The following is a 54,825-nucleotide window of genomic DNA, read 5'->3' as shown; positions in this document are numbered from 1 at the left end:
TCGATCATCCATGTATCCAAATCCATGAGACCATCCTGTCGAAGACGTAAATGAAGCCGGCTTAGGACTTGTTCGAAAGTACCATCATCACGCCACTGGCGGAATCGCTGGTATACCGTCTTCCAGGAGCCAAATCGTTCGGGCAGGTCCCGCCATTGTGCTCCCGAACAGAGAATCCAGAAGATGCCATTAAGCATCAGGCGGTCATCTCGCCGTGGACGCCCCATTTTCTGTGGGGGAGAAACTATATCGGCAATCATATCCCATTGATGATCAGGTACCGCGTAACGTTCCACCATCAGGCCATCTCCTTTCGTCAACAGCGAAAGGCTAACATGTATGACTTTTCAGACAGAACCTAGTCTGATGCCTCATTCTATAAACTGATCTGCTGCCCCCATCTCGCCCTGGCAAACTTTTCATGTCTCCAACCCAACATAAACTTCATCTTCCTCCAATCACTCTTAGGTAATGCCCCTTACCTCAGCGCCTTGCTGATCATTAGCTACTTATAGTCTGTAGATTTATAGGCATCATAGAGTTGTAATTCCGAGAAAGTTTCTTTTGGAGTATCAATGCGAAAACCTAGCGAAGAAATTACTACCACCCTTGCCAGGAATATTAGACGTTTGCGTAGCAATCAAGGGTTGTCGCAGGAGCAACTAGCGGACAAATCTGGATTACATCGAACGTATATCGGTGCGGTAGAACGCGGGGAACGTAATATCTCTTTAAGCTCATTGGAAGTGATTGCTTCAGCTTTATGTGTCGATGTTCCCAGCCTTCTGAGCAAACCACTGGAGTAGATATTACATGGATAAAAAGTTCAAACTGCCGCCACAATCAAAGAATTGTTTAACACCTCCCGAAGAAATTGCAAACCGACTGAGTTGTTTAATAGGACATCCTTTCGAGTTAACTTATAAGTCTAGAACCGATGGATCCAACATTAGGAAGTTGGTTGCTCAAACCCTCGCTAATGGCGCTTTGCCGGAGAGCGCCTCAATGGGCTCCTACCGCATAATGCCCCCGAGGGGTAAGGGCGTGCCAAAGATTCTACTCGAATACCTAGATACTTACATTGTTACAACCGGTACTTCATATAACCTGCAGGTATGGAACCGAAACCCTAACATTGAATCCGTCCAAGTCCAATATAATGACGGAAGTAAGCTTTTAGCCAACGAAGTTCGATTCGTATTCGTAAAAATAGACCCAGAGCAAAAAGTGGTATCTGGCATTGCTGTGCTGACGCCAAACTATATCGTTGAAAAATACGGAAAATTTGGAAAACCAACCGTAAAAAGCCAGATGATTATCTCTTCAACAGCACGTCAGAACGTTTTGGCTCAACCAGGTTCTATACTTTTCTATGATGATGAAATTCAAATAGGTGCGTCAGGTAATCAAAAAAACCTTTCTCAATACAATATCCATCAAGATCCAAGTCCCGAGTCTCTGCTCCCGCTTTCGACAATAAAAGAGATTGTTTTGGAAAAACTTATGGGACAGCATATACCACCAGCGTCCACTAAAACTCGGGGGCAAACTCTTGAAGGAATGGTTGCTCGGGCATTGGGGTACATTGTTAGCCAAGGCGATCTTTTAGCAGGTGGACTACCTGATATCAAAAATCAGGCGCTAGAGGTAAAACTTCAAGACTCTCCGACGGTTGACCTTGGGCTCTATAGTCCCGAATTCGAAGAGCCGATTAAAGGTTGCGAAAGCTTTACTACCCAAAATATACGCTATCTAATAGTTCTTACCAATCCTGATACATACTGCATAGACGGCATCGTGCTCTGCCCTGGAAGCCGTCTGGGATTGCATTTCACATACGTTCCGGAGAAAAATTTTAAATGTCAAAGATCAATGTCTATGGAATTTTTTGAAAGACACAAAGGAACTTCAGTGTTCAATCCTTGAGAATTTTTTCAATATGTGGAACATCGAATATTGACCATATTAATTGGTCAATATTCTGTTCCAATTGCATATGCTTACTTTTATCATTTTCATGATAACGCTCTTTAGTTAATTTTACTATTTCTTTTGACTCCTCTCGATTAGGATCTGGCACAGGAAACTGCTCAACATACTGGGTAATAAACCTCCGTTTATTTGAATAGAGTTTATTCTGAAATTTTAAATCATAGAACTCTTCTATAAAGCCCGAATTGGCAACCGCCAAGAGCAGCCATAAAATATCCTCTGGCATAGCTTCGTTTTCGCGAATCATCCAATAACAATCTCCATTTACGATGGAGCCATCGAGATCCAACCAGAAAGTTGGTTGTTCAGTTATGTCGCGAAAAATAACTTTATCTGTACCCCATAATGCAGGGTTCTGAGGAACCCAAATTTCATACCAAAGACGCTTTGCTTTAGCAATATATTTCCTTGAAGAAAGCTGCTCTTTCTTGGATTCAAGATATTTTTTGGTTATCGGAAATTTTTCAATATCATACACAGACCGCTTCCCATTGACCACATGATGAGTATAAAGGATAGACTTTTTTTCATTATCATTGCATTTAAATCTAGCTGCGACTAGATGGGTAACTAGAGGCTCGACAAGTTCAGGAATATAACCAACTTCCTTTTCCCAATTAGTGCGGATAAAAACATTATCCGCCGTAGTCTTTACTCCAACCCGAATCTTCCCTATGTCTTTAAATCTACACCAAGTTTTAGCATCAACTTTACCTAGCCATTTTTCAGATTTTTCATCTTGAAGGCGCCAAATGTCCGATGATTTCGAGTCAAAAGTTAGATGGCCATGCTTAACCATATACGCGGATTTTGGATTCGTAACAAGACCTGAAAATGAAAGCGCTTCAATTTGATTACTCACATGCGGTAAATTTTTCTTATTTAGCTCCTTTTCATAGAAGTATATCGAAGAAAAGGGGACAGAATCATTTCTAGATGAGCTATTTACTCCCATAACCATCACAGCAGGCAAAACAGCAGCGTCGAAAACCTTTGTATCACCAAAGTCCCATATTCCTTTAATAGAATACTCATCATAAAGCGTTTTACGAAATTCCCCAGCTCCCTTTGTTGTCATAAAACGGTTCGAGACTATAACGCCAGCGACACCATTTGGCTTCATAACAGACTTCATTGCTACCAAAAATGCCTGATATACATCTAGCCGTCCTTTCAAGCCAAAATTCTGACTTAGTAGTTTAGCTTGGTCGGCTCCAAGAACTTGAGTTCTAATATAAGGAGGATTAGCTATTATAATATCAAAAGAGGGTATTGATGCATCCATTTCTCCCAGAAACGTTTCTCGTTCCAAGCAAACTTGTAAAAAATCTTTGTGATGAATTTCAATAGGCACATCACTATGCAGCTGTTTTAGACGTTCCCTTGTGATGTTAAGGGCCTTCTCATTCGTATCAAACGCATGCACTTCAATGTGATTCATTGACCGTCGTTTTAATGCAGAGATTAAACTAACCAGTAATTCACCATCTCCCACTGCAGGATCAGCGATCTGCACTTTTTCGCCGAGTTTAACATCAGCCAAAATACGCTGGGATATGAAATCTGCAATTATAGTAGGAGTATAGTGTGCTCCCTCTTTCTTCCTTGATTCAACGTGGCTATATCTATCTGGAGTCATTAGCACTGTTTCTCGACGACAATCAATTAAATGATACTCATAGTATTCATTCAAAGTTATCCAGTCAACCCGCCACAACATCAAGGTTTATCAAACTACCCCACGTAGCAGAAACAACAATGCCTCCATCCATTGATGGAGGCATACCTTCGGCTTGTATTCGAACTGTCAGGCTTTTACCCGGCCTTCACGGGGCTTCTTCGTTGCACTATTGGCGAGAAGAACATGGAGGGTGCGCATACACTGGCAGTTCCGCCTATCGCTTGGTGATAGTCAGGCTATAGCGGCAGGCGATGCGCTCACTCCTTGTCAAACGCCGCTTCGATGGCGTCGTTGATGGTGCGCAGCACCTTGACCCGAGCAAAGCGTTTGTCATTGGCTTCCACCAGCGTCCAGGGCGCGATTTCGCTACTGGTGCGATCTACCATGTCACTTACCGCGTTGGCGTAGTCATCCCATTTCTCGCGGTTACGCCAATCCTCTTCCGTGATCTTGAAGCGTTTGAAGGGGATGTTTTCGCGCGCCTGAAAGCGCTGCAACTGGGTGTCCTGATCAATGGCCAGCCAGAACTTGACCAGAATGACACCGGCATTGCTCAAGTGCTCTTCGAAGTCGTTGATCTCGTTATAGGCGCGCAGCCATTCGACTTCGGAACAAAAGCCTTCAACCCGCTCCACCAACACTCGGCCATACCAGGTACGATCGAAGATGGTGAACTTGCCGCGTGCCGGAATATTGCGCCAGAAGCGCCATAGGTAGGGCTGGGCGCGCTCTTCCTCGGTGGGGGCTGCCACCGGCACAATATGGTACTGGCGTGGGTCGAGGGCACCGGTGACACGGCGAATGGCCCCTCCTTTGCCAGCGGCGTCGTTACCTTCAAAGGCCGCGATCAACGTATGACGCTGCATGCGCTTGTCGCGCATCAAGCTGGAGAGCCGTGCCTGTTCACTGGCCAGTTGCTTTTTGTACTCATGCTTTTCCAGCGCCTGACTCAGGTCCAGTCTATCCAGCAAGCCGCGATTATCCTGGCTCGACACCAGTGCGGTATGCGGCGTGCTCTGGTTCTGCTCCTGCCCCGTGCGCTCCAGGGCGGCCTGCAAGCCTTCAAGCAGGATACGCCCCACGGCCAGGCTACGATAATAATGATCAAAGCCATCAATCACATACCAGGGCGCATAGTCGCGGCTGCTGTGGCGCAGCACATGCTCGGCATGGCGCACGTACTTGCCGTAGGACTTCGACTGCTGCACGTCCAGCGGAGTGAGGAGCCAGCTACGCTGCGGGTCATCCTTGAGCGCGTTGAAACGCTTCTTCATCTCTTTTCTGGACAAGTGAAACCAGAACTTGAAGATCAGCGTTCCCTCATCGCAGAGCATGCGCTCCAGCCGCTCGGCATCGTCAATGGCCTGATCCAGCGCCGCTTCCTTGCCATTACCATGCACTCTGTCCCGCAACATCTGGCTGTACCAGTTGCCAAAGAACACGCCCATCTGCCCTTTTGGCGGTAATGCGCGCCAGTAACGCCAGGCGGGTGGCCGCGCCAGCTCTTCCTCGGTCGGTGCATCAAAGGTGTTGACCTGAATCAGGCGCGGGTCCATCCACTCGTTAAGCAGTTTAACCGTCTCGCCCTTGCCAGCCCCTTCCACCCCGTTAATGAGGATCAGCACCGGAAAGTTCGCCTTCTCTTTCAGCTCGTACTGTACTTCCAGCAATGCCTCGCGCAATGACGCTTCTTCAGCCTTGAAGGTCGCCTTGTCAACGCTGCGGCCAATTTCAGCGGATTCGAACATACTCCGACTCCTGTTCTATATGTTGGTGAAGCGCTGTTCTTAACCCTGCACCATAATACGCTCTTGAGTCATGGTGACGTTGAGCCGTGCAACCCCGCTTTCCATTGTTTGATACTGGAAACATAAAGCATCAACGTTTGACCATCCATAAGCAACATCAGCTGCCTCACGTCAAGCCAAACGGCCCTGAGCCATCGCACTATACGGCGATAGTGCCAGCGCTCGGGGCGAGATGACGATGGTAGTCACGGCGGGATCTGGGTCGTATACAGCAATGAATGCTCAACGTGCTGACGCTATCCTTTATCAAGGGGAGAGCTATCTATCACGCGCTGGCAGCAAGGGGCCCCTTCGGCTATTCTCATGGCAATATCGTGGCGCTGATACCCCCTCTCATCTCAGTGGAAGTTCTCCTTTTATGTACCCTGCACACTCCTCCCCGCTTATCCTGGGCGCCATGCTGACCGGTTCAGGGGCGCCGGACGATGAGCGTGCGTGGCTCGATGAGCAGGAGCCAGCCAACGCTTCCATCAATCCCGACTGGTACAGCAGCGTGGCGCAATGCCTTGATCGCGCGGGGCTGTCGTTTCTGTTTATCGCTGATGCAGTATTTGCCGATCCTGACGGGCCGCCCCACTATCTCTCCCGCTTCGAACCACTGTCGCTGCTCAGCTTTCTCGCGGCACGTACACAGCGCATTGGGCTGGTGGGCACCTTCTCGACCTCTTACAACGAACCTTACAATCTGGCGCGCAAGCTGATGAGCCTCGATCATCTTTCGCAGGGGCGCTGCGCCTGGAACCTGGTCACGTCACTGGGGGATCGGGCGGCGCGCAACTTCGGCCTTGATAGTCAGCATGACCATCATACCCGCTACGCCAGAGCTGAAGAGTTTCTGAATGTGGTACGCGGCCTGTGGCATAGCTATGCGCCCGATGCGCTGTCGCGCGACCGGCACAGTGGCCGTTACGTCGATAAAGAGAAGATCTCGGCGCTCAACCATCACGGCACCTTCTTCCATGTGGCAGGCCCGCTCAATATCGAGCCTTCCTGCCAGCGCGAGCCGGCTATCTTTCAGGCGGGGCAATCCTCACACGGTCAGCAGTTGGCGGCGCGCAGCGCAGATGTGGTGTTCGGGATGCAAACCGATATGAATGCTGCACTCGCCTACCGTGCTTCCCTGGCGACGTATCAGCGGCAATTGGGAGTTGAGCGCCAGCCGCCGGTGCTGCTGATGAAGCTGATGCTGCATGTAACGGATGACGATGTGACGCCTGAATGCGCCTTCGCCGACTATGCTGCGCAGCACTGCGTACTGGATGAACTGCGCGAGCGGGTCGGGCGTGCCGTGCAGCGTTCGTTGACAACGGCAGAAGCCGATCTGACGCCGATCACGGAAGCTGACATCCTTCATGCCCATGCCAATGAAGGCACCTGGCTCTCGGAGCCGTTGCGTGAAGCTCGGCAGCGCGGCGCCACCATGGGCCAGGCGCTCCAGCAACTGTTTCGCCTCAAGGCGCTGGTCTTTGCCGGCAGCGTTCAGCACATTGCCACCCAGATGGAGCAGTGGCAGCGCAGCGGGGCTGCCGATGGCTTCATTATCCAGATCAGCAGCCAGCGCGGGGCGCACCAGCTCGCGGAAAACCTGCTGCCCGAACTGCGGCGGCGCGGCCTCTTTGCTGCCATCAGCAATCAGCCGAGCACCTTGCGCCAAACGCTGGGGCTGGCGGAGCCAGCCCTGCCGAGTTAGCACCCTCTTCTACTCTTGCTGTTACTTCTGTCGGCACCACGCTGCGGCGTCTGATGGCGCACTATCGCTGTGCCATTGGCCTGTTGGCAGTGGCGCGGCGGGCATTCTCATTAACTATAAATAAAATTTAACCCCTTCCTAAGAAGCCTTGAATAGATACTGAACCTATTGGAGCCTATGATAGAAGCACTGCGAAAACCCTCTGTATGCGCTTGTGCGGCAGTTTGATCCCACTTCAAAGCACAGGAACGCATAAGCAGATTCGTTTTCATACCTTTTATTTCTACTTTGGCATCGCTAGCATGCTTCCCGCGCTGTAGAGAAGAACACGATGAGGATTTCCAATGTCGAATGGGCCGCTGCTCGACACCAATAGTCCGCTTACCGCTGACCAGGCCGAACGGCTGAATCAGGCACTTGCGGGACTCAACGCTCACCAGTTGACCTGGCTGGCTGGCTATGTGAGCGCACTCTCTGCCAATGGCACTGTGGCGAGCGCCCCTGCCGCAAGTGCTGGCACAGCAGCTTCACCTGCCGCAGAGATCACGCTGACCGTGCTGTATGGCTCGCAAACCGGCAACGCCGAGCGTGTTGCCGAACAAGCGGCGGAGCATGCCAAGGCGCGTGGCTTCACCACCCGTCTGGTAGACATGGCGGATATCAGCAAGAAGGATTTCAAGGAGCCCGGCCACTACCTGATTGTGGTCAGCACCCAGGGTGAAGGCGAGCCGCCTGATACCGCAGAAGGTTTCTATGAGCTGCTGGATGGCCGCAAGGCGCCCAAGCTCGACGGCAGCCACTTCGCGGTGCTGGGGCTGGGGGATTCAAGCTACGAATTTTTCTGCGAGATGGGCAAACGCACCGACAAGCGCTTTGCCGAGCTTGGCGCCCAGCGCATTCACGACCGCGTGGATGCCGATGTCGATTACGACGACACTGCCGAGCAGTTTATCGACACTGCACTGAACGCTTTCGATGCACTGAAGGGCGATACTGGCTCCACTGCTGCTGCCAGTGCGCCGCAGGCAGTCGCTGGCGCTCCAGCCGCCACCACTTGGTCGCGCAAGCATCCTTTCCAGGCAGAAGTGCTCGAATCGATCCAGCTTAACGGACGCGGCTCCGCCAAGGAGACGCACCATATCGAGCTGTCGCTGGAAGGCTCGGGGCTTGACTATCAGCCGGGAGATGCCCTGGGCATCGTGCCGCAAAATGATCCGAGCTATGTCGATGAAATCATCGAGCTGCTCGAATTCAATGCCGATCACGACCTGGGCGACGGTCGCCTGCTGCGCAGCGCCCTGCTGCAAGAGCTGGAAGTCACTACCCTGACCCGCCCGCTGGTCAAGCACTGGGCCGAGCAGACCGATTCCGCCGAGCTTAAGCGGTTGCTGGAAGAAGATAACCGTGAAGAGCTGAAGCAGTGGCTGTACGGTCGCCAGATCATCGACGTGCTGCGCGACTACCCCATCAAGGGGCTGACGCCGCAGGCATTAGTGGGTGCACTGCGCAAGCTGCCGCCGCGTCTCTATTCGATCGCTTCTTCGCTGGAAGCCAACCCCGACGAAGTGCATCTGACCGTCGGCATTGTGCGCTACGAAACCCATGGCCGCGCCCGTGGTGGCGTGACCAGCACCTGGCTCTCCGATCGCGTGAAACCGGGCGATACCATCCCGATCTATATTGACCACAACAAGAACTTCAAGCTGCCGGAAGATGGCAGCACGCCCATCATCATGGTGGGGCCAGGCACCGGTATTGCGCCTTTCCGCGCCTTCCTGCAACAGCGTGAAGAAGAAGGTGCCACTGGCGATAACTGGCTGCTGTTTGGCGACCAGCACTTCAACACCGACTTCCTGTATCAGTCAGAGTGGCTGAAAATGCGCGAACAGGGGCTATTGACGCGCTTTGATGTCGCCTTCTCGCGCGATCAGGCCGAAAAGGTGTATGTACAGGATCGCCTGCGTGAACATGGCCAGGCAGTCTTCGAGTGGCTGTCGCAGGGCGCACACTTCTATGTCTGCGGCGATGGCGACCGCATGGCAAACGATGTGCACGCCACCCTGATGGAAATTGCCCACACTCACGGCGGCATGGACGAAGAAGCCGCTGCCGCCTGGCTGCGCGAATTGCAGCAGTCCAAACGCTACCAGCGGGACGTATACTAATGACCGATATCATCACCAGGCTTCGCGACGAGGATTTGACCACCTACGCCGCCAACGAGAAGCTCAAGGTAGACAGTGACTATCTACGCGGCCATCTTCAGGAAGATATGGCTGACGACGTTACCGGCGCGGTGCGCGAGGCGGATACGCAGCTCACCAAATTCCACGGTTTCTACATGCAGGATGACCGTGATGTGCGCAGCGAGCGTCGCCAGCAGAAGCTTGAGCCGCTTTACTCCTTCATGGTGCGCTGCCGTATTCCCGGTGGCCGCCTGAGTGCTGCGCAGTGGCGCGTCATTGATGACGTGGCGACCCACTACGCCAACAACACCCTGCGTGTTACCACACGCCAAACGCTTCAGTATCACGGTGTCTTCAAGCGCAATCTGCGCCAGCACCTGAAAACGATCAACGATGTCATGGTCGATACCATTGCAGCGTGCGGCGACGTTAACCGTAACGTCACCTCGACCGCTAACCCCAACCGCTCGCGACTGCATTATGAGCTGTATGAGCTGGCAGCCAGGATCAGCGATCATCTGCTGCCGCGCACTCGTGCCTACCATGAAATCTTTCTGGGCGAAGAACGTGTGCACGGCGGCCCCGGTGAAGTGGTCGAACCGCTCTATACCCAGCACTATCTGCCGCGCAAGTTCAAGATCGGTATGGCGCTGCCGCCGCATAACGAAGTGGACGTACACATCAACGACCTCGCCTTTATCGCGATTGTCGAAGATGGCGAGATCATCGGCGCTAACGTGGCGGTGGGCGGCGGCATGGGCTCGACCCATGGCGAGCCGGAGACCTACCCACGTATCGCAACGGTGCTCGGCTATGTCAGCAAGGACAAGCTGATCGACGTGGCCGAGAAGGTGCTGATGGTGCAGCGCGACAATGGCGATCGCCATAACCGCAAGCATGCGCGCCTCAAGTACACCGTCGATACCATGGGGGTTGACGGCTTCAGGAAGGCGCTTGAAAACTACCTTGGCTATGCGCTGGAAGAGCAGCGTGCCTACCGCTTCGAGGATACCGGCGACACCCTCGGCTGGTATCAGGGCGAGGATGGCCTATGGCACTACGGGCTGTTTGTCGAAAATGGTCGTATCAAGGACTACCCCGACAATTCACCGATCCACGCGGGGATGCAGATCAAAAGCGGCCTGCGCGCCATCGCCGAGAGCTTCGATGGCGATATCGTGATGAGCTGCAACCAGAACATCATCATCAGCAATGTGCCGGAACAGCACAAGGCGACCATTGATGCGCTGCTGGCCAAATACCGTATGGAGAAGAACATCACGCCGCTGCGTCAGCACTCGATTGCGTGTGTTGCCTTCCCCACCTGTGGGCTGGCGATGGCGGAGAGCGAGCGCTACCTGCCGACACTGCTCGACAAAATCGACGCCGTGATGCGTGACGCCGGACTTGCCAACACTCCCATCGTGCTGCGCATGACTGGTTGCCCCAACGGCTGTGGCCGCCCCTTCATGGCTGAAATCGGCTTTGTGGGCAAGGCGATCGGGCGCTACAACCTCTATTTGGGCGGTAATTTCGAGGGCACCCGTCTGAACAAGATGTATCGCGAGAACATTGATGAAGAGACGATTCTCAAAGAGCTGACGCCCCTACTCTACCGCTATGCAGAAGAGCGTAATGAGGGCGAGTACTTCGGCGACTTCGTGATTCGTGCAGGCGTTATCAAGGCGACCCACAACGGTCTGGATTTCCACGACCAGTAAGCCTGTCTGATGCAAGCAAGCCCGGCCGCTTTACTCAAGCGACCGGGCTTTTTCATTTTTCATGGAGGGCATGGAGGAAAATATCGCTTCCCCGCGGAGAATCGCAGCCGAATCTTGCCATGAAGGCATTATTCAAGGGTGACACTACTGTCTGAGCTGAAACTCCGTCGGCGGGAATAACCCATATTTCTCCTTCCCAGCACCTTTAATACCTTTTTGTGCCTATACGCCCGTGATCTGGGTCTGCCCACCGTCCACGATATATTCCGACCCCGTGAGGAAAGAGGACTCTTCGGCGGCCAAAAACAGCACCATGTTGGTAATGTCTGCGGGCTCGGCCATACGGCCAAGGGGAACGTTGGCCTTTCCAAGTTCTTCTGCCGAACGCCCAAAGGTTTTTTCAGCATAATCTGCCATGGCAGTGCGCACATAGGAAGGATGCACCGAATTCACGCGGATATTGCGGGAAGCACACTCGGCGGCGAGATCCTTGGTCATCGTTCTAACCGCCCCTTTGCTCGCCCCGTACAAGGCATGACCGGCAGTACCCCTCAAGGCAGCGATGGAAGACAGGTTAATGATGGAACCACCGCCCCGCTTCTCAAGGTAGGGAATCGCATGCTTGGCGCCCAGGAATACCCCGGTCACATTAATCGCCATCAATTTGTTCCATGTCTCAAGCGTAATCTCAGTGACAGGCGAAATGATGTAGATGCCCGCGTTATTGACCAGTACATCAACGCCGCCAAACTTCTCTTCTGTCTGCTTGAATACCTCGATCCACTGATCCTCCTGAGACACATCATGCACCACCGTCAGGATATCTCCTCCTTCCTTGGCGATAATCGACGCCGTTTCTTGCAGCCCCTCCGCATTCATATCGGTTGCTACCACCTTGGCACCTTGCTGGGCAAATGACACCGCCGCTGCCTGTCCAATACCCGCTGCTGCACCAGTGATGACAACGATCTTGTCTTTAACGGTAGTGCTCATGACCACTCTCCTCAGGCAAATAACTTAATGACTACTGAAGCAATCAGGCGCTCCCACCGCCTGACTGAACCATAATATCCATATTTCTTATGTGGTTAAATGTAAATACACAACCGTGTCTTCACGCCTAAAGGAGAAGGGGCTGATGTCTCTATCATCGCCCGAACATGGCATCGGGGCCGCTCTGTTGACGCGAAGAAAAGCGGTTGCTGCCTGTTTGCAGGAAATAGCGCAGTTTTCCCATCGCCAGACAAAAAAACGCGACCATTGCTCGGCATAGAAGCGAAGCAATAGCCGCGTTGCGAGGCATGAAGCACAGCGTTCGTTACGGAGCGGCTAACCACTGCTCGATCACCTGCTGATAGGTGCCATCCGCCTTGGCAAGATGCAGCCATTGATCGACGTATGACTTCCAGGCGCTATCATCGCGAGGCAGCAAATAGGCTTTTTCACCATATTGCAACGGTTGATGCGGATTAAGTGCGCATAGCTCCGGATGGCGTTTCTGCTGATAAAGCGCTTCGGAGGCATCCGTAATCATGACATCCGCTTGCTTGTTTTTCAGTTTGTCAAAGATGGAAACATTATCACTGTAGGTGAGTTGAGCCTTGGGCAGTTTGGATTGCGCAAACGCCTCATTGGTGCCCCCTTTCGGCTCAATCAGTGTGACGCTCGGTTGATTGAGCTGTTCGATGGTTTGATAGCGCTGTTTGTCTTCGCACCGCACCAGAGGAATCTTGCCATCCTTATCAAGCGTATTACTGAAAAATGCCTGCCGTTGGCGCGGCAAGGTAACGGAGATACCCCCTACCGCAATATCGCATTTGCCAGCCAGCATATCGGGCATCAGTTGACTCCAACTGGTCGGCTGCCACGCCACTCGGGCATCTAGGCTATCAGCCAGATTTTGCACCATCGCAACATCTATCCCCTGATAGTGCTGGTTGGCATCCAAGAATGTATAAGGCGTGTAATCCCCCGTTGTACATACCCGCAACTGATGGCTGTTAAGCACCTGATCCAAATGGGAATCTGCTTTCTGGCTGGCGTGTGCAGGAAAGGAAGCGAATGCCAAGGGAATAACGCCAATACCCAGCACTCCCCATACAGCGTGTTTTTTATTTATTGAAAATAGCCCGCGTTGAATGTTCATGCAGTGATCGCCCTGATGTTGCTTCATTCATTGAAAGTGTTTATAGCCACTCGGTGTAAGGGGATATCACTACAATAACGGCATTGCCAAGAGATCATCATCATAAAAGCAGGAAAATGAATAATCAGCCGTTGTTCGGACGAAGCGCGCTGCATAATGCCCATAAAAAATGGGCACTCCGCTGTACGGAATGCCCATGCCGATACGTTCAGTATCTATTTGTGCGCTGCTGACCAATTAGCTATTGGAGATAATTTCGATCCAGTAGTCGTCGGGGTCCTTGATAAAGGCCAGTGTTTTCATGCGGCCATCGGACAAACGCTTCTGGAAGGTAACGCCCTGCTCTTCAAAGCGCTGGCAGGCGCCTTCGAGATCAGGGACCGAGACGCAGATATGACCAAACCCTTGCGGCTCGGCGTTGCCATTGTGGTACACCGCGCCCTCTTCCTTCTCGGTACCGTAGTTGTGCGTCAGCTCAAGCACACCGGGCAGTCCCGCCATCCAGCGGCGGCGCTCGTCGTCATCCTCTGGCACCTGAGTGCCTTCCGGCAGAAGTGCCAGGAAGAACAGCGTAAATTCCGCCTCGGGGAAGTCACGCACGTCGATCAGTTCATAGCCGAGCACGCTGTTGTAAAACGCCAGTGACTTGTCGCTATCCTTGACGCGCAGCATGGTGTGGTTGAAAACAAAACCGCTGGTATCAGCCGAACGGCCTGCTGTTGCTTCGCGGTATTGGTGACGAATCTCTGTCAGCGACATGGTTGCTCCTCATGAGAATTACGTTATTGGATAACCCATTCAGATTGGATCTCGCTATGATACACGCTAGCGTCGGTATGACTAAAGGTTGTGGCGCGTAATCAGTGTCCTGCCCTCTGCTATCATGTTTCTGAGCCTTGCTTGCCACGCCTTCCATCTTCCCCCGTGCCTGAATGCTGCCCTCCCTTGCACAGCATTGCCGCCAATGGCTAGCATGCCAATCGCTTGCGGTAGCGCGTTCACTGCTACTCTGTGATTAATACCTGATGGTCAAGAGAGAGTTTTCCAATATGAATTATCCTCGAATGCTCTGGCGCAGCGCGCTGCTGCTGGCGACGTTAACTACCTCGCTGAGCGCAGTGGCGGCGCCATCGCCTGACAGCACAACGTCGCAGCCCACACCGGTAGGCACCTGGCGCATGGTGGACGATAAAACCAAACTTCCCAAGGCAATCGTCGAGATCACTCAGCACGGCGATACCCTGGAAGGCAGGCCGATCAAGCTGATTCGGCGCCCTGACCAAAATCCCAACCCGCTGTGCAAAAAGTGTGATGGCGAGCGCGCCAATCAACCCGTCAAGGGCATGACGCTGCTGTGGGGCGTCAAAAGGGATGGCGATGAATGGAACGGTGGGCACATTCTCGACCCTGGCAGCGGCAGTGTGTATCGCGTCAAGCTGATTCCCTCAAAGGATGGCAAGACCATGGAGGTGCGCGGCTATCTCGGCATTTCCCTGTTTGGCCGCACCCAGGTGTGGTATCGCCGCTAGCCGCATAGGGCCACTGCCACCCGCTTTTCCGCCAGAACCTAGTGAAGTGCGCGCCAACGCGCTAGACTATGCGCCCTTCATCCATGGCAATACGCCATCTTCATTCATGCCCCGGACCGGAACCCGGGCCCGACCACGGGAAAATTCTCCGTTATGACAACACCTGCCCAGGGCGGCAACGCTGCCGCTTCTACCTCCAGCCGACGCGCCGTAGTGATCTATTCCGGCGGAATGGATTCCTACACGGTTCTACACCGTGCGCTGCGTGCAGAAGATGAGGTATACGCCTTGTCATTCAACTACGGCCAGCGCCACTCCTGCGAGCTGGATGTCGCCGAGCGCGTGTGCAAGCAGCTTGGCGTATCGCACAAGATTGTCGATATCAGTGCCATTCATTCGCTGATTGATAATTCATCCCTCACCGATGCTACCCAGGCGATGCCGCAGGGTGACTACGATGACAGCAACATGGCGTCCACCGTAGTGCCCAACCGCAACATGATTCTGCTATCGCTGGCGATCGGTTACGCCGTCAACATTGGTGCGGAACGCTGCTACTACGGGGCGCATGGCGGTGACCATGCCATCTACCCCGATTGCCGGCCTGAATTTGTCGCACGCATGAATAGCGTGGCGGCAATCGCCAACTATCAGCCCATCGAGCTGCTGGCCCCCTACCTTCACGCCAGCAAGGAAGATATCCTCGGCGATGGCCTAAAGATGGGGCTTGACTACACCAATAGCTGGACCTGCTACGAAGGTGGGGAGAAGGCGTGTGGTCAGTGTGGTAGCTGCCGCGAACGGCTTGCCGCCTTCGCTGCTCGCCAGATGCGTGATCCTCTGCCCTATGTGGAGGGGGTGCGCTGATGTACGCTGTCAAAGAGGCGTTTTACACGCTACAGGGAGAAGGAGCGCGCAGCGGCCGCGCTGCTGTCTTTTGTCGCTTCACCGGCTGTAATTTATGGTCCGGCCGAGCCCAGGATCGCAACAGTGCCATGTGCCGCTTCTGCGATACCGATTTTATCGGCACTGATGGGCAAAACGGCGGGCGCTTTCGCGACGCAGCGGCGCTCGCCGATCACCTTGACCATTTATGGCCAACGCGCGGTGAAGGTATCACGCCCTACGTGGTCTTCACCGGCGGCGAGCCGCTGCTACAGCTCGATGACGCCCTGATTGACGAGATGCACCAGCGCAACTTCGAGATAGCCGTCGAGACCAACGGCACCATCACGCCCCCTACTGGAGTGGATTGGGTGTGCGTCAGTCCCAAGGGTTCCGCGCCCCTGGCGGTCAGCGGCGGCAATGAGCTAAAGCTGGTGTATCCTCAGCGTGATAACACGCCGGCGCAGTTCGAACACCTCGCCTTTGACCACTTCTACCTTCAGGGAATGGATCTTGCCCCCAGTGGCGGCGAAGGCAACACTCTGGATCAGGCGCTGGCCTATTGCATGAGCCATCCGCGCTGGCAGCTTTCGATACAGATGCACAAAATTGCAGGCATAGATTAATGAGTCTTTTTGTACATTCACTGACCGCGCTGGACGCTTCCTACTGGTGCGCGGAACGCGGTTTGATAGGCGCTAGCTGGCAGGTTGATATCGAGCTTGAAGGCGAGCTTGGCGAAGACGGTATGCTGGTTGATTTCGGCAATATCAAGCCATGGATCAAACAGTATATTGATGCCACCGTGGATCACACCCTGATTGTTCCCACCCAGATGCCGGGGCTGCGTGTCAGCGAATGCGTCGAAGGGCTGTGCATCCATGCGTCGCTGCCGTGGCCCATGGAGGTTCGGGCGCCGCGCCAGGCGTTTGCACTACTGCCGTGGTCTACCATTGAGCCGCAGCGATTGGGCGAATGGCTCAGCGAGCAGCTAATGAAACGCCCACCGGCCAATGTGACTGCCATCAAGGTCACGCTACGCGAAGAATCTATCCAGGAGGGCTATGGCTACGGTTATTCCCATGGTCTCAAGCGCCATCAGGGCAACTGTCAGCGTATCGCCCACGGCCACCGCTCGCGACTGGGCATCTGGCGCGACGGCGAACTGGATGATGAACTGATTCGGCACTGGAGCGAGCGGCTCGCCAATATCTATCTGGCCGACCGTGAGGATCTGGTGGGTAGCGAGCACGACGACACGCTGCGCTTCGCTTATCAGGCCAGCCAGGGGCACTTCCGTATTGCGCTGCCCAAAGAGAAGGTGATTGTGATGCCTACCGCCACCACCGTAGAACAGATTGCACAGTGGCTCGCCAATGAGATCGCTCTGGCCGAAGATGGCCGCATTCGCGTGCAGGCGTTTGAAGGCATTGGCAAGGGAGCGATTGCCGAGGGCAAACGGTGAGTGCATGCCGGGCTGGCTGCGGCGCGTGCTGTATAGCGCCTTCGATCTCGTCGTCCATTCCCGGCATGCCGCAGGGTAAACCTGCGGGCGTGCGCTGCATTCAGCTGGACGACAGCAATTTGTGCAGGCTATTCGGCAAACCCGAACGCCCCAACGTGTGCCTCGCTTTCGACTATGATGCCGAGCTGTGCGGCGATCACCGCGACAGCGCCCTGCTGAATATCCGCTGGCTCGAAGAGTGTACCGGCTAGCGGTTGTCTCTGTTCAGATGGAACCGTTTTGCCTCGCTTCTTTTCCAACGAAAGCGGAGCACGTCACCCCGCACAGCTCCCATCCAGCAGCATGTCACTAACGATTGCGCCATACTCGCTATTTGCTCAGGCTACTCTCTTTTCCGGATTTTTCAGGGCACGTTTAGCCTATCTTTGCATATCGTGGGGGCACCTGGCGGGCCGTTTTACAGACTGCTTTCATGCTTCTGGGTGCCATTAGTTACTATCAGAAGCATGAACGCTTGGATATGTAAGCTGGTCAATACGCGCCTCATGCACGGTTTCAAAATGAGCAGTACCAGCAAGAAAGAAGCATGATAAGTGCCTGCTATACCAAAGGCATACTAACAGCCAATCCCATGCCCTCTATCTTAAACGTAGAATTGCACATCCAAATGCAATATAGATGGTGCCCGTAATTCGGTTAAATACCTGTTTCGTTTTTTGGGTATACGGATTTAATGGTTGATGGGGCACCTTCACCCCATCAATCTGATACCACCCTCAGATGGTTGATAGATCGACTCCGTAGTTGAGTTCCTCTGCGAAGTCCGGCAGTCCGTAACCGATGGTTTTCTTGTAGAAAGGAGAGACCTTCGCAGTCGGTGCCTTCTTCTTGTGCTTCGTGGTGTAGAGCATTCGTGCCCGCATCACCTCGAAGGAGTAACCGCGCCCTTCACGGTTCTTGTCCTTGGCCAGTCGGTTGATGGACTCCGTGTAAGCGTTGGTGACGGGCATGTCCGTCTCGAAGTAGGTCATGGTCTCTTCGCGCCAGTTTCCCACTGCCCTGACCAGATCGCTCCAGACTTCCTTTTGGCCCTTCGGGATGGTGGCTATCCACTCGTCCAGGGCGGCTTCTGCCTGGAGCCGTGTGGTGGCGTCCCAGATGCCGTAGAAGCGCTCCTTGTGCTCGTAGGCGGCCAGCAGTTGCGGGAACGCGCCTGTCCAGGTCTCCATGATGAGGCGCTCCCGGTCTGAGACTTCGTGAGCGCGTTTCAGCAGGATTTTCCGGTCTCCCTTGAGAGTCCGGCTCTGGGACGGTTTCAGCTCCTTTCTGAGGCCCTTGCGCACTCTCTCTAGGGCATCGTTGGCCATGCGCACCACATGGAACTTATCGACCACGATACGGGCCTGGGGCAGCACAGCCTTGACCGCTGCCCGGTAGGGGTTCCACATGTCCATGCTGACGATCTCGACCTTCTGCCGGTCTTTCAGCTTCATCAGGTAGTTGGTCACCACGTCCTGGCGGCGGGTGGCCAGCAGGTCGAGCAGGGTTCGCTCCTCAATGTTGGTCAGAATGCAGCGGTAGCGCTTGTTCAGGTATAGCTCGTCAATGCCCAGGATGCGGGGCGTCTCGAAGCGGTGCCAGCGCCCCAGGAACTCGGCGCGGGCGTTGAAGATGTCGCGCACCGTCTTCTCGTCCAGGCCGGTCTGTGCCGCCACAAAGGTGTAGGGGTGGTTGAAGGATTCCTTCTCCACGTACTCATGCAGCCGCAGTGTCATACGGAATCCGTCCACCATCTCCGGTAGCTGGGGCCTGAATGTTGTCTTGCAGGCCCGGCAGGTGTATCGGCGGCGGACCACCCAGAGAGTGACCCGCTTGCCGTGGATGGGCAGATCACGATAGGGAACGTCACGCTTGCCGAACCGTACGAACTCACCCTGCACGCCGCATTCCTCGCAGGCGATGGGATCGGGCACGTCCACCTGGAAGTGCATTTCGTCGTCGGTTGATTTGCAGCCCAGTACTTGGTATTGCGGCAGGTGAAGGATGTTGTCGGGAAGTTCGGTCATGGTGTTGTATAGGCGTAGGTGTCAGTCAGATCCATCCGGCTCGGCATTGGTGTTTGCTTTTTTACCCAACAAGCTGCTGGAAACGAAAAGTAAGGCACCGAGGACAATTGCAATATCAGCCAGGTTGAAGGCCGGCCAATGCCAGTCTCGCCAATAGAAATCAAAGGAATCCACAACATAGCCGCGAAAGACCCGGTCAATCAGGTTGCCCATGGCGCCACCGAGGATAAGACTGTAAGCGATGGCTTCTCCTTTATGACGATTTTCAAGGATCAGCTTGATCAGAAAAATCGAGACCACTACCGCGATTCCGATAAAAAAGTAGCGCTGCCAGCCTCCACCATTCGCAAAAAGACTGAATGCGGCACCGGTGTTCCATAGGTGCACCCAGTTAAAGAACGGGGTCACCGAAACATACTCGCCATAGGCCATTGATTGCTGCACCAGCCACTTTACAGCCTGATCAGACGCTGCCAGCAGGCCCGATATGGACAATAGGGCATACGGCGAGAGCTTTTTGCCAATAATGAGCATTATTTAACCCTTCAACGCCAAAATGCGTCTGGCACCGTTAAGTACAATGCCCCCCGCGATGGTGCCGATAATCAGATCCGGATAATTGGAACCGGTCCACGCGACCAGGGCGCCGGCGGTGATGACCCCCAGGTTGATCACCACGTCGTTGGCCGAGAATATCCAGCTTGCCTTCATGTGCGCCCCGCCTTCCCGATGTTTGGATATGAGCAGCAGACAACTGGTATTGGCAATCAATGCGACGAATGCGATAGCCATCATCACCAGCGATTCAGGCTCACTACCGAATACAAAGCGTCTCACCACCTCTACGAGCACGCCCACAGCCAAGATCAGTTGCAGTACACCAGCAAGATGCGCGGCACGTACCTGCATTTTCACGCTATGTCCAACCGCATAAAGGGCAAGCCCGTACACCGCCGCATCGGCAAAATTGTCCAGGGATTCTCCAATCAGGCCGGTGGACTGGGCGATCAGACCGGCAGTCATTTCCACCACGAACAGAAGTGCATTGATGCCGAGCAACCAGCGCAGGGTCCCGGATTCTTGCTTAGCAGAAGCTGCCGAAAACTCGGCGGCCTTGATGGTCTCCGGATTTGCAGCGACGGTTTCCTGAAGCGAGGCGCCTAGCCCCAAGGTCTTCAGTTTCGAGGTGACGGGCTCGACCTCGCCGTCATGCACGACCTTCAGCCGGCGGTTCGACAAGTCGAAGGACAGCGCCCGAATCTCCTCAAAGCCGTTCAGGGCTAGGCGAATCATTCGTTCTTCTGATGGACAGTCCATCTTCGGCACGGCATAAACACTGACCCATCTCCCTGGCGCCTCGGAGGCCTGTATATCGGTATCCGCTGCGGACGTTGCATCACCGCCACAGGCGCCACCACAGGATTTGCTCATGATACGACTCCACTTGAACAATGTTGTGGTACCATTTAAAACTATAAAGCTACTATAAGGTCAATAGAGTAAAGAATCCGTTGGGGAGGAGGCTGATGCGCATTGGTCAGTTGGCGCAGTTGGTAGGGGTCGAAACACAGACGATCCGCTTCTATGAACAGCAGGGCTTGTTGCCGCCGCCTGATCGGCAGGACAACGGTTACCGTGTCTATACCGAGAAGCATGGTGAGGGGCTGGCCTTCATCCGTCGCTGCAGAATCCTGGGCCTGTCACTGGCTGAGATTCACGAACTACAGAGCTATCAGGACGACCCTCATCAGCCTTGTACCGCCGTCAACGCCTTGCTCGATGATCACATCTCTCATGTGCGGTCGCAGATAACCGCTCTGCAAGCGCTTGAGAAACAACTCGTTTCACTGAGAGCGAGTTGCAACGATGACCGGGAAGTTGAGGCGTGTGGGGTTCTTGCTGGAATAAGCGAAGGAAACATGCACCAGCAGTAGGTGAAGCATCAACCAGATAATCCGATGAGATGCCGGTCTGTCTCACTCTCATGCAAAGGTAAGATCAACCATTTAATCCGCTTACCCGAAATATTGACTTGAGCAGAGCCCCGATACGGAGGGGATTTTTCACAATACTGCGATGGAAATACATTTCAAATCAAGACGATGGGGTATGTATGCGCCAGGTATCTAAATCACAGTTTAAGGCCCATGCGCTCGAAGTCTTCCGTCAGATTGAAGCCTCGGGTGAGTCGATCATCGTCACGGATAAGGGAAGGCCTGTAATCGAGGTGTGTCGATACCGGGCCGATCCACGGCCTCCCCTCGAGCGCTTACGTGGCAGCGTCATTGAATTGGACGAGCCATTCAAGCCAGTCTGGGAAGATTAAATAGAGCCCCTTATAGATGCAATCAGACCTCTAGCCACTTATTCTTCAAAACACTTTATAAGAACATCAACAAGCCCTGAAAAACAGGGCTTATTCTCACATCAGCTTAGGTTATATTTTCTCTCTCGCTCTCTAAACGCTGCTACACCTCCTTCCAGAACATGGCATACATGCTGTCTTATGCCCATATCACTAAGACGTTCGTATTTTTCACCCTCTGTATTTTCGTAGCTCAACTCCAAGCTTCCACCAAAGTAATCAAACCGATAATCTCCACCAATCAAGCTATCACTATTCTGAACCTTTTGATCAGCAACAATGACACACTCTGCATCAGCCGAAACGACTAGATTTGCATTATGCGTCACCATTATTATCTGGCGCTTTCCTTTGCACCTTTTTACGAAATCTTTCAATTCAGAGTAAATAGTACGATTATCTAGATTATCCTCTGGCTGATCTATAAGAATAGGGTGCGTTGAGTTACTAAGCTCCAGCATCAAGCTTAAAAGGACCAGCCCCCTTTTCCCGGGAGACATATGGACAATATCATCCTCCTTATAAGTAACGATATAGTCCACATCAAAGTAATCACCATACAGCAACTTAAAAGCGTCTTGATAGCTAGCATGCTTTCTCAGCTGTGGAGTTTCCTCACTAGCTATTTTAGAAGCAATGCTGTAAACATTGCTCTCAATAGAGCTTGGGTCTAAATTATACCCTTCCTCCCCCATCAAGTCGCCAAGAAAAGGCTTCATATTGCCCGTGCGGTTAAAGCAGCCCACAAAATTTTCAAATTTTTCATGGTTAATCGACAAATCAGCTTCTATTTTTATATCTTCATCTATTTGATAATCAGCAACTTTTCCACATAGCGCACGATACAACCCAACCATATTTCTATAGTTTTCATCAATTTCACTTCGACATCTCTTACCACTCTCGACCACAGAATTTATAGACTTTTGCTTCTCATTTATCAACTTTAGCTTTTCTTCTTCTGACTTTAAAAGTTTATTAAGGCGATCCAGTTCACTCTTATCTTTCACCTTGGCTTCTAGAGGTTGGAGAAGACCATTTATACTTCCCAGTTTTCCTTCAATAGCATGAATTCTATCTGGAATGCTGGACAGCTTACCTCTAACTTTTTCCTGATACGATTCAACTGCCTCCGAAAAATAGCCATCAAGAGTTGATCTTAAGTCAGAAAAAACGGTTGATCTTTCAGAAAACCCAGATTTCAACCGAATATCATTATGTATACTTTGTTTCCACTTATCAGAATTATCTGCAACAGCTTCCAACACAGACTCTAGCTTTAACCCAAATGAAGAAAGCTTATTTCTGGCTTTCTCATTATAAAACTTCATCCTTGAAAGACGATTGAACTCCCTCTCATCCTCTGACGTAAAGTCAGACTTTCTACGAAGCTGCTCAGCACTCGCCTTAATTTTATCTATTTCACTCTGAACAGCATTAGCACTACCTATTTCTGCTATTTCATCCTTTAACTTCTTATGCTGCCCAAGAAGAGCAAAACGGTTGTCTATTTTTTCTGCAATGACCGACCTAATGTTTCTAATTTCTTCCTCAGCATCCTCAACAAATTTCTTATAACCGGGATTTTGCATCAATACTTTTGATATCAACTCATTGAGGTCATCTTTCCCGTCTTTATCAGCCAGTTGGTTGATATAAAGCTGAGGTATGAAAGTTATGGCTTTAGGTTCTTGTACATCACCAGCGCCATCAGAAATCTTTACAACTTCACCATTGTTCCATTCTACCTCAAAATCTATGCCTTTAAGATCATCATATGTGGACGCTTTTGCCTTAAGGACGCTGCTTTCAACTTCTGCAGGATTTACTGATTTCGCTATATGGTAGAGAAGCATCGACTTTCCAGATGACTTACCTCCGATGATAGTATTAAGATCCTCATTAAGAGGTATCCAACTATCCGAAAACAAGTCCTCACCCGAGGAATCCACGTATCTTACTCTTTTTATAGTTTGATACCCTGGCTTTCTCTCCGGCGGTAACTCTTGAATCTTGACACGTTCCGGCTCATACAAAATTTGCCGAAAACCATCAAAATTGGTATCAGCCTTTATCCAACAATATCGATTTAAATCAGGTTCAAAAATCTTTTCCAGACTATGTGCATCAGAACCATGGATACATGGAATTATTTTTCCGTAATCATTTACAACATCTTCTCGACTTCTCTCCCCTCCTCCCATAAAATGTTCTGCATCATTGGGGTTTCCAGAAAAAACCATATCAGTAAATCTATAGATATCTTTTCTCGTGGCATAAAGCCCGTTATCTGCTATCCCTGACGCACCATCTTTTGAAGAGTTGGCCACCACCACAACCGAATTATCTTTCAGCCATTGCTCGCTAAGATACCATTCCCGAAAAGTGTCATAAGATGGCTTAAACTGATTAACACCTTCCTTGAGCGCTTCTTCCCTCCCAAGGTCTCCTTTTATTGCTCTACCTAGATCGACGAGCTGCTGTTCTTCACATCCATACTTTTGCCCGTCATAGCTATATATAAGACGGCCCAGCGCACCCTCAATATGTCGAACATGATTTTCATCACGAGGATCCACAATAAGATGTATATTTATACCTTTAGATCTCTTTGTTTCAGGCGTAATCCTTAGTTCAATATTTGGAAATATTTCTTTTATGTTAGCAAGCCGGCCTTGATGTCTATAATCAAGAATCTTTTTGTAACCGGATATGCTGTAGTAATCAGTAACCCCTACGACAGCAACTTCACCTCCTTTTCCTTCAATAAAATCTATATAGCCATCCCAGTCCTTTTTGTACTGACTTTCTAAAATGGAATCCGGAGTGTGAACATGTAAGTCCCAGCGCCGCCATTGAGACCCATTACTAGACGCCCCCATAACAAGCTCCCTTTGCGTTAAAGAAACAAAAGCGAATACAATCCAAAGCTTAAAGTTTGTATTTATTGAAATCACTTCATTCTTGTATATCCCCTTTTACTTACCATGTCCGTTCGCTGTTCCTCAAGGCATTGCTCCAACTCGGGATCCGTGAGACGCACACGCCTTCCACCTTGGACCTCCAGGGTGATCAGCGCGTCGATGGCACGGCGCTTGAACTCATCGCTACCCGTCAGGCGGAGCTCTGGGCCATAGGTGTCGATAGCCAGCTGCATCGCAGCCGTCACAGTCGTGTCGTCCGTTCGGTGAAGCTTGAGGCCATTCCGCTGCTGGGTAGCGACTCGTTCACCACCGCTGGTGTAGAAGTCACAGAGCCCATTGCCTCGCCGGCGTCGTTCCCAGCCCAACAGCGCCTCGGCACCAGAGGCCAGCTCGATGTAGCCGACACTTGCCCCTGCTGGCCCCACGCTATCGTTCCTGGGCCTGTGTCGCGGGTCATGCCACGTGGCCACCTGCTGGATCGCATCACCGTCGCCACGCTTCGCCTGTTCTTCCACCCATTCGCGCCACTCGAGCGTAGCGTCTGCTTCCTGCTGGGCGTTGAACTGGCGAAGCAGGCGCAGCCTCTCGCCCTGGATCCGCCGCGCCTGCTGCCAGTTCAGCTCCTGGATGTATGCGGCTCTTACCAGCCCTGGCGGCATGTGCTCGTAGACTTCTTGTCGCTCAGCACGTACCTCGGCCCGGATGGCCCGGATAGAACGCCCGATGTCACGACGCAATGACCGATACGTTGGTCTCTCGGCACGATATGCCCGATAGCGCCGCTGCAGGCGCTCTGTCGCGTCCAGAGCTGTCCGCCGAGGGGTAACCTGGCGATCTCGCGCATAAGCGCTGTCAGGAGCCTTCTCGGGCGGCTCATAGTGTCCCAGCCGTGCTTCCAGCTGGCTCTTGGCCAGCGCACGGTGCAGTTTGCTCGCTGCCATCTGCGGGCCATCGCGATTCGCTGGGGAGATAGCCAGTCCCTGGCCGTAGGGCGTCAGTTGCAGGCTGTGCTCATCCATCAAGCGATGCAGTGAGGCCCAGTCACTGCGCGAGCGCCCCGACCACCGGGTGATACGTTCGCCCAGAGCGTCCTTCACAGCCGCTGCGAAGGCCTGCGGATCCTCCGGGTAGCGTCGGTCTTGGGGTTCCTTTGGGGCTGCCTCAAACGCCCCCAGCACTCGCTCCAGGCGAGTCTTGGAAAATCGCTCATGGACCGCGCTGGCCTTGATGGCCACGGCGGTACCGGTATCACTGGCAGTGCGGAATACCAGCCCTTGGCCATGCTCCACGAGCTCCACATCGAGGGCGTCTATGGCTTGATGGATCTCCGCCCAGGCTGCCGACTGCTCCAGGAGGAGCTTCAGAACCGGCACCACATGCGTCTTGCACCACGCCTCAAACGTCAAATCCCCGTGCGCGTCTGCTCGCTGAGCAAGCTTGACGTCCGGCCCACCCTGGGGTGTAGAAGCCCATCCATAACGGTCTTCTAGCTCGGTCATCAGTTGCCCGAGAGTGTAGAAGTCGTTGTAGGGATTCTTCACCTTGTACGTGTCAGGATTGACCCTATTCACGGCCACATGAACATGGGGGTTATCGGTATCCCGATGGATGGCACTTAAATACTGGTGGCCACCAAACCCCAAACGTTCTACCGCCTCTCGCGCACAGGAAAACATCGTCTCGTCGCCGGGGTCGTCACCTTCGGCCCAGGAGATAACGAAGTGGTAAATGGGATCCTCGACTCGAGGTTTCATGGCCACCACGCTCTCGAACTCCTGAACCAGGGTGTCGAGATCAAAACCATTGTGCTCGACGCTCACGCCGGTAGACAGCTGGGCGATCACAGTCCCATCAGGCTTCAACATCTCTTGGTCTTCGGCACCCAGCTCATCGGAACGAAGCTTGTCGACAAGATATTCCTTCAGCGTCCTGAAGCTCGATTTACCATCACGCCGACGATCACAGACATTCGCAATCACTGCTCACGCCCCAAACGATGAATCGCCGCCTTCAGCTCCTGCAGTGTCGCCAAGTACTGACCGTCCGGATCGTCCCTGCCGCCTTCCAGGAACAAGTGCTTCATCAAGCCGCCCAGCCGGCGCAGCTCGTTGATGGCCTCATGGGTCACGACAGACTTCACGGGGTAGCCCATCGCGGTGTTGCGCACAAACTCCGAGGGGCTGCGGCAGTCGGTGGCTTTCACCAGCGCCTCCAGGCGCTCCTTCTCGTCCTGAGTGAGGCGCACGCTTAGGTGCTTATCGCGATGGATCCTGGCTGGGCGTTCCTGTGGTGATGACATGGTATTCCCGTGAGCGGTAGCGAATGGGAGATGGGGTCTCGGGGCGGAGCCCTGAGCAAGGTGCCGAGGCCGCCAGGGAGCGTAGCGACTGCCGCGACCGGGAGTGACACGAATGTGTTACGTAGGCATACCTTGTCCGGGTCTGTGCTCTCCGTTAGGATGGTAGATGTCATTCACATATGCTGCAATCGTCTGCGCACTCAAAAATCAACGGCGAATCAAGGAAGGGGTCATCATCTTGATGACACCTGGAACAGGATCAGGAATGCAGTCGCTTCACCAGATCATCAATCATTCTTTCGGAAAGCGGGCGATTTTTCGCATCAGCACTGAAGAACGCGGCGACGTTTTCATGTGCGCGGAAGGAGTCAGCAATCATGACACTTCGGTCGTCGAAGTAGATGCAGAGAAATTTCGGGTATCCGGATTAAGTGGTTGATGATCCCCTCTGATCCACCAAAACCTTAATCCTCCCAGAAGGTTGATAGATCGACGCCGTAGTTCTTCTCGGCCTCGGGGAGACCCATGCTGTAGGTCATGGTGGCCTTGCCCAGGAACGGAGATTCCTTGGTCTGTGGCGTCTTCTTCTTGTGCTTGGTGGTGTAGAGCATCCGGGCCCGCATCACCTCGAATGAATAGCCCCGGCCATCGCGGTTCTTGTCCTTGGCCAGCCGGTTGATCGACTCCGTGAAGGCGTTGGTGATTGGGATGTCGGTCTCGAAGTAGGTCAGCACCTCCTCACGCCAGCCACTGACGGCGCTAACGAGATCCTTCCAGACCTCCTTCTGCCCCTGCGGGATGCCGTCAACCCAGGCAGCCAACGCCTTCTCAGCATCCCGCCGGGTGGCACAGCCCCAGATGTGGTAGAACCGCTCCTTGTGCTCATAGGCTGCCAGGAGCTGGGGGAAGGCCCCTGTCCAGGTTTCCATGATGAGACGCTCGCGGTCTGAGACGTCGTGAGCCCGCTTCAGCAGGATCTTCCGGTCGCCCTTAAGGGTTCGTCGCTGGTTGGCCGTCAACTCCTTCCTGAGCCCCTTGCGGACCTTCTCCAGGGCTTCGTTGGCCATACGCACCACATGGAACTTATCGACCACAATGCGGGCCTGTGGCAGCACCGCCTGAACGGCACGGCGGTAGGGCTTCCACATGTCCATGCTGACGATCTCGACCTTGTCGCGCTCAGTCATGCTCATGAGCCGCTTCGTCACCGCGTCCTGCTGACGACCGGGCAGCAGGTCTAACAGAGTACGCTCCTCCAAGTTGGTCAGGATGCAGCGGTAGCGGCGATTCAGGTACAGCTCGTCGATGCCCAGGCAACGAGGAGTCTCGAAGCGGTGCCAAATCGCCAGGAACTCAGCCTTTTTCTTGAAGATTTCGCGTATGGTCTTCTCATCGAGGCCCGTGGTATCGGCTACATAGGCGTAGGGGTGGTTGAAGGCCTCCTTTTCAACATGGCTGTAAAGCCTCCGCGTCATGCGATGAGTGTCCACCATCTCGGGGAGCGTCGGACGGAATGTCTTTCCGCAGGCTCGACATGTGTACCGGCGACGGACCACCCAGAGGGTGACCCGCTTGCCGTGGATGGGTAGGTCACGATAGGCCACATCGCGCTTGCCGAACCTGACAAACTCATTCTCAACGCCGCATTCCTCGCAAGCTAGAGGCTCAGGAGCTTCGATCTGGTAGTGGAGATCATGCTCTTCCACCTTGGTGCCCAGGACGTGGTATTCCGGCAGGTGGAGAATGTTGTCAGAAAAGTGCGTCATATCTTGGGCGTTTTCGTGGCAAGTATGTTTATCGGGATAGTGCCTGTTTGGCATTGAGGACGATGCCAGCTACATGGTGACGAGAATGCCGCCACTGACCTTGAGGCCGTGGATGATCCCCTGGTTGAGGGGACCGTTGAGCACGGCGGCGCCCAGCGCGAACAGCGACGGTAGAGCCTGCGTCGTGTGCTTCCCTTGTACTAATCACGGAGGGCAGGCCCCCTTGCGCTCCATCGAATGCAGCATGGGGTAGAGGGTCCTGGGGCTCAGTCGATAGCCGTGGGGCAAGGTCAGCGTCGGGTAGCCCCACATCATTCCCCAGACGCCTCCTGTGGCAGCGCAAGAGCCATCAGGGCGCTGGCCGCCACCAGAGCGGCCGAGATCCACAGACAGGCGGCCAGGCCATACACCTGGTACACCCAACCGGAGAGTAGTGTGCCGGCGAGGCGGCCCATGGCGTTGGCCATGTAATAGAAGCCCACGTCCATGGAGACGCCATCGGCGCGGGCATAGTGCACGATCAGGTAGCTGTGCCAGCTGGAGTTGACGGCGAAGAGCACGCCGAAGGCCAAAAGCCCCGTCACCAACCAGCCCACTTCGGCCAGGGGCAGCAGGGCCAGCAGCGCTGGCAAGCCGGCCAGGGCCAACGCCCAGAACACGGTGACGGCCCGCGCCCCGCCCTTGACCAGGCCGGTGAGGCGCGGCGCCTGGGTCTGCACCCCACCATAGCCGATCACCCAGATAGCCAGCAGGCCGCCCACCGTCCAATGGCTCCAGCCGTGCTGGTCGTAGAGGAACACCGGCAACGCCACCACGAACCACACGTCCCGGGAGGCGAACAGGCATAGCCGCGCCGCCGAGAGCACGTTGATGGCCCGGGACTTGGAGAACACCTCGGTGAACTTGGGCTTGCGCTTCTGGCGACCCAGGTCAGCCTTGAGCCTTATCAGCGACAGCGTCAACACCGCGACGAGCATCAATGCCATGGCGATGACCGCACCGCGGAAGCCGATCAGAGTCAGCAGCAGGCCGCCGAGGAAGAAACCGGCCCCCTTCAGCGCGTTCTTGGAACCGGTGAGGATCGCTACCCAGCGGTAGAGGGCACTGCCGGCACTAGGGCTGTCCTTGGGCACCAGCACCTTGACCGCGCTCTTGGCGCTCATCTTGTTGAGGTCCTTGGCGATGCCCGAGAGCGCTTGGGCGGCCATCACCCAGGGCACGGTTAGCGCCGCGGCGGGCACCATCAGCATGACCAGCGCGACGATCTGCAGGCCGAGGCCCACGTTCATGGTGCGGTTGAGGCCCAGGCGTGCCCCCAGCCAGCCCCCCACCAGGTTGGTGACTACGCCGAAGGCCTCGTAGAAGAGGAACAGCAGCGCCACCTCCAGCGGTGAGTAGCCCAACTGATGGAAGTAGAGCACCACCAACATGCGCAGGGCACCGTCGGTGAGGGTGAAGGCCCAGTAGTTGCCGGTGATCAGCAGGTACTGGCGCACCTCGAAGGGCAGCCCCTTCAAGCGGATCCCGAGCTTCCCTGCCTCAGACATGGCCCACCTGCTCACTCCCCACCTTCATCGCCAGCTCGGCGGTCCGGTTGGCGTAGCCCCACTCGTTGTCATACCAGGCGTAGAGCTTGAGCTGGGTGCCGTTGACCACCATGGTCGAAAGCGCGTCGATGATCGAGCTGCGCGGATCGGTACGGTAGTCGATGGAGACCAGCGGGCGCTCCTCGTAGCCCAGGATGCCGGCTAGCGGGCCCTCGGCGGCGGCCTTCAGAGCAGCATTGACCTCGTCCACCGTCACCTCGCGTTCGAGTTCGAAGACCATGTCGGTGAGCGAGGCGTTGGCCAGGGGCACCCGCACGGCGTGGCCGTTCAGCTTGCCCTCGAGCTCGGGAAAGATGGCGGTGATCGCCTTGGCCGAGCCGGTGGTGGTGGGAATCAGGCTCATGCCGCAGGCACGGGCTCGGCGCAAGTCCTTGTGGGGGGCGTCGAGGATGGTCTCGGTATTGGTGATATCGTGGACGGTGGTCATGGAGCCGTGGCGGATGCCATAGGTCTCGTGGATAACCTTGACCACCGGCGCCAGGCAGTTGGTGGTGCAGCTCGCCGCGGTGACGATGCGGTGTGTCTCAGGATCGTAGCGGTCGTCATTGACCCCCATCACCACGTTCAGCACGCCCTCTTCCTTCACCGGCGCGCTTACCACCACCCGACCGACGCCCTGGTCCAGGTAGGCCTGCAGTTTCTCGCGGGTCTTGATCTTGCCCGAACACTCGATGACAACGTCGCAGCCCGACCAGTCGCTGTCGGCCGTGGCGACCTTGGAGGTAAAAGCCAGGCGCCGACCGTCGATGAGGATGTCCGCCTCGGTGGCGTCGATTCCCTTTCCCGGTGCCCAGTGGCCATGCACCGAGTCGAACTCCAGCAGGTGGGCGAAGGTGGCAGCGTCACCGCCCGGATCGTTGATCAAGCCGATCTCGACCTCGCCCGATTCGACGGAGCGCCAGAGGCTGCGCAGCGTCAATCTGCCAATGCGTCCGAAGCCATTGATACCAATACGCAGAGTCATAGTTACCTCGCTTTGAATTTAGTCGTGGGTCTCGATGGATCGAGGTTCAGCGCTCGATGTCGTCGCGCTCCTGGATCTCCAGCCAGAGCAATAGCCGATGACGGATTTCGGCCAGCGCCTGCTCGTAGGCATCCCACCGCTCGATAAGGCGAGGATCGCGGATATCCCAGTAGAGATACTCATCACTGCTGCCCTGCCAGTCACGGCATGCCTGCTGGGCCTTGTCACAAAGCACGATCACCGAATCGAAATGCTCACCGGCGAAATCGCCCAGGGACTTGCTGGCGAGCCCCTGAGTGTCGATACCTAGCTTGCTCAAGGTAGCCAAGGTGATCTCATGGGGGCGATCCGGCTCGGAACCAGCGCTGAACGCCTCAAAGCGGTCTCCCGCCAGGTGACGTAACAGGGCTTCGCCCATCAGGGACCTGGCCGAGTTGGCATTGCACAGGAACAGAACACGTCGCAGTCTCATCAGTTGACCCTCATTGATGCGGGCTTGCATATGTGCGGATAGAAAGATGTTGCGTGCTGCTAGGACGTTCTACGCTTCTACCTTGAGTGAACGACTTGACACGCCCCCAATAATTCCATAATTTTGGAAATATGGAAACATCAAACGTAATCGAGAGCTTTTCCGCTCTTGCCCAGGAGACACGCCTGGCGGTCTTTCGCCTGCTGGTACGCCAGGAACCGGATGGGCTCGCCGCCGGCGAGCTCGCACGGCAGCTATCGGTGCCCCATGCCACGATGTCGGCGCACCTGTCTGTGCTGTCGCGGGCAGGTCTGGTGGTATCCCGTCGTCAGGGGCGCTCGATCATCTATCGGGCGAATCTAAACCACATGCAGGAAGCCATCCGCTTCCTGGTGCGCGACTGCTGCGCGGGGCATCCGGAGGTGTGTGGCCCCTTAGCGGAGTCCCTGATCGGTTACACTCCGAATCAAGATAAGGAATGAAACAGTATGCTTCCCCAGATCTATCACAACCCGAACTGCGGCACATCACGCAATACCTTGGCGATGATGAGGGCCTCTGGTGAACCTCCCGAGATCATCGAATATCTCAATACGCCCCCAAGCCGGGAACGCATCGTGGAGCTGCTGGCGAAGATGGGTATCTGCCCTCGGGATCTACTGCGGCGCAAGGGAACCCCCTACGAGGCATTGGGGCTGGACGACCCGGCGTTGACGGATGATCAGCTGATCGATGCCATGCTGGCGGAACCGATTCTGATCAATCGACCGATCGTGGTGACACTGAAGGGTGCCAGGCTATGCCGACCATCGGAGACGGTGCTGGATCTCCTTGACCACCCAGTAGCGCACTTCATCAAGGAAGATGGTGAAGTCATCCATTACCCAGGAATCGCGCCATGAAAGACATCAAGATGCCGGCAGACCTCCCCAATATTGATCCTTCCCAGTTGCGTTCCATCGACACGACACTGTTGGCAGGCCCCGAGGCCCCCCAGCATGCGCCACGTATTTTGGTGCTCTACGGATCCCTGCGAGAACGATCCTACTCACGTTTCGTTGCCGAGGAAGCCGGGCGACTGCTGCGTTGGTTCGGATGCGAGGTGCGGACTTACAACCCTAGCGGCCTGCCCTTGCCGGATGATGCGGGGGCTGACCACCCCAAGGTTCAGGAGTTACGCGAGTTGGCCGAGTGGTCGGAAGGCATGCTGTGGGTCAGTCCCGAACGCCATGGTGCCATGACGGCCATCATGAAGGCCCAGATCGACTGGATTCCGTTGTCACTAGGCGGCATTCGTCCCACTCAGGGGAAGACCCTGGCCGTGATACAGGTATCAGGCGGGAGCCAGAGCTTTAACGCGGTTAACCAAATGCGCATCCTCGGTCGTTGGATGCGCATGGTGACGATCCCCAATCAGTCTTCGGTACCGAAAGCTTTCAATGAATTCGACGAAGATGGCCGCATGAAGCCCTCTCCTCTGTACCTCCGCATAGTGGATGTTTGCGAGGAACTGACCAAGTTCACCCTGATGATCCGAGGACGAAGCGACTACTTGACAGACCGCTACTCTGAGCGAGTGGAAAGCGCGGAAGACGTTTCTCGGCGCGTGAATCAATGTGCCATCTGATAGGAGTCACACCATGACCGCACTCCAAGAATCCCAAGCCCCAAGCGCCACCGAGGGCATGGGTCGTTTCGAGCGTTATCTTTCGGTATGGGTGGCGATGGCCATCGTCGCCGGCGTACTGCTGGGCCAGTTCGCCCCGGCGGTGCCCGAAACCCTCTCGCGCTTCGAAGTCGCCCAGGTGTCGATCCCAGTAGCCATCCTCATCTGGGCGATGATCTTCCCGATGATGGCGCAGATCGACTTTACCGCTGTGCTCGGTGTGCGCCGCCAGCCCAAGGGGCTTGTCATCACTACCACGGTGAACTGGCTGATCAAGCCCTTCACCATGTTCGCCATCGCCTGGTTTTTCCTGATGGTGCTGTTCAGGCCCTTCATTCCCGAAGAGCTGGCCAGCCAGTACCTTGCCGGTGCCATCCTGCTGGGGACCGCGCCATGTACCGCTATGGTCTTCGTGTGGAGTTACCTGACCCGCGGCGATGCTGCTTACACTCTTGTCCAGGTGGCGGTCAACGACCTGATCATGCTGTTCGCCTTCGCCCCCATCGTGATCCTGCTGCTCGGCGTGTCGAACATCCAGGTACCCTACGACACGGTGGCGCTGTCGGTGGTGCTCTACATCGTCATCCCGCTGGCCGCCGGTTACCTGACCCGGCGCACCCTGATCGCCCGTCGCGGCATCGAGTGGTACGACAACGTCTTCATGAAAAAGGTAGGACCGATCACGCCCATCGGCCTGATTATCACCCTGGTGCTGTTATTCGCCTTCCAGGGCGATGTCATACTCAACAACCCGCTGCACATCGTGCTGATCGCCATCCCGCTGATCATCCAGACCTTCCTGATCTTCTTCATTGCCTACGGCTGGGCCAAGGCGTGGAAAGTGCCCCACAATGTCGCCGCCCCGGGAGCGATGATCGGTGCCAGCAACTTCTTCGAGCTAGCCGTGGCCGCCGCCATTGCCCTGTTCGGCCTGCAGTCCGGCGCGGCGCTGGCCACTGTGGTCGGGGTGCTGGTGGAGGTGCCAATCATGCTCATGCTGGTCAGAATCGCCAACAACACACGGGACAGGTTCCCCGAATAATAAAATCGGCCCGTGTTCCTGTAACACGGGCCTCAATGCGTGATCTGAAAGTCAACGCCTAGCCGAGAAGCTACGTGATCAGGGTAGCCTGGCGAGCCATCACCCAGCGTAGTCCCTCTTGTCCTGGCCAATTCCACAGCTTCCCGAGCATGAACCAGGTAGTCCGGTTCTCCTTCGCTTTATCAACGGCGGCCAAGTAAGCGGCTATGGCTTCAAGTGTGGTTATGTAGGGCCTATCAACCAGTTAATCCGTTGTGAGTTTTGCTTGTCGCCCACCTTTCAATTTCGCATAGCAACCAGATAATCCGGATACCCCGTTTTTTCTCCCGAAAGAATACGAGACAAGCCATGTCCTCCAAGGCCATAACTCACCAACCAGAAGGACTCACAGGCCATAAAGGTTAAAATGAGAATGGCATATTGAGGGACTACCTCTGCATTGAGAGTGATGAACTGAGGAAAAAACGCCACTGTAAACAGCAGCAGCTTTGGATTGCTAATTCCGACGAAGAAACCACCTCGGTATAGCTGGAGCCGTGATAAGCCAGCCCTTGAAGTAATCTCTTCTGCTTCAGGGTCTGTTGCTGAATGATCTTTTCTGGCGCGCCATGCAGCGATCCCGAGATAGATGAGATAACCAGCCCCCAGGTATTTGATGACCTCAAACAAACCTGGAATTGCAGACAAGAGTGCTCCCATTCCTGCCGCAGATATTATTAGCACAACAAAAAGGGCTGTAAGACACCCAGCCATGGCGGATATGCTGCGCCGAAGCCCCCAGTGTACGCTGCGTGACAATACATGCAGCATGTTTGGCCCTGGGGTTGCGCTCAAGAGAAAAACGGTAATCGCAAATATCCACCATGTATGTATTGTCATGACTCCCTCCCTATCATTTTTTATCCCCTATATAATATGAATCACTTGCAATATAATTATGCCCAAGCGGCCTTATCGTAAATTCCTGCATCAATTAGCAGTTATCTATTCTCTTCCTAATAATAGTCTGGACAAACGCATCATCCCGGAACCCAAAGGTCATCACATTACTCCAGCGCCAATAGTGTCACCAGAGACACATACCACAGTAGTGCTAATATCGAGTGAATGGCGACGGGCATATCTGATGCTTTCTGCCGCGTGCGCTTGATGCTGGTAATCACGCCCGACGCAACCACAATCAGGGCTAATATCAGTGCTGCCCATAAACCATGCTTGCCTGCCCAGGCGATACTGCCCAGTATCACCAATCCCGCGACCACGAAGCCGCCATGCGCCATTTTCAACAGTCTGGAGGGTGGTCGATTCATTACTGCTGAAATCGCCAATATCACGCCGAACAGAGTGGCTGCCGAGAAGAGTAGCCATAGCCAGGTTGTCATGCTTATTCCCCTATAAAAAATAGGGACAATATGCCCGCAACCGGATGTTTAGGCAAGGCAGCCTGCCCTTGTTCGTCTTAAACACGGCCTTGGGAAAAGCAGCGATGAGAAGGTATCGAATCAGAAGGCGGCACTGCATTGGCATACAAAACGCTGCCCTCTCCGTATCTTCGCCGCAAAAGTGAGCAGCACAACACAGCGAGACGGTGCGAGATAACCGCCCCGCCTGCTTTTCACTTCACACATCCGTGTGGCGTTATGGCTTCCACTAGCCGCTGCTGGATATATACCCGCTATCCTGGCATTTCCAGATAAAGATTAACGCGCTGGCTACTCATGAATAAGCGACACGGCATCCAGCTGCGCCAGCACAAACGCATAGGATTCAGCCAGCTCTTCATAGCGCTTGAAGCGCCCTGACTTGCCGCCGTGTCCTGCTTCCATATTGGTGCGGAATACCAGCGGTCGCTTGCCGGTGTTCATGTCACGCAATTTTGCGACCCATTTGGCAGGCTCCCAATACTGCACCTGAGAATCCCACAGGCCGGTACCGATATAGAGCGCCGGATACGCTTGCGCGCTCACGTTGTCATAGGGCGAGTAACTCAACATATAGTCATAGTAGGCTGGCTGCTCAGGGTTGCCCCACTCGTGATATTCATTGGTCGTCAGCGGAATGGTCGGGTCGAGCATGGTCGTCACGATGTCCACAAACGGCACCTGTGCTTCCATGACGCGATAGAGCTCGGGTGCCTGGTTGGCGACCGTGCCCATCAGAAGGCCACCGGCGCTTCCCCCTGCCGCCGCGACACGCTCAGCACTCGCGTAGCCCTGCCTGACCAAATCACGCGTAATATCAATAAAGTCATTGAAGGTATTCTGCTTGTTGAGCAGCCGCCCTGCGTCGTACCACTGACGGCCCAGCTCTGCGCCGCCGCGTACATGCGCAATCGCAAATACCACGCCACGGTCGAGCAGGCTGATACGTGTTGACGAGAAGCCAGGGTCCATCGGCATGCCGTAGCTGCCATAGCCGTACTGATACAGCGCCGCGCTGCCATCCTTCACAAAGCCTTTGCGATAGACCAGCGATACCGGCACTTCGGTGCCATCGCGAACGGTAATCCATAGGCGTTCGGTGTGATAATTGTCGGGAGTGTAGCCTGCGACGTGCTGCTGCTTGAGCTGCCGCCGCTCGCCACTCACGAGATCCAGCTCATAGACGGTGGAAGGTGTCGTCAGCGAGGTATAGCCATAACGCAGCAGTGTTGACTCAGGTTCAGGGTTGGCCGCCAGCCCCATCGAATAGGCCGGTTCGTCGGCAGAGACATAGCGCTGCTCACCGTCATCGAATAACAGGCGCAACCGTTCAAGGCCATTGGATCGCTCCGCGATAGCCATAAAGCCATCGAACAGCTCTACGTCTTCAATGACCACTTCCGGATCGTAATCGAGCAACGTCTGCCATTCGCTGCGCGACGTGCAGGCAGAGGGCGCACTCATTAGCTTGAAATTGTCAGCGCCGTCGGCATTGGTCGAAATTACCCAGCGCCCTGCGTAGTGATCAGCGTCATAACGCAGCCCCTCCTCGCGCGGTGCCAAGGGTTGCAGCTCCGTGGGATGATCGGCTGAGGTGTAGCGCATTTCAGTGGTATCGGTGCTGAAATGCACCAGCGTGATAAAGCGCTCATCGCGGGTTTTGCTCAGGCCGAGATAAAAGCTGTTGTCGTGCTCTTCATAGATCACCTGATCTTCCGCAGCGGCACTACCCAGTACGTGCTTCTTGACACGTTTGGTCAGCAGCGTGTCAGGATCGTTTTCGATATACAAAAAGGTGCGGCTATCGTTGGCCCATACGATATAACCCGATACGCCAGCAATGCCGGTGTCGATCACCTCATCAGTGCCGACTTCCTTGACCTTGATTCGGAACTGGCGCCGCCCGCTATCGTCTTCGGCCCACGCAATCAGCCGGGTATCGGGGCTAATGGCCGCCGCGCCCAGGCTGAAAAATTCCTTGCCTTCCGCCAACTGATTTTGATCGAGCAATATCTGTTCGTGGGAGAAATCCTGTTCGGCATGGGCCGCCATCAGCACCTGAGCGCTGAGTCCATCGCTATCACGGCGGCGCGCCATCAGCGGGTAATCCTGCCCCTTGATGAAGCGGCTGTAGTACCACCAACCGCGCTTGCGATATGGTACCGATGACTCTTCCTGATTGATGCGCGCCACCAGCTCTTCGTAAAGGGTGTCACGGAAGGAGCTGAGAGGCGCCAATAGCTGGTCGGCGTAGTCATTTTCCTGATTGAGATAGTCGATGATGGCCGGAGCCTTGCGCTCGTCGTCACGCATCCAGTAATACACATCGTCGCGGCTCGCTCCAAAGGGAGCCGTTACGGTATGGGAGTGCTGCTTGGCATCGGGGGCCGTCAGCGGCTGTTCGCTTGAAGAGGAAGAAGTCATCGTACCTACCTGTAAAAGAAAGCCCGGCACCTGACAGGCACCGGGCTATATGATGTGGCAACACCTGAACGCGTTATTGGCGCTCGATAGTGGCACGTTCGTTCAGGAGATCCAAGAGCCCCTTGGAGACAGAATTCCCCTGTGCATCACGAATCGTATTAGCGACCTTGCCTTCATCACCCTTGCCACTTTGAGTACCGACGCTGGCAAGATCGAGCACTGCAACCCGGTTGCCGCCAAGCTCAGCAATACCAAAGCTATGGTTGCCCTGCTCGGGACGCGGCAGCGCGAAGACGCGATTGATGATGGCGCTGTCAGGGGTATCAGCATCACGGCTTACCTGAGAAGCCGAACGCCAGCCAAGCGTTACCTGCTCACCCTGCTTGAGTGACGCGACGCGCTGTTGAGCCAGTTCGTTCAGCGCGGTGCGTGTCTTCTCGGCGATCACCGCCTGACGCACCTGATCCTCGACCTGATCAAACGGTAGCTGCTGCTGCTCACGATGCTGATTAACATGCAGCACCAGGCGACGATCATTGCCCAGATCGAGCACATCACTGTTGTAACCGTTATTCAGCACATCGCTGGCAAATGCAGCATCGAGCACGCCCGGCTCACTCAGCACGCCTTCAACGCTATCGCTCTCTTTCGATACCCAATCGCTATGCTGAAGCGGCAGGTTCATGTCCTGGGCAACACCATCAAGATTGTCAGCCGAGAAGCTCTTGTCGCCAAGCTCTTCAACGGCGCTATCGAATGCGCTGTTCACCTTCTGCAGCTGCAAGCGCTCGGTAATCTGCGGTTTCAGCTCATCAAAGGAAGGCATGTCGATACCGGTCACCTTGACCAGATGCAGCGCACCATCAAATTCAAACGGCTTCGATACCTCTCCCTCGTCAAGCCCGGCCACGGTGCTATCAAAAGGCTCGCCAAAGATGCCGGACGTAACGTTACCCAGATCACCACCGTTGCTGGCCGATGCCTTATCGTCAGAGAACTGACGCGCTACGCTGGCAAATGAGGCGCCGTTATCGAGCTGCTGCTGCACCTGCTGCATGCGCTCCTTGGCCTGCTGCGTGTCATCTTCGGAGATCACGATATCAGAAACCTGACGGGCAGCATCCTTGGCCTGGTTAGCGTACTCGGCACGCAGGTCGCTATCGCTTACGCTCACGTTTTTGGCAAGTGCGCTTTTATCGAGCACCAGATAATCAAGCCTGGCCTGCTCTGGACGCACATACTGTTCCTTGTGCTGATCGTAGTAGTGATGCAGCTCCTCATCGCTGGCCTCTACCGGCGCAGTAAGGTTGCTGCTATCAAGCACTGCGTAGCGGAAATCACGCGTTTCATTGCTCAGCGCGGTAATCCTTTCACGCTCGGCACTGGTAGCGAAGCTGCCCAGCACCAGACCGTTTTGTAGCTGGCGAGTGGTGAGATCACGTTTCAGATAGTCACGGAAGGTGTCGGGGGTATAGCCAATCTGGCGCAGCCTTTCGACAAACTGCTGGGTCGAGAACTTGCCGTCCCCTGATTTGAACTGAGGCAGATTAAGAATCAGCTGATCGACCTGATTATCGGAGACCGTCATGCCGCCCTTGGTGGCGTACTGGTCAAGCAGCTTCTGCTGAATCAACTGATCAAGGATTTGACCGCGTGCCTGCTCCTGCCTTTCCGGCGGCAGATTGCCCGACTGCGCCAGGCGCATGACTTGTTCATCAAGGGATTGGCGGCTGATCCCATCCCCATTAACGGTTGCCACGTCATTTTTCGACGAGCCACCGGAAAACAAGCTGCCCAGATTCTCAAGGCCAAACAGCGCAAACACGACCACGATTACGCCAATCACTACCCTGGAGATCCAGCCGGAAGAATGTTCCCTGATTTGTTGCAGCATTGAAACCTCGGTTGATCACAAACGGTCTTGGATGGCGCCGCATTATACCTTTTACAGGCATCGGCACGCCATGCGCGAGGAGGCTGGTATAGCGAGCAAATGCACGTATTTTTACCTGCCGAATGCTGAAAGCGCTACGCCAGCCCTGCCTTGCGCGCAAACAAAAGGCGCATCCGGTGATGCGCCTTTTGTTCGATAACGGGATGACTTACCGGTGCACCGCACCTGAACTTAGCCAACCTAACCTTTATCAACGCTTCAGAACATACGTCTTAGTTGACGGAGTCCTTAAGCGCTTTACCAGCCTTGAAGCTCGGCACTTTAGCCGCAGCAATCTCGATCGGTTTGCCAGTCTGGGGGTTACGACCAGTACGTGCAGCGCGTTCCTTGAGGCTGAAAGTACCGAAGCCCACCAGAGCAACAGAGTCGCCTTTCTTGAGGCTGTCAGTGACAGAATCGATCAACGCGTCGAGTGCACGAGTAGCTGCCGCTTTAGGAATGTCGGCAGAAGCCGCGATGGCTTCGATCAGTTCAGATTTATTCACTATTCACCCCTTGGGTTAACAAATAAGTACCATGCGTATGCGCGGTGACCAATGCACAATATGATATTGCATCGACCGCCATTGTATAGCAACGCGCCTAAATTCGGTCAAGTAAATTGAGTGCTGAAACCGCGCCATTACTGAATAAATCGAGTTTTATGGCGCGAAAACGGAATTAATGGGTGCTTGCCGATGAGGGCTGGGCGGCGACCGATTCGCTGGGCGCACTTTCAGCCTTGGCATCATGCTGGCGCTCGCCCAGGGCAACTTCAAGTACCTGGTCGATCCATTTGACCGGACGAATGTCGAGGGCATCCTTGATGGCATCGGGCACTTCCTTGAGATCACGCTGGTTCTCTTCAGGAATCAGCACGATCTTGATGCCGCCACGGCGCGCCGCCAACAGCTTCTCTTTCAAGCCGCCAATCGGCATCACCTCACCGCGCAGGTTGACCTCACCGGTCATCGCCACGTCAGCACGCACACCGCGCCCAGTATAGGCAGATACCATCGCTGTGACCATGCCAATACCGGCACTGGGGCCATCCTTGGGTGTCGCACCTTCAGGAACGTGAATATGCAGATCCTGTTTTTCAAAGCATTCAGGATCAATCGCCAACGCCTCGGCGCGCGAACGCACTACCGTATAGGCGGCGCTGACCGACTCCTTCATCACATCGCCCAGCGAACCGGTTTTTTCAATGCGTCCTTTGCCGGGAGACGTGACAGATTCGATGTAAAGCAGCTCACCGCCCACCGATGTCCAGGCAAGCCCGGTAACACGCCCGACCTGATCCTCGGTATCTGCCAGGCCAAAGCTGTAACGCCGCACGCCGGCATAACGCTCGATATCAGCAGCTCCCAGCGCCAGCGGTTCAGCCGTGCTTTTGCTACGCTCCTGCTCGACACGCTCACGCACCACCTTGCGCGCTACCTTGGCAATCTGCCGCTCCAGCTCGCGCACGCCCGCTTCACGCGAATAGTAGCGAATCAGCTCCAGCAGCGCAGGCTCATCAAGGGTTAGCTCATCTTTCTTAAGGCCGTTGGCCTCCAACTGCTTGGGCAGCAGATAACGCTTGGCGATTCCCAGCTTTTCATCTTCGGTGTAGCCCGGCAGCCGAATGATCTCCATACGATCCAGCAGCGGCTCAGGAATGTTCATCGAGTTGGCAGTACAGATGAACATTACATCCGACAGATCGTAATCAAGTTCAAGGTAGTGATCGTTGAAGGTACTGTTCTGCTCAGGATCAAGCACCTCAAGCAGCGCCGAAGAGGGATCGCCGCGATGATCCTGCCCCAGCTTGTCAATTTCATCGAGCAGGAACAGAGGGTTTTTCACTCCGGTCTTGGCCATGCGCTGCACCAGCTTGCCCGGCATTGAGCCGATGTAGGTGCGGCGATGCCCACGAATCTCGGATTCATCACGAACGCCGCCCAACGCCAGACGGGTATAGTTCCGGTTGGTGGCACGCGCAATCGACTGCCCCAGGGAGGTTTTGCCCACCCCGGGCGGCCCCACCAGGCACAGTACCGGCCCCTTGAGCTTTTTGACGCGCTTCTGCACCGCCAGATACTCAAGAATGCGCTCTTTCACTTCCTCAAGACCGTAGTGATCTTCATCGAGAATGCGCGCGGCCCGCTCGATATCATGCTTGATGCGGGTGCGTTTTTTCCACGGCACGCTCAGCACCCAGTCGAGATAGGTTCTCACGACAGTAGCCTCGGCCGAGTTCTGCGCCATCATCTTGAGCTTGTTAAGCTCCTGACGCGCCTTCTCTTCGGCTTCCCTGGGCATACCGCTGTCAGCGATGCTTTTTTCGTACTGCTCGATCTCGTTGGGAACGTCGTCAAGTTCGCCCATTTCCTTCTGAATGGCCTTCATCTGCTCATTCAGATAGTACTCGCGCTGCGACTTCTCCATCTGCTCCTTGACCCGAGAGCGGATGCGCTTTTCGACCTGCAACAGGTCGATTTCAGCTTCGATCAGCGCCAGCATATGCTCGATGCGCTCACGCACCTTATCCAGCTCCAGCAACTGCTGCTTGTCACCAATCGCCAGCGACAGGTGGGCACTGATGGTATCGACCAGCTTGCTGGGATCATCAATGCCCTTCAGCGACGAGAGCACTTCACTGGGCACTTTCTTGGAGAGCTTGGCGTACTGCTCGAACTGCTCAAGCAGCACACGAACCAGCGCTTCACGCTCACGCTCATTAAGCGGCTGGCTATCGCGCACAGCGACCTCGGCGCGCACCATCTGGTCATCTTCTTCGAGTGCGACCAGATCAGCACGCTGCTGCCCTTCGATCAGCACCTTGACGGTGCCATCCGGCAGTTTCAATAGCTGCATGATTTCTGCCACGGTACCCATCCGAAACAGATCATCATGCTCCGGTTCGTTCTGGGTCGCCTCACGCTGGGCAACCAGCATCACGCGCTTGTCAGACGCCATGGCAGCTTCAAGGGCGTTGATCGACTTCTCGCGCCCGACAAACAGTGGGATCACCATCTGGGGGTACACCACCACGTCACGCAATGGCAACAATGGAAGATGTTGCGTTTGTTCGGTGGAACTTGCCATCCAGACTTTCCTCTTGCTTGAAATCAGGGTGTTCGCAAGCGGCTGGAACACCATCGTTGCCCTCTTGGATGAGGGCACAATCACGAAATGCAACCCCGTACCGGCATTGCTCGGCAGGCTATAACGAACAAGGGGCCCGAAGGCCCCTTGCGCGATAACCGCTGCTGCTCACTCCATGCCAGTGCCTACAGCATGGAGATTGAGTCAGCGGTGATTAGCCGTCCTTGTTAGCGGTACGCTTGAGCGTCTCGTCATCCTGCGAGTAAATGATGATCGGCTCGCTGGTACCGGCGATCACATTCTCGTCGATCACTACCTTCGAGACATTGCTCTGCGAAGGAATGTCGTACATGGTGTCGAGCAGCACCGCCTCAAGAATGGAGCGCAGACCGCGCGCACCGGCACGGCGCTCCATGGCCTTGTGAGCCACTGCCTTGAGCGCTTCCTTGCGGAAATCGAGTTCGACGTTCTCCATTTCGAAGAGACGTTCGTACTGGCGTATCAGCGAGTTTTTCGGCTCGGTCAGAATCTGTACCAGTGCATCTTCGTCAAGCTCATTGAGCGTAGCGACCACCGGCAAACGCCCTACGAATTCAGGGATCAGCCCGAACTTGACCAGATCGTCCGGCTCAACATCGGCCAGGGTTTCGCCCACGCCCTTCTGATCAGCCTTGCTGGTGACAGTAGCGCCAAAGCCAATGCCGCCCTTCTCCGAGCGATCGCGGATCACCTTGTCAAGACCGGCAAAAGCACCGCCAACAATAAACAGGATATTGCTGGTATCCACCTGCAAAAATTCCTGCTGCGGATGCTTGCGTCCACCCTGCGGCGGCACCGAAGCGGTAGTGCCTTCGATCATTTTCAGCAGCGCCTGCTGCACGCCTTCACCGGAAACATCGCGGGTGATCGAAGGGTTCTCCGACTTGCGGGTAATCTTGTCGATCTCATCAATATAGACGATACCGCGCTGCGCCTTCTCGACATCGTAATCGCACGATTGCAGCAGCTTCTGGATGATGTTTTCAACGTCTTCACCGACATAGCCTGCTTCGGTCAGAGTCGTCGCATCGGCAATCGTAAACGGTACGTTCAGAAGACGCGCCATGGTCTGCGCCAATAGCGTTTTACCGCTACCGGTAGGGCCAATCAGCAGGATGTTGCTTTTACCCAGCTCAACATCGCCGTTGCCCATTTTGAGACGCTTGTAGTGATTGTAAACCGCCACTGACAGCACGGTTTTGGCACGTTCCTGCCCAATCACGTAATCATCGAGTGTTCCGCTAATCTCATGAGGCGTCGGCAGGCGTTCCTGCCCTTCTTCCTGAGATTCAGCTTCGAGCACTTCCTCACGAATAATGTCGTTACAGAGGTCTACGCACTCGTCACATATATAGACGGACGGGCCTGCGATCAGCTTGCGTACTTCGTTTTGGTTCTTGCCGCAAAACGAGCAGTACAAAAGCTTGCCACTTTCGTCCTTATCTTTGCCGTCTGCCATACGAGTACCTCTTTTCAATGCGATGGTGTCAAACACCACCGCTCTTACGGAATCAAGCTTCGGGTGCCTGCTCGCACCCGAAAAACGGAATCAGGCTTGCGGGCGGCGATCCAGCACAGCGTCAATCAGGCCGTAATCCGCCGCACTTTGCGCATTCATGAAGTTGTCGCGATCGGTATCGCGCTCAATCTTCTCAAGCGGCTGCCCAGTGTGATGCGCCATCACGCGGTTCAGCTCCTCGCGAATCTTGAGGATCTCCTGCGTGTGAATCTCGATATCACTGGCTGGCCCCTGGAAACCGCCCAGCGGCTGATGAATCATGACCCGCGAGTGCGGCAGCGCAAAACGCTTGCCTGCTGCACCACCTGCCAGCAGCAGCGCGCCCATGCTCGCCGCCTGGCCGATGCACAGGGTAGAAACGTCCGGCTTGATGAACTGCATGGTGTCGTAAATGGACATCCCTGCCGTTACCGAGCCACCGGGAGAATTGATGTAAAGATGGATATCCTTGTCAGGATTTTCAGACTCCAGGAAGAGCAACTGTGCCACTACCAGATTGGCAGTGTAGTCCTCGACCGGCCCTACCAGAAAGATAACGCGCTCTTTAAGCAGTCGGGAGTAAATGTCGTAAGAGCGTTCGCCTCGTGCGCTCTGCTCCACCACCATGGGGACCAGTCCACCGGCACTACTAATATCAAACTCGCTGCGCATCGTGACCCTGCCCTTAAATCCTGTAGAACCAAACTGCTGCATTGACAGTCGGACACGCCGCTGTCAGTCGGCACCAGTCATCAATGTAAACACAATATCCGGCGCACGTCATTTCATCGCGCCAGTAGCGGTGCCCTATTCCTTAAACAGTTGCGGCCCGACCGAAGCCGAGCCGCACTATTGGCTGCCTGCGGCGCTCAGCACCGCATTGCAGAGAGGAACGCCTTAGCTGTTTTCCTCATCCTTGGCTTCAGCTGACTCGGATGCCTCTTCGCTTTCGGCAGCCGGATTAGCCTGAGCGGCAGCCAGTGCGTCCTGATAAGACATTTCCTTATCAGAAACATTGGCGCTTTCAGCCAGTTTTTCAACCGCCTTATTTTCAAGAACAGCGGATTTGAGCTGATTTTTCATCTGCTCGTTGTTCAGATACTGTTCGACAACCTGCTCGGGCTGCTGATACTGCTGGGCAATTTTCTCACCGAAGCCGCGCAGCTCTTCATCAGAAGCTTCAAGGCTATTGGCACTGACCACTTCTGCCAGCAGCAGCCCCACCTGCACGCGCGATTTGCCCTGCTCTTCAAACAGTTCGTTGGGCAGCTGGCTTACATCGAAGTCTTCACCCAGACCAAACTGCTGTGCAGCCTGACGCTTGAGCGCATCAATTTCCTGCTGGATCAGGCTTTTCGGCACTTCAATCGGGTTAGCCGATTTCAGCGCTTCGATCACCTGCTGCTTGACGCTGTTTTCAACAGCGGTATCAAGCTCGCGCTCCATGTTCTTGCGTACTTCTGCCTTGAATTCAGCGAGATCGCCGCTTTCAACGCCAAAGCGCTTGGTGAACTCGGCGTCGATTTCCGGCAGCGCCTGCTCCTTGACTTCATGAACCCTGGTTTTGAAGGTCGCTTCCTGACCTGCCAGATGCTCAGCCTGATAATCTTCAGGGAAAGTCACTTTGATCGTCGGCTCATCACCTGCACTGGCGCCTACCAGCTGGTCTTCAAAACCGGGGATAAAGCTGTTGGAACCCAGCACCAGCTCATGGCCTTCAGCCTTGCCGCCTTCGAACGGCTCGTCACCGAGGAACCCTTCAAAGTCGATTTTCACCTGATCGCCTTCGGCAGCCGCGCGCTCAGCAGTTGACCAGTCAGCCGCTTGCTTGCGCAGGCTTTCGATCATCTCATCTACGTCAGCATCGGTAATGGACGCCTTGGGACGTTCGATAGAGGTGCCTTCAATGCCTTTCAGCTCAATCTGCGGATAGACTTCGATGCTGGCAACAAACTCCAGATCCTTGCCCGGCTCGTTGACGGTCGGCTCGATTTCAGGGAAACCGGCAGGATTCAGGGACTCTTCGGAGAGCGCCTTGACGTAGTTCTCACGAATGATTTCGCTGACTGCTTCGTTACGCGCTTCTGCACCGAAACGACTGTGCAGTACCTTGGCAGGCACCTTGCCCGGGCGGAAGCCATTCATACGACGCCCCTGAAACTTTTTCAGTTGCGCATCTGCTGCTTGGTCAACCTGTGCGGCCGGTACCTGGATAGTCAGGCGGCGCCCGATTGTAGAAGTCGTTTCGACAGACACTTGCATGGATGATCCTCTACCCGCTGTGCGGGGCGTTACGTGTTGAGTTGCAGCGCCCTGCTTAACTTATGGAGACAGGCCGCAACGACTAAAAATGTAGTGCGCAGGTTAATGCGAAGGCGAAGATTCTAAGAATACCAGCGCATTAAGACAAGCGTTTGGCTCCCAGTCATCATGGGGCCAAGTGTCAGTGATTCAAGACCAATCAGCAAAAATTACGCTAGCTCGCTGACATTATTGGAGTTTTCCAGACCTGGCTGAATACAGAGTGACACTTTTCAGGCATAAAAAAAGCACCCTATCTGGGTGCCTTTACAAGACCGATGCTTCGATCTTTAACAATTCTGTCGGAATGGGGTGGATGAAGGGGATCGAACCCTCGACCACCGGAGCCACAATCCGGGGCTCTACCACTGAGCTACATCCACCATAACCGAAACTGGCATAATCAATATCGAAACATTCAACTATCAACGAGTATCAATTTGCCTTTTGCCCTAACATCAGAGCATTAACACCGAACACCCACTGCCAAATCAACTGACACATGGCGCGCCCAGCAGGACTCGAACCTGCAACCTACGGCTTAGAAGGCCGTTGCTCTATCCGGTTGAGCTATAGGCGCATAATACGGTCGAGTTCCAACACCGTCAACCCCAGAAAAGGAAAAATTCTTTCCAAATCAATAGGTTGGTCGGGGTAGAGGGATTCGAACCCCCGACATCCTGCTCCCAAAGCAGGCGCGCTACCAGACTGCGCTATACCCCGTTCCAAGCACCGTGTTTGATGATGCGATGCGCATTTTACTGTCTTTGCGGCGTGGGTCAAGCATAATTATCAATAGCTTGAACAAAATCTGCGTCAGCCGGATCACGTGCCCCGCCAAATCCTGCCCGCAGGCGCCATCAACAAGGGAAGGCAGCAGGAAAAACCGGCGCCTACGCCCTTCCCTCTATCCATGAAGCAGCCGAAATAGCAGAGAAGTACATAAAGAAGGAGCACAGCCCGCAAGCTCATAAGCTGCACCTTCCCGTCAAAAGCACACCCACGCGCCCCGAGACTGAAAGCCCCGCTCCACACCAACGGCGCTTTGACTAGCAGACGGGGCGTGCGACAATCGACGCCCAGATATCGACCATCCTTATCATTGCCAGAGGAAATGCCATCAATGGCCGCACAATTGATTGATGGAAAGACAGTTGCCCATCATGTCCGCGCCAAAGTAGCTGAAGCAACGGCCCAGCGTCAGCAGCAAGGGCTGGCTGCTCCCGGTCTTGCCGTAGTACTGGTGGGTGACAACCCCGCTTCGCAGATCTATGTGCGCAACAAGGAGCGCGCCTGTGCCGAGGCCGGGGTTCAGTCCTACAAGCATCAACTGCCTGCTGCTACCACCCAATCCCAGCTTGAAACGCTGATCGACGAGCTTAACCGCGATGCACGTATTGATGGCATCCTGGTGCAGCTCCCCCTCCCTGCCCACCTCGATGAAAATCCCATTCTAGAGCGTATTGCAGCGGACAAGGATGTCGATGGCTTCCATCCCTACAATCTTGGCCGCCTGGCACAGCGCCAGCCCGAGCTGCGCCCATGCACTCCCAAGGGCGTCATGACGCTGCTCGACTATTATCAGATCGCGGTACGTGGCGTTGATGCCACCATCGTCGGGGCCAGCAATATCGTTGGGCGGCCCATGGCGCTGGAGCTGCTGCTGGCTGGCGCCACTACGTCGGTGTGCCACCGCTTTACCAAGGATCTGGAAAGCTATGTAAGGCGTGCCGAGCTGCTGGTGGTGGGTGTGGGCATTCCCCATCTGATCAAGGGTGACTGGATTCGTGAAGGCGCAACCGTCATTGATGTAGGCATCAACCGACAGGAAGATGGCAGCCTGGTCGGTGATGTGGAGTTCGACAAGGCACGCGAGCGGGCCGCCTGGATCACGCCGGTGCCCGGCGGAGTTGGCCCGATGACTGTTGCTTCCCTGTTGGAAAATACCCTGACCGCCGCCATCTTGCATGATGCTCAACGCTGAACCTGGAGCGTCACAGGTAGCGTGAATCATGCGGGCGACGCCTGCCGGTTTTCACCTGCTCTTTTCATCGCACCTGCCGCAGCGGGTGCCCGACCAACGCTTAGGAGACCCCCATGAGCGAGAAACAGATGAATGTCGAAAGCTTCAACCTGGATCACACCAAGGTAAAAGCGCCTTATGTTCGCCTGGCCGGCGTCAAGGAAGGCATCCACGGCGACAAGATCTTCAAGTACGATCTGCGTATCAGCCAGCCAAACAAGGAGCACATGGAAATGCCTGCGCTCCACTCCCTTGAGCACCTTACGGCCGAGCTGGCGCGTAACCACACCGACAAGATTCTGGATATCGGCCCGATGGGCTGCCAAACCGGCTTCTATTGGTCGCTGATCAATCACGAAGACTATGACGATGTGCTCGATATTATCGAGAAGACATTGAAGGATGTCCTCGAAGCCGATGAGGTGCCGGCCTGCAATCCGACCCAGTGTGGCTGGGCCGCCAGCCATAGTCTGGAAGGCGCGAAAGAGCTGGCCCGTGATCTGCTGGCCAAGCGCGATGAGTGGGATCAGGTGTTCGCTTGATGAGCACACATAATGCCCAGCCCGAGTCGGTACAGGTTGCGCTTATTGGCGCAATGGCCCAGGAAGTCGAGGCGCTGCTCGCGCTGTTCGACACGCCTCCCGATACAACTGAAGTGGGCGGCTCGGTATTTCATCGCGGCACGCTCAAGGGCAAGCAGGTCGTGTTGCTGGAATCAGGCATCGGCAAGGTCAACGCCGCCGTCGCCACCGCCCTCGCCTTCCAGCGCTATGCGCCTGATGCCGTTATCAATATTGGTTCGGCAGGCGGTATGGGAGAAGGGCTTGCCATCGGCGATGTCGTCGTCTCGTCACAGGTGTTCCATCATGACGCCAACGTCACGGCATTCGGCTATGCGCCGGGCCAGATTCCCGGCATGCCGGCACGCTTCAGCGCCGATAGCGATCTGATCGCCCTCGCACGCAAGGCAATCGACGGCCTCGGCATTGCTGCTCATGAAGGCGCGATTGGCTCAGGCGATGTTTTCGTGGCGGGCAAGGAAGCAGTGACCTCACTGCGCCGCCGCTTCCCTGAGCTGATTGCTGCTGAAATGGAAGCCGCTGCCATTGCCCAAGCCTGTGAGCGCTTCGGCTGTCCCTTCGTTGTTACCCGCGCCATTTCGGATCTTCCCGAGAAAGAGGGCAATAACGTTGATTTCGAAACCTTCCTCGCAACGGCAGCCGCCAACTCTGCGAAGATGGTCGCTTCGATGCTGGAACAGCTCGACTAGCGTTATTGCTGAAGCGGAAGGTGCCATGATGCGCGTCTCTTTTGCTTCCTGACAGCAAAGAAAAAGGCCAGGTGCAGTTCATAGCTGCCCCTGGCCTTTTTATGGCGCCATTCTTTATGACACCCTTCTAGTGCGCCATCTCACCCATGATGCCGGGCGGCGGCTGCCCCGCAAGCCCCACGGCGATCACGATAACGCACAGCGCCAGCGCCCACTCAATCCCCATGGTGATCACCACGCCACGCTGACGGCCCAGTGCACGCGGCGTCCAGTAGCAGCGATTGATCAACGCCAGCACCAGCAATGCTCCCAGCATGACGGTTTTGACCACAATCAGTTGGCCGTATACCGTCTGCCATAACGCCTGCCAGCTCGCGACCAGCGTAATTGTTTGCACCAGCCCTGACAGCCCTAGCACCACCACGCACGCAATACCCAGCCACGAAAAGCGCTTCAGCAACAATCGGCTATCAAGCGCCTGATCGACACAGCCCAGTATCAGTGCGGGAATGGCCCCTATCCACAGCGATGCCGCCAGCACATGAGTGGTCATCGGTAGCAGGTAGCCGGCACCGACAGTGGCGCCGTGCCCCATCAGCGGTTGCAGTAACGCCACCATGCCCAGCAGCGCCACTATGCTACCGCGCAGCTCTTTCAGGGCGACGCGCTGAAGTGGCGTTAGCAGCATTAACAGTAGCAACAGGGCCAACGCCAGCAACCCCCACACCAGCCGTACCAGACCACCAAATGCGGTGCCAGTCAGCACCACCTTCAGCACCGGCACGGTGTCGGCAAGCGTCGTCGCTCCTGCCATTTGCGCCGCAACCAACGGCCATAACGCCACAAAAAACGCCAGTGCCAGCAACATGGCTATACCCGCCACCCTCTGCAAGCGAGCAATCAGGGGTCGGCTGATGCTGGTCTGAGGCACAAGCCACCAACCCACCACCAGACCACCTAATGCCACTGCAAGGCTACTGATTCCAAGCGCTCGCACGCCTGTTTGCAGCATCGACAAAGCGCCGCCATTGAAGGCGGCGTCGATCAACGACAACACGACTTCGTCATACTCATCGGAAGCGACACAATCAACGGCGCACTCATCATTTAACGGTGAACTGTAGCTGCTCTTCTACGCGATGGGTATCCACTGAAGTGACATGCAGGTCGATCCTGTAATGCCCCGCTGCCAACCTGGGCAGCGCCACCTGGTAGGTGTTATTGCCCTCAGCACTGGCACTCAGCTTGTCAAGCGATGTGGTGTGGCCATTATCGTCGGTCAGGGTCAGCGAACTCAGTGCAGTTTCCACGCCTTCAGTAAAGGACGCTGTCAGCGTGGTAGGTGCCTGTTCCAGCACGGCACCATCGGCGGGCGAGCTGGAGGAGAGATGGGCATGGGCCAGAGCCAAGGGGGATACTGCCAGCAGTGCCAGCGCGCAGAGAACACGTCGTGCCATCGGAAATTCCTTGAATAATGAAAGTAGCACGGGCCGCCCCACCTCATGGAGCTGCCCGCGAATCAGCCAAGGGGGAGTATCAACGCTTGTCGAATACCCACTGAGTCCCTTCGCGACTGTCCTTCAGTACAATGCCTAGCGCTTCAAGCTCAGCGCGAATACGGTCTGCTTCCGCAAACTCCCTGGCTTTTTTGGCGGCGGTACGCGCAGCAATCCGCGCGTCGATCTCTTCAGCAGGCAGTGGCAGCGCATTCTGACTGCCGCCCTGGAGAAATTCGCCAGGCGCTCGCTCAAGCAAGCCCAGAATATTCGCCAGACGTTTCAACTCGAACGCCAGCGCTGGTGCGCTTTGGGCATCGTCACTGCGCGCCCGGTTCAGCTCGCGCGCCAGATCAAACAGTACCGCCAGCGCCACCGGCGTATTGAAATCATCATCCATCGCAGCAAAAAAGCGCGTGGCGAAGTCGCCGCTGACGCTGCCCTGCTGCGCTTCGATGCCATCCAGAGCAGTGTAGAAACGCAGCAGCGAACGGCGCGCCTCTTCCAGCGAGTCACCCGCATAGTTGATCGGACTGCGATAGTGGCTCGCCAACAGCAGATAGCGCACCACTTCCGGATCATTGTGCTCAAGCACATCGCGCAGAAAGAAGAAGTTGCCCAGCGACTTGGACATCTTTTCACCGTCGATGCGCAGCGCCCCTACGTGCATCCAGTTCGTCACGAACGGCTTGTCGCTGGCCCCTTCACTCTGGGCAATTTCGTTTTCATGGTGCGGGAAGACCAGATCGGCACCGCCGCCATGAATATCGAAACTTTCGCCCAGGCAGCACTTCGACATCGCCGAGCATTCGATATGCCAGCCGGGGCGGCCATCGCCCCACGGCGAAGGCCAGCTCGATTCCCCTGGCCGCGCCTTTTTCCACAGCACGAAATCGAGTGGATCTTCCTTGGCTTCCTCAACCTCGATCCGCGCGCCAGAGCGCATGTCATCAGGATTACGATTGGAGAGCTTGCCGTAGTCAGTGAAGCTGCGCACACGATAGTAAACATCGCCATTATCGGCGGCATAGGCGTGCCCCTTCTCGATCAGGGTCGCCACCATGGCAATAATGTCGTGCATGTGCGCCGTTGCACGCGGTTCCTCATCGGGCGGCAGCACACCAATGCGCTGTTCGTCGTCGTGCATCGCGTCGATCATGCGCTCGGTAAGCGCACCGATGGATTCGTTGTTCTCGGCCGCCCGTCGAATGATCTTGTCGTCAACATCGGTGATATTGCGCACATACTGGACGTTATAGCCGCGCGCACGCAGGTAGCGCGTAACCACATCAAAGGCCACCATCACGCGACCATGACCAATATGGCAGTAGTCATACACGGTGATGCCGCACACGTACATGCGTACCGCTTCAGGATCAAGCGGCGCCAGGGGCTGCTTGCGCCGCATCATGGTATTGAAGATTTGCACGCTCATGCCATCACCCCTGCTGCCCCGCCTGGGCGGCCTTTTTCTGCGCCTTGGCCCAGCCATCCTTGAGGCTGACGGTGCGGTTGAACACCAGCTTGCCGTTGTCGCCATGATCGAAGCGATCAGCGCAGAAGTAGCCTACCCGCTCGAACTGGAAGTGATCTTCCGGCTGAGCATCCCGCAGGGAAGGCTCGCCAATACCTTCGGTGACCGAGAGCGACTCGGGATTAAGGTTGGCAAGAAACTCTTGCTCGTCCTTGAACTTGTCCGGCGCTTCAACGGTAAAGAGGTTGTCGTAGTTGCGCACTTCCACCGGCACGCCATGTTCGGCGCTGACCCAGTGAATCACCCCCTTGACCTTGCGCCCTTCGGGATTGGCACCCAGGGTGTCGAAATCGACGCTGCAACGCAGCTCCTTGATCGAGCCATCATCATTTTTCACCACCTCATCGCACTTGATGACATAGGCATTGCGCAGGCGAACTTCCTTGCCAGGGGCCAGGCGGAAGAACTTCTTCGGCGGCTCTTCCATGAAGTCATCGGCGTCGATGTAAAGCTCGCGGGCCAGCGGCAGGATGCGCGTGCCCATATCCTCACGGGCAGGGTGCCCTGCCGCTTCAATCTGCTCTTCGTGATCTTCGGCAACATTGGTCAGCACCACCTTGAGCGGATTCAGCACACACATGGCGCGCGGCGCATTCTCTTCCAGGTCGGAGCGAATCGCCGAATAGAGCATCGCGATATCCACCACGTTGGCTGAACGCGCTACGCCGGTCATTTCACAGAAGTGCCGCAGCGATGCAGGGGTATAACCGCGGCGACGCAGCCCGGAAATGGTCGGCATGCGCGGATCGTCCCAGCCATTCACGATGCCTTTTTCCACCAGCAGCCTCAGCTTGCGTTTTGAGGTGACGGTGTAGTTGACATTCATGCGGGCAAATTCGATCTGGCGCGGCCTGGCAGGCACCGGCAGATGTTCCAGCATCCAGTTGTAGAGAGGACGGTGGTCCTCGAATTCAAGCGTGCAGATCGAATGGGTAATGCCTTCGATAGCGTCGGACTGACCGTGGGCAAAGTCGTAGGAAGGGTAAATCTTCCATTTGTCGCCGGTCTGGTGATGGTGTGCGTGACGAATACGGTAAAGCACCGGATCACGCAGATTGATGTTGGGCGACGCCATATCAATTCTGGCGCGCAGCACCTTTTCACCTTCGCCAAACTCACCCGTTGCCATCCGCTCAAGCAGATCAAGGTTCTCTTCGACCGAGCGCTCCCGATAAGGGCTGGGGCGTCCGGGTTCGGTCAAGGTACCGCGATATTCACGCATCTGCTCGGCACTCAGGTCATCCACGTAGGCCAGCCCCTGCTTGACCAGATGGATCGCCCATTCATAGAGCTGATCGAAATACTGGGAGGCGTAGCGCACTTCTCCCGACCAGCGATAGCCAAGCCACTGGATATCCTGCTGGATCGACTGCACAAACTGCTCTTCTTCCTTGGCCGGGTTGGTGTCATCAAAACGCAGATGACAGCGCCCGCCAAACTGCTCGGCAAGACTGAAGTTCACCCAGATTGATTTGGCATGACCGATGTGCAGAAAGCCGTTGGGTTCAGGAGGAAAGCGCGT

The 54,825-nt window shown here is 55.2% G+C and carries 48 protein-coding genes and 3 tRNA genes (1 of these 51 cut by a window edge); 19 read left to right on the top strand and 32 right to left on the bottom strand.

All coding sequences use genetic code 11. The features are described 5' to 3' along the window. The coding region (locus L881_RS0112145) for an IS5 family transposase (protein ID WP_025731892.1) at positions 1-299 on the bottom strand (299 nt) is incomplete at its 3' end. A gap of 276 nt (positions 300-575) precedes the next feature. Here L881_RS0112145 and L881_RS13660 point away from each other — a divergent pair. Together L881_RS13660 and L881_RS0112135 are read left to right on the top strand one after the other, a co-directional pair. Beyond that, positions 576-806 carry a helix-turn-helix domain-containing protein gene (locus L881_RS13660; RefSeq protein WP_025733952.1) on the top strand — a complete coding sequence of 77 codons (231 nt, stop codon included), beginning with the start codon at positions 576-578 and terminating at the stop codon, positions 804-806. Positions 807-813: 7 nt separating this feature from the next. Then, entirely contained in the window at positions 814-1,926 is a 1,113-nt protein-coding gene (locus L881_RS0112135; protein ID WP_025733951.1) for a hypothetical protein, read from the top strand. Here L881_RS0112135 and L881_RS0112130 read toward each other — a convergent pair. Continuing rightward, positions 1,916-3,631: an N-6 DNA methylase family protein gene (locus L881_RS0112130; RefSeq protein ID WP_025733950.1), complete on the bottom strand. Its 1,716-nt coding sequence runs from the start codon at positions 3,629-3,631 to the stop codon at positions 1,916-1,918. The two genes, L881_RS0112135 and L881_RS0112130, sit on opposite strands and share 11 nt — an antisense overlap. Before the next feature lie 299 nt (positions 3,632-3,930). Continuing rightward, complete coding sequence (pap, locus tag L881_RS0112125) at positions 3,931-5,421, bottom strand: polyphosphate:AMP phosphotransferase (RefSeq protein WP_025733949.1); 1,491 nt, start codon at positions 5,419-5,421, stop codon at positions 3,931-3,933. Positions 5,422-5,839: 418 nt separating this feature from the next. Between pap and L881_RS0112120 the strand changes: the two genes are divergently transcribed. The 3 genes from L881_RS0112120 (at position 5,840) to L881_RS0112110 (ending at position 11,078) form a co-directional block, all read left to right on the top strand. Beyond that, positions 5,840-7,171, top strand: coding sequence for an NtaA/DmoA family FMN-dependent monooxygenase (locus L881_RS0112120; protein ID WP_025733948.1), 1,332 nt, complete (start codon positions 5,840-5,842; stop codon positions 7,169-7,171). Between the two features lie 344 nt (positions 7,172-7,515). Continuing rightward, positions 7,516-9,336, top strand: coding sequence for an assimilatory sulfite reductase (NADPH) flavoprotein subunit (locus tag L881_RS0112115; protein ID WP_025733947.1), 1,821 nt, complete (start codon positions 7,516-7,518; stop codon positions 9,334-9,336). After that, positions 9,336-11,078, top strand: a complete 1,743-nt coding sequence (locus tag L881_RS0112110) for an NADPH-dependent assimilatory sulfite reductase hemoprotein subunit (protein WP_025733946.1) — start codon at positions 9,336-9,338, stop codon at positions 11,076-11,078. The genes L881_RS0112115 and L881_RS0112110 overlap by 1 nt, the downstream gene beginning before the upstream one ends. A gap of 222 nt (positions 11,079-11,300) precedes the next feature. Here the strand turns inward: L881_RS0112110 and L881_RS0112105 are convergent, their stop codons facing one another. From L881_RS0112105 to gloA, 3 genes are all read right to left on the bottom strand, one after another. Then, positions 11,301-12,071, bottom strand: coding sequence for an SDR family NAD(P)-dependent oxidoreductase (locus L881_RS0112105; RefSeq protein ID WP_025733945.1), 771 nt, complete (start codon positions 12,069-12,071; stop codon positions 11,301-11,303). A 325-nt stretch (positions 12,072-12,396) separates the two neighbouring features. Then, positions 12,397-13,224 carry a transporter substrate-binding domain-containing protein gene (locus tag L881_RS13290; protein ID WP_051464892.1) on the bottom strand — a complete coding sequence of 276 codons (828 nt, stop codon included), beginning with the start codon at positions 13,222-13,224 and terminating at the stop codon, positions 12,397-12,399. A 237-nt stretch (positions 13,225-13,461) separates the two neighbouring features. Then, on the bottom strand, positions 13,462-13,983 hold the full coding sequence (gene gloA, locus L881_RS0112095) for a lactoylglutathione lyase (RefSeq protein ID WP_025733944.1): 522 nt from the start codon (positions 13,981-13,983) through the stop codon (positions 13,462-13,464). 290 nt (positions 13,984-14,273) lie between these two features. Between gloA and L881_RS0112090 the strand changes: the two genes are divergently transcribed. From L881_RS0112090 to L881_RS13285, 5 genes are all read left to right on the top strand, one after another. Continuing rightward, the gene (locus L881_RS0112090) at positions 14,274-14,753 is read left to right on the top strand and encodes a DUF2147 domain-containing protein (RefSeq protein WP_211238924.1); all 480 of its coding nucleotides are present in this window, start codon (positions 14,274-14,276) and stop codon (positions 14,751-14,753) included. Positions 14,754-14,906: 153 nt separating this feature from the next. Further along, positions 14,907-15,620, top strand: a complete 714-nt coding sequence (gene queC, locus L881_RS0112085) for a 7-cyano-7-deazaguanine synthase QueC (protein WP_025733942.1) — start codon at positions 14,907-14,909, stop codon at positions 15,618-15,620. After that, complete coding sequence (gene queE, locus L881_RS0112080) at positions 15,620-16,264, top strand: 7-carboxy-7-deazaguanine synthase (RefSeq protein ID WP_025733941.1); 645 nt, start codon at positions 15,620-15,622, stop codon at positions 16,262-16,264. Before queC ends, queE begins: the two co-directional genes overlap by 1 nt. After that, on the top strand, positions 16,264-17,103 hold the full coding sequence (locus L881_RS0112075) for a 6-carboxytetrahydropterin synthase (protein WP_025733940.1): 840 nt from the start codon (positions 16,264-16,266) through the stop codon (positions 17,101-17,103). Before queE ends, L881_RS0112075 begins: the two co-directional genes overlap by 1 nt. Then, positions 17,100-17,354: a YkgJ family cysteine cluster protein gene (locus tag L881_RS13285; protein WP_034579692.1), complete on the top strand. Its 255-nt coding sequence runs from the start codon at positions 17,100-17,102 to the stop codon at positions 17,352-17,354. Before L881_RS0112075 ends, L881_RS13285 begins: the two co-directional genes overlap by 4 nt. 525 nt (positions 17,355-17,879) lie before the next feature. On the opposite strand, the gene L881_RS0112065 is transcribed toward L881_RS13285, so the two are convergent. From L881_RS0112065 to L881_RS0112055, 3 genes are read right to left on the bottom strand one after another with little or no spacing between them, the layout of a single operon-like run. After that, positions 17,880-19,169, bottom strand: a complete 1,290-nt coding sequence (locus L881_RS0112065) for an ISL3-like element ISPpu12 family transposase (protein WP_004574636.1) — start codon at positions 19,167-19,169, stop codon at positions 17,880-17,882. Positions 19,170-19,190: 21 nt separating this feature from the next. Continuing rightward, on the bottom strand, positions 19,191-19,703 hold the full coding sequence (gene lspA, locus L881_RS0112060) for a signal peptidase II (RefSeq protein WP_004863699.1): 513 nt from the start codon (positions 19,701-19,703) through the stop codon (positions 19,191-19,193). Between the two features lie 3 nt (positions 19,704-19,706). Beyond that, entirely contained in the window at positions 19,707-20,600 is an 894-nt protein-coding gene (locus L881_RS0112055) for a cation efflux transmembrane domain-containing protein (RefSeq protein ID WP_025733938.1), read from the bottom strand. Between the two features lie 95 nt (positions 20,601-20,695). Between L881_RS0112055 and cadR the strand changes: the two genes are divergently transcribed. Then, positions 20,696-21,103 (top strand): Cd(II)/Pb(II)-responsive transcriptional regulator, encoded by a 408-nt coding sequence (gene cadR, locus L881_RS0112050; RefSeq protein ID WP_004364961.1) that lies wholly within the window; start codon positions 20,696-20,698, stop codon positions 21,101-21,103. A 493-nt stretch (positions 21,104-21,596) separates the two neighbouring features. Here the strand turns inward: cadR and L881_RS0112040 are convergent, their stop codons facing one another. Genes L881_RS0112040 through L881_RS0112030 form a run of 3 tightly spaced genes read right to left on the bottom strand, consistent with a single transcriptional unit; the run spans position 21,597 to position 26,757 of the window. Continuing rightward, entirely contained in the window at positions 21,597-24,491 is a 2,895-nt protein-coding gene (locus tag L881_RS0112040) for a TrlF family AAA-like ATPase (RefSeq protein ID WP_211238923.1), read from the bottom strand. After that, positions 24,488-26,437: a TraI/MobA(P) family conjugative relaxase gene (gene traI, locus L881_RS0112035; protein WP_025733935.1), complete on the bottom strand. Its 1,950-nt coding sequence runs from the start codon at positions 26,435-26,437 to the stop codon at positions 24,488-24,490. Before traI ends, L881_RS0112040 begins: the two co-directional genes overlap by 4 nt. Further along, a complete protein-coding gene (locus L881_RS0112030; protein ID WP_025733934.1) occupies positions 26,434-26,757 on the bottom strand; it encodes a plasmid mobilization protein in 324 nt (107 codons plus the stop codon). Before L881_RS0112030 ends, traI begins: the two co-directional genes overlap by 4 nt. 166 nt (positions 26,758-26,923) lie before the next feature. On the opposite strand from L881_RS0112030, the gene L881_RS13815 reads away from it, so the two are divergent. Further along, positions 26,924-27,196 (top strand): hypothetical protein, encoded by a 273-nt coding sequence (locus L881_RS13815; protein WP_156926561.1) that lies wholly within the window; start codon positions 26,924-26,926, stop codon positions 27,194-27,196. Between the two features lie 25 nt (positions 27,197-27,221). On the opposite strand, the gene L881_RS0112020 is transcribed toward L881_RS13815, so the two are convergent. The 4 genes from L881_RS0112020 to L881_RS0112005 all read right to left on the bottom strand — a co-directional run bounded on the left by L881_RS0112020 (position 27,222) and on the right by L881_RS0112005 (position 31,566). Beyond that, a complete protein-coding gene (locus L881_RS0112020; protein WP_008958322.1) occupies positions 27,222-28,523 on the bottom strand; it encodes an ISL3 family transposase in 1,302 nt (433 codons plus the stop codon). Positions 28,524-28,834: 311 nt separating this feature from the next. Then, on the bottom strand, positions 28,835-30,070 hold the full coding sequence (arsJ, locus tag L881_RS0112015; RefSeq protein ID WP_008958323.1) for an organoarsenical effux MFS transporter ArsJ: 1,236 nt from the start codon (positions 30,068-30,070) through the stop codon (positions 28,835-28,837). Beyond that, positions 30,063-31,094: an ArsJ-associated glyceraldehyde-3-phosphate dehydrogenase gene (locus L881_RS0112010; RefSeq protein WP_025733933.1), complete on the bottom strand. Its 1,032-nt coding sequence runs from the start codon at positions 31,092-31,094 to the stop codon at positions 30,063-30,065. Before L881_RS0112010 ends, arsJ begins: the two co-directional genes overlap by 8 nt. 46 nt (positions 31,095-31,140) lie before the next feature. Further along, positions 31,141-31,566 (bottom strand): arsenate reductase ArsC, encoded by a 426-nt coding sequence (locus L881_RS0112005; RefSeq protein WP_008958325.1) that lies wholly within the window; start codon positions 31,564-31,566, stop codon positions 31,141-31,143. Between the two features lie 131 nt (positions 31,567-31,697). Between L881_RS0112005 and L881_RS0112000 the strand changes: the two genes are divergently transcribed. From L881_RS0112000 to arsB, 4 genes are read left to right on the top strand one after another with little or no spacing between them, the layout of a single operon-like run. Further along, positions 31,698-32,048 carry an ArsR/SmtB family transcription factor gene (locus tag L881_RS0112000; RefSeq protein WP_008958326.1) on the top strand — a complete coding sequence of 117 codons (351 nt, stop codon included), beginning with the start codon at positions 31,698-31,700 and terminating at the stop codon, positions 32,046-32,048. A 6-nt stretch (positions 32,049-32,054) separates the two neighbouring features. Then, a complete protein-coding gene (arsC, locus tag L881_RS0111995; protein ID WP_008958327.1) occupies positions 32,055-32,468 on the top strand; it encodes an arsenate reductase (glutaredoxin) in 414 nt (137 codons plus the stop codon). 11 nt (positions 32,469-32,479) lie between these two features. Beyond that, on the top strand, positions 32,480-33,193 hold the full coding sequence (arsH, locus tag L881_RS0111990; protein ID WP_025733932.1) for an arsenical resistance protein ArsH: 714 nt from the start codon (positions 32,480-32,482) through the stop codon (positions 33,191-33,193). 13 nt (positions 33,194-33,206) lie between these two features. Then, positions 33,207-34,274 carry an ACR3 family arsenite efflux transporter gene (gene arsB / locus L881_RS0111985; protein WP_008958329.1) on the top strand — a complete coding sequence of 356 codons (1,068 nt, stop codon included), beginning with the start codon at positions 33,207-33,209 and terminating at the stop codon, positions 34,272-34,274. 279 nt (positions 34,275-34,553) lie between these two features. On the opposite strand, the gene L881_RS0111980 is transcribed toward arsB, so the two are convergent. From L881_RS0111980 to L881_RS0111925, 12 genes are all read right to left on the bottom strand, one after another. Next, positions 34,554-35,153 carry a LysE family translocator gene (locus tag L881_RS0111980; RefSeq protein ID WP_025733931.1) on the bottom strand — a complete coding sequence of 200 codons (600 nt, stop codon included), beginning with the start codon at positions 35,151-35,153 and terminating at the stop codon, positions 34,554-34,556. A gap of 167 nt (positions 35,154-35,320) precedes the next feature. After that, positions 35,321-35,656, bottom strand: a complete 336-nt coding sequence (locus L881_RS0111975) for a hypothetical protein (protein ID WP_156926560.1) — start codon at positions 35,654-35,656, stop codon at positions 35,321-35,323. A gap of 330 nt (positions 35,657-35,986) precedes the next feature. Further along, positions 35,987-38,119: a S9 family peptidase gene (locus tag L881_RS0111970; RefSeq protein ID WP_025733929.1), complete on the bottom strand. Its 2,133-nt coding sequence runs from the start codon at positions 38,117-38,119 to the stop codon at positions 35,987-35,989. Between the two features lie 73 nt (positions 38,120-38,192). Further along, entirely contained in the window at positions 38,193-40,013 is a 1,821-nt protein-coding gene (locus L881_RS0111965; protein ID WP_025733928.1) for a SurA N-terminal domain-containing protein, read from the bottom strand. A 272-nt stretch (positions 40,014-40,285) separates the two neighbouring features. Then, positions 40,286-40,558 carry a nucleoid-associated protein HU-beta gene (gene hupB, locus L881_RS0111960; protein WP_025733927.1) on the bottom strand — a complete coding sequence of 91 codons (273 nt, stop codon included), beginning with the start codon at positions 40,556-40,558 and terminating at the stop codon, positions 40,286-40,288. A gap of 175 nt (positions 40,559-40,733) precedes the next feature. After that, on the bottom strand, positions 40,734-43,142 hold the full coding sequence (gene lon, locus L881_RS0111955; protein WP_025733926.1) for an endopeptidase La: 2,409 nt from the start codon (positions 43,140-43,142) through the stop codon (positions 40,734-40,736). Between the two features lie 214 nt (positions 43,143-43,356). After that, a complete protein-coding gene (clpX, locus tag L881_RS0111950; RefSeq protein WP_025733925.1) occupies positions 43,357-44,640 on the bottom strand; it encodes an ATP-dependent Clp protease ATP-binding subunit ClpX in 1,284 nt (427 codons plus the stop codon). 90 nt (positions 44,641-44,730) lie between these two features. Then, entirely contained in the window at positions 44,731-45,351 is a 621-nt protein-coding gene (gene clpP / locus L881_RS0111945; RefSeq protein WP_025733924.1) for an ATP-dependent Clp endopeptidase proteolytic subunit ClpP, read from the bottom strand. A 225-nt stretch (positions 45,352-45,576) separates the two neighbouring features. Next, a complete protein-coding gene (gene tig / locus L881_RS0111940; RefSeq protein ID WP_025733923.1) occupies positions 45,577-46,941 on the bottom strand; it encodes a trigger factor in 1,365 nt (454 codons plus the stop codon). A gap of 347 nt (positions 46,942-47,288) precedes the next feature. Then, a tRNA-His gene (locus L881_RS0111935) sits at positions 47,289-47,363 on the bottom strand. 120 nt (positions 47,364-47,483) lie between these two features. Next, a tRNA-Arg gene (locus tag L881_RS0111930) sits at positions 47,484-47,560 on the bottom strand. A 66-nt stretch (positions 47,561-47,626) separates the two neighbouring features. Continuing rightward, positions 47,627-47,703 (bottom strand) — tRNA-Pro (locus L881_RS0111925). A 400-nt stretch (positions 47,704-48,103) separates the two neighbouring features. Between L881_RS0111925 and folD the strand changes: the two genes are divergently transcribed. The 3 genes from folD to L881_RS0111910 all read left to right on the top strand — a co-directional run bounded on the left by folD (position 48,104) and on the right by L881_RS0111910 (position 50,273). Then, entirely contained in the window at positions 48,104-48,964 is an 861-nt protein-coding gene (gene folD / locus L881_RS0111920; protein ID WP_025733922.1) for a bifunctional methylenetetrahydrofolate dehydrogenase/methenyltetrahydrofolate cyclohydrolase FolD, read from the top strand. 113 nt (positions 48,965-49,077) lie between these two features. After that, positions 49,078-49,545 carry an S-ribosylhomocysteine lyase gene (locus L881_RS0111915; protein ID WP_025733921.1) on the top strand — a complete coding sequence of 156 codons (468 nt, stop codon included), beginning with the start codon at positions 49,078-49,080 and terminating at the stop codon, positions 49,543-49,545. Then, positions 49,545-50,273 (top strand): 5'-methylthioadenosine/adenosylhomocysteine nucleosidase, encoded by a 729-nt coding sequence (locus tag L881_RS0111910; protein WP_025733920.1) that lies wholly within the window; start codon positions 49,545-49,547, stop codon positions 50,271-50,273. Before L881_RS0111915 ends, L881_RS0111910 begins: the two co-directional genes overlap by 1 nt. Before the next feature lie 127 nt (positions 50,274-50,400). Here L881_RS0111910 and L881_RS0111905 read toward each other — a convergent pair whose 3' ends face one another. The 4 genes from L881_RS0111905 to L881_RS0111890 form a co-directional block, all read right to left on the bottom strand. Next, positions 50,401-51,330: a copper resistance D family protein gene (locus tag L881_RS0111905; RefSeq protein WP_025733919.1), complete on the bottom strand. Its 930-nt coding sequence runs from the start codon at positions 51,328-51,330 to the stop codon at positions 50,401-50,403. 46 nt (positions 51,331-51,376) lie between these two features. Continuing rightward, complete coding sequence (locus L881_RS0111900) at positions 51,377-51,730, bottom strand: copper resistance CopC family protein (protein ID WP_025733918.1); 354 nt, start codon at positions 51,728-51,730, stop codon at positions 51,377-51,379. Between the two features lie 79 nt (positions 51,731-51,809). Then, a complete protein-coding gene (gene cysS / locus L881_RS0111895) occupies positions 51,810-53,198 on the bottom strand; it encodes a cysteine--tRNA ligase (RefSeq protein ID WP_025733917.1) in 1,389 nt (462 codons plus the stop codon). A 10-nt stretch (positions 53,199-53,208) separates the two neighbouring features. Continuing rightward, on the bottom strand, positions 53,209-54,825 hold the 3' portion of the coding sequence (locus tag L881_RS0111890) for a glutamine--tRNA ligase/YqeY domain fusion protein (protein WP_025733916.1). Its footprint extends 87 nt past the window's final position; the window shows 1,617 of its 1,704 coding nt (coding positions 88-1,704); the start codon falls outside the window, past its right edge; its stop codon occupies positions 53,209-53,211.

Origin of the sequence: Carnimonas nigrificans ATCC BAA-78 (assembly GCF_000526695.1) — a bacterium.
Taxonomy (GTDB): domain Bacteria; phylum Pseudomonadota; class Gammaproteobacteria; order Pseudomonadales; family Halomonadaceae; genus Carnimonas; species Carnimonas nigrificans.
Note: the sequence above shows the minus strand (reverse complement) of the source record. Positions and strands in the feature narration are given on the sequence as shown.

What these genes read in the sequence shown, in the direction of transcription:
- L881_RS13660 (WP_025733952.1), top strand. Translation starts at nt 576, where the DNA reads ATGCGAAAACCTAGCGAAGAAATTACTACCACCCTTGCCAGGAATATT.
- L881_RS0112135 (WP_025733951.1), top strand. Translation starts at nt 814, where the DNA reads ATGGATAAAAAGTTCAAACTGCCGCCACAATCAAAGAATTGTTTAACA.
- L881_RS0112130 (WP_025733950.1), bottom strand. Translation starts at nt 3,631, where the DNA reads ATGACTCCAGATAGATATAGCCACGTTGAATCAAGGAAGAAAGAGGGA.
- pap (WP_025733949.1), bottom strand. Translation starts at nt 5,421, where the DNA reads ATGTTCGAATCCGCTGAAATTGGCCGCAGCGTTGACAAGGCGACCTTC.
- L881_RS0112120 (WP_025733948.1), top strand. Translation starts at nt 5,840, where the DNA reads ATGTACCCTGCACACTCCTCCCCGCTTATCCTGGGCGCCATGCTGACC.
- L881_RS0112115 (WP_025733947.1), top strand. Translation starts at nt 7,516, where the DNA reads ATGTCGAATGGGCCGCTGCTCGACACCAATAGTCCGCTTACCGCTGAC.
- L881_RS0112110 (WP_025733946.1), top strand. Translation starts at nt 9,336, where the DNA reads ATGACCGATATCATCACCAGGCTTCGCGACGAGGATTTGACCACCTAC.
- L881_RS0112105 (WP_025733945.1), bottom strand. Translation starts at nt 12,071, where the DNA reads ATGAGCACTACCGTTAAAGACAAGATCGTTGTCATCACTGGTGCAGCA.
- L881_RS13290 (WP_051464892.1), bottom strand. Translation starts at nt 13,224, where the DNA reads ATGAACATTCAACGCGGGCTATTTTCAATAAATAAAAAACACGCTGTA.
- gloA (WP_025733944.1), bottom strand. Translation starts at nt 13,983, where the DNA reads ATGTCGCTGACAGAGATTCGTCACCAATACCGCGAAGCAACAGCAGGC.
- L881_RS0112090 (WP_211238924.1), top strand. Translation starts at nt 14,274, where the DNA reads ATGAATTATCCTCGAATGCTCTGGCGCAGCGCGCTGCTGCTGGCGACG.
- queC (WP_025733942.1), top strand. Translation starts at nt 14,907, where the DNA reads ATGACAACACCTGCCCAGGGCGGCAACGCTGCCGCTTCTACCTCCAGC.
- queE (WP_025733941.1), top strand. Translation starts at nt 15,620, where the DNA reads ATGTACGCTGTCAAAGAGGCGTTTTACACGCTACAGGGAGAAGGAGCG.
- L881_RS0112075 (WP_025733940.1), top strand. Translation starts at nt 16,264, where the DNA reads ATGAGTCTTTTTGTACATTCACTGACCGCGCTGGACGCTTCCTACTGG.
- L881_RS0112065 (WP_004574636.1), bottom strand. Translation starts at nt 19,169, where the DNA reads ATGACCGAACTTCCCGACAACATCCTTCACCTGCCGCAATACCAAGTA.
- lspA (WP_004863699.1), bottom strand. Translation starts at nt 19,703, where the DNA reads ATGCTCATTATTGGCAAAAAGCTCTCGCCGTATGCCCTATTGTCCATA.
- L881_RS0112055 (WP_025733938.1), bottom strand. Translation starts at nt 20,600, where the DNA reads ATGAGCAAATCCTGTGGTGGCGCCTGTGGCGGTGATGCAACGTCCGCA.
- cadR (WP_004364961.1), top strand. Translation starts at nt 20,696, where the DNA reads ATGCGCATTGGTCAGTTGGCGCAGTTGGTAGGGGTCGAAACACAGACG.
- L881_RS0112030 (WP_025733934.1), bottom strand. Translation starts at nt 26,757, where the DNA reads ATGTCATCACCACAGGAACGCCCAGCCAGGATCCATCGCGATAAGCAC.
- L881_RS13815 (WP_156926561.1), top strand. Translation starts at nt 26,924, where the DNA reads ATGTCATTCACATATGCTGCAATCGTCTGCGCACTCAAAAATCAACGG.
- L881_RS0112020 (WP_008958322.1), bottom strand. Translation starts at nt 28,523, where the DNA reads ATGACGCACTTTTCTGACAACATTCTCCACCTGCCGGAATACCACGTC.
- arsJ (WP_008958323.1), bottom strand. Translation starts at nt 30,070, where the DNA reads ATGTCTGAGGCAGGGAAGCTCGGGATCCGCTTGAAGGGGCTGCCCTTC.
- L881_RS0112010 (WP_025733933.1), bottom strand. Translation starts at nt 31,094, where the DNA reads ATGACTCTGCGTATTGGTATCAATGGCTTCGGACGCATTGGCAGATTG.
- L881_RS0112005 (WP_008958325.1), bottom strand. Translation starts at nt 31,566, where the DNA reads ATGAGACTGCGACGTGTTCTGTTCCTGTGCAATGCCAACTCGGCCAGG.
- L881_RS0112000 (WP_008958326.1), top strand. Translation starts at nt 31,698, where the DNA reads ATGGAAACATCAAACGTAATCGAGAGCTTTTCCGCTCTTGCCCAGGAG.
- arsC (WP_008958327.1), top strand. Translation starts at nt 32,055, where the DNA reads ATGCTTCCCCAGATCTATCACAACCCGAACTGCGGCACATCACGCAAT.
- arsH (WP_025733932.1), top strand. Translation starts at nt 32,480, where the DNA reads ATGCCGGCAGACCTCCCCAATATTGATCCTTCCCAGTTGCGTTCCATC.
- arsB (WP_008958329.1), top strand. Translation starts at nt 33,207, where the DNA reads ATGACCGCACTCCAAGAATCCCAAGCCCCAAGCGCCACCGAGGGCATG.
- L881_RS0111980 (WP_025733931.1), bottom strand. Translation starts at nt 35,153, where the DNA reads ATGACAATACATACATGGTGGATATTTGCGATTACCGTTTTTCTCTTG.
- L881_RS0111975 (WP_156926560.1), bottom strand. Translation starts at nt 35,656, where the DNA reads ATGACAACCTGGCTATGGCTACTCTTCTCGGCAGCCACTCTGTTCGGC.
- L881_RS0111970 (WP_025733929.1), bottom strand. Translation starts at nt 38,119, where the DNA reads ATGACTTCTTCCTCTTCAAGCGAACAGCCGCTGACGGCCCCCGATGCC.
- L881_RS0111965 (WP_025733928.1), bottom strand. Translation starts at nt 40,013, where the DNA reads ATGCTGCAACAAATCAGGGAACATTCTTCCGGCTGGATCTCCAGGGTA.
- lon (WP_025733926.1), bottom strand. Translation starts at nt 43,142, where the DNA reads ATGGCAAGTTCCACCGAACAAACGCAACATCTTCCATTGTTGCCATTG.
- clpX (WP_025733925.1), bottom strand. Translation starts at nt 44,640, where the DNA reads ATGGCAGACGGCAAAGATAAGGACGAAAGTGGCAAGCTTTTGTACTGC.
- clpP (WP_025733924.1), bottom strand. Translation starts at nt 45,351, where the DNA reads ATGCGCAGCGAGTTTGATATTAGTAGTGCCGGTGGACTGGTCCCCATG.
- tig (WP_025733923.1), bottom strand. Translation starts at nt 46,941, where the DNA reads ATGCAAGTGTCTGTCGAAACGACTTCTACAATCGGGCGCCGCCTGACT.
- folD (WP_025733922.1), top strand. Translation starts at nt 48,104, where the DNA reads ATGGCCGCACAATTGATTGATGGAAAGACAGTTGCCCATCATGTCCGC.
- L881_RS0111915 (WP_025733921.1), top strand. Translation starts at nt 49,078, where the DNA reads ATGAGCGAGAAACAGATGAATGTCGAAAGCTTCAACCTGGATCACACC.
- L881_RS0111910 (WP_025733920.1), top strand. Translation starts at nt 49,545, where the DNA reads ATGAGCACACATAATGCCCAGCCCGAGTCGGTACAGGTTGCGCTTATT.
- L881_RS0111900 (WP_025733918.1), bottom strand. Translation starts at nt 51,730, where the DNA reads ATGGCACGACGTGTTCTCTGCGCGCTGGCACTGCTGGCAGTATCCCCC.